Genomic DNA, 54988 nt, shown 5'->3' with positions numbered 1-54988 from the left:
TTTCTTATCATGAATCGTTGATTTAACAACATTTCCATTGACAAGACGTAGAAAAGGTGCGCTAAGGTTCTTGGGTTATTCCTTTACAAAGCCAAACTCGGCTCGCATAATGGAGGTGTGAAAGCGCTACGATCTATACGGAGGTGTTTTTGATGGTTAAGACAAAAGCAGTAATGATCGGTGCGGGGCTGGCGAACATGGCCGCGGCCGTTTATCTGATTCAAGAAGGTCACTGGCGGGGCGATCAAATCACGTTTTACGGTGCCGATATGCACGGTGCCAACGACGGGGGACCGACCACGGACTTTACCAGTGAATATTGGAACGAAAACCACCCCATGGAAAATACGACGGGTTACGTCGCTCGGGGTGGTCGGATGCTTAATTATCGGACCTATGTTGACCTCATGGACTTGTTAGACCGGATTCCGTCAGCCACGGAACCGGGGATGACTGCCGCCGAAGATACGCACGATTTCGATGCGCATCACCGGACCTACGATAAGGCGCGCCTGCTGCAAGGCGGCAAGGGCATTATCGATGGCGGTAAGTTGGGCTTGAACAATAAGGACCGGGTCCTGTTATCGAAGCTGGTCATGATGCCCGACGATGACGAAACCAAGCTGGACAACGTGTCGATCGCCGAATACTTTAAGGACGATCCGCACATGTTCCAGACGAACTTCTGGTACATGTGGGAGACCACGTTTGCCTTTCGGACCCAGAGTGCTGCCCAAGAACTCCGGCGCTATATGCACCAAATGATTTATGAATTTACGCAAATTGAACACTTAGTCGGGGTCAACCGGACTCGTTACAACCAATTCGAAAGTATCATGTTACCGCTGATTAAGTACCTCAAAGATCAAGGGGTCACCTTTATCGACAACCGGATCGTGACGGATTGGGACTTCGCGGACAGCGAACTCCAAGACGAAATCACGGTCACCGGCATTCACGTTAAAAACGTGGACAGTGGCGAAGAAGAAGTGGTCGCCATCGATGAGGACACGGCCGTGATCTTCACCAATGGCTCCATCACCGATTCGGCCACGATGGGTGATTACGACACCCCGGCCCCGGAAAACATGGAATACGGGATTTCCGCGGCCCTGTGGAAGAAAGCCACGGAGCGCTTCTACAACTTAGGGACGCCGGATAAGTTCTTTAACGACCGCAAGAGTTCCGAGTGGGTCAGCTTTACGTTGACCACCAAGAACCACCTGTTGTTAAACGAAATCACCCGGATCACCACTCAGGTTCCCGGTAACGCGTTGAACTCCTTCCTGTCCACCACGCCAATCACGCCGTTGGGCCACAAGGACGTCAACATGTCGATCGTGGTGCACCACCAGCCTCACTTTACCACCCAGAAGCCGAACGAATCGGTCATTTGGGGGTACTTCCTCTACCCACGGCGGACCGGTGAGTTCGTCCACAAACCATACATCAAGATGACTGGGAAGGAAATGGCCCAAGAATTGATTGGGCAACTCTCCAAGGTCGATCCCGGCCCGAACAACATTAAGAACAAGGAAGCCGAAATTATGGATAGCATCATCAACAATATTCCGGTGTACATGCCTTACGCTTCCGCGTTGTTCAACAACCGGGCCAAGACCGACCGGCCAGAGGTCATTCCGGAACATTCGACCAACTTAGCCTTCACGGGTGAATTCGCCGAACAGCCGTACCAGATGATCTTTACCGAACAAAGTGCCGTACGTTCCGGTGAAATCGCGGCGTACCACTTTGCCGGGGTTTCAATGGATAACCTGGTCGACACACCGCGGTATGACAAGGACCCCAAGACGTTATTGCGGGCCACTAAGAAGATGTTTAGTTAATCTGTGAAGTTCAGCGGTTCCGGGCTGATGCATCAAAGCTGGGTTGCCTGCGGGCAGCGGTCAGTCAGGAACTCTGTTAACTTGTTTAACCAAAAAGCACATGTCTGCGACCTATGGAAACGGTCGTAGAGATGTGCTTTTCTGGTGCCTTATTGGGCGAGATCATTCACGTTATGCCGGTACGTGGCCGTGGTTTGCCAGAACGGAATCTTGACCACGCCCATGACCTTGTGGGCGTCGACGTAGCCCCAGGCCCGGCTGTCTTCGGAGACGCTGCGGTGGTCCCCCAAGACGAAGTAGTGACCCTTGGGCACCGCGTTACCGGTGTATTTCCAGTGATGTTCCTTGGCCAGCTCACTGAGGGTCCAGTCCCCGGTGCCCGCGGTGCGTTCCGTGGGACTGATAAACGACTGGTTGATCTTACGGTTATTCACGTAAATGTAGCCGTTCTTGCTGACGACCTTGTCGCCGGGGCGGCCAATCACGCGCTTGACGTAGTTGGTGCCGGGCGTGGCGTTGGGGTCCTCGCCGTAAGCGTCAAAGACGATGACGCTGAGCCGTTTGACGGCCAGGGGCTTGACCACGATCATGCGTTCCTTATCGGCCAGGTTGGGGGTCATGGAGTCACCCGAGACCCGGACGACTTCGAAGAGATACGTTCGCACTAAAACCACCAGGATCACGGCGACCACGATCGGCACCACCCAGCTGAGGATACTTCGCAATAATTTCATGATTCGTTAGGACTCCCATTAAATAAAGTTGTCATTATTTTAGCATAGGCACCCGCAAACGCACGGGTTTTCGCGAAATCTTAAGGCTTTTCTAGGGGACCAGCCACTTTCGGCAAAAAAATTAACGAATTACTGAGAAATTTTGTTCAAATGGTAGCGCTTGCAGTGAAATTATGACACAATAATGGTGTTAACCGGTTTTAGACTAAGGAGGAAATACCATGGCAGATCAAACGGAACTTCTGAAAGTTGCAACGGCAATGCTTGACCGGGCGTACACCCCGTATTCCCATTTCCACGTGGGCGCAGCGGTCGTCGGCGACAGCGGCAAAGTTTATGGTGGCTGTAACATCGAAAACGCGTCGTACGGAGCGACTAACTGTGCGGAACGGACGGCCATCTTCTCGGGAATCGCGGCGGGCGAAACCCACTTCAAAGCCATCCTGATTACCGGGAATACGGACGGTCCCATCGCACCTTGCGGGATTTGTCGGCAGGTCATCGCCGAGTTCTTCGACCAAGACGCCCCGGTCTATCTGACCAACCAAAAGGGTGCCTTTGCGGAAACCACGGTTAAGGGTATCCTGCCAGGGGCCTTTGTAGAATTAAAATAGGTACATACTAGTTTTATCCCAAGCCTAAGCGGACTGCTTAGGCTTTTTAAATGGTCCTTTATCCAAGTTGGCCAAACCGTCACGAATTAAGAATTCGCGCTCCGCGGCATCAGGGAAATCCCGTCAGGCGCCCAAACGGAACGGTGACGCGCCGGGGTGTCAGCTGTCAAGGTTGTGAAGTTGCCGGGACAGCCGTGCCAGATTAGCCGCCAAAAACAACGTAACGTTCTGGTGAGTTTGCCGTAACGCTTAAACTTACAGTTGAAGCGAACCTGGTAACTTGCTTCAAAGGACCAAATTGGTCATCTGTTGACCACCGGCGAACAAAAGCGGTAATTACCGGGATTTCGCGTGAGTTTACAGGCCCAAAAGATTAATTGGTCCAAACCAAAGGCGATTTATTGAGGAATTGTAAGCCCATAAAGGTTAGTAGCCAAGAACTAGTTATCCTGTACAAGGTTTGGATTGTTACCATATAGGGCAAAGTGGGGTTATCTTTCACAATTCAATGGCGTTATAATTAACATTAGGTTACTAGGTAGACTGGCTCAATTGGGTCGTGGTTCGACCCAAACTTTGGTGGAGAAAATAATATGCTATTGAATGCTTTCATAGCGTAAATTGTAAAGAAAGTTCAGACAATATTGAAAAAAGGGTTTATTTTTTACGACTGAGAGGAGATACTATGAGGGGGATATTGTCGATCAATCGTAAAGGTGCCACCAGGGTTGAGATTGATGCAAGTGAACCTGGCTAATCTGCATGAGTGGTAACTGACAGGAACGCCCTGCCCGGAGGCCGAGATAAACGGTCTTAGGGGTGAGAAAATCCACAGTTCCCGTGTACTTTGTGCCATGAAATATGAGTGAGGTTACTTGGTTATTTTGGTATGCCGTTTGGAGTAATGCTCGCATTTGCTGATAAAGTTGCATTGGATCCGTCACGTCCTTGGTTACAAGATTAACGTCTATTATAGAACATATGTTCTGACCAGGGAACCATTTATTTTGCATCTTAGGGGATAAGTTAATTTACCGATTAACTGTCCGTCAGATGATATATACTTAGCCACATGGATCAACGGCGTGATGTGACACAGCAGTCCGCAACACCACTGAGGTGGCGCATAGGACCAGTAACGGCGACGGGTAGAAGCTATTAGAAGGAGTAATGGAAAGATAATGACTGAAACGACGAACGAGGCATTAACTGAAGAACAACTGAAGCAGGAGTTTGACGACCTGTACATGCATATTTTTAAATACATTGGTGACTTTGTCTCCATTCCCACGCAGAAGTATAATCTGACGTTTGAGGCTTATATGGTGATGGAAAACGTCGCCCGTAGTAAGAACGGCCAAACTTTGGTGGAATTGGCTAAGCTAGAGGGCGTCTCCAAGAGTGCGATTGCCCGGCAAGTCAACGTTCTATTGAAGGAAAACTACGTGATGCAAAAGGTCGACCCTAACGACCGGCGGGTGAAGTACATTACCTTGACGGCGGCGGGGAGCCGGGTCCAACGGAACTTGGCTCAGGCCACGGCGGAACGCTTCCACCGGTGGTTAGGCTTCTTCGGTCGCGACGAAGCGGAACACTTCATCGACGTGCTGCACAAGGCTAACGAACGCGCGATTGCTGCCGGTTTCGTGGGCTTCGATAGTTTACATGACAAACGTCGGAATTCTAACCGTAACAGTGAAAATCATGGTCGCTTAGGCAACCTGTAAATTGAATTGGCTTGTAACCGCAGTCCTTCAGGTGGACTGCGGTTTTTTCTTTGGCCGAAAACAGTTAGAAAGGTTACCGAACAAACTGAATGGCCAAATCTTTGAGAATTTTTGGGGGACTACGCGGGGCCACCAACGGCCAAATTCACTGACAAGTGACCTGCAGCTTGACCGGTTTGGCGGCGGAAATCACCCGTACAAAGAGCGGCTCGCGGGCCACCGAGTTCCTTATCCAAATAAACGGATAAGCCAGCAATGAATTAGATAAAAAAGGCCGGTTCCCCAAAGAACAAGTCTTCAGGAGAACCGGCGAAAGGGTTAATGGTTAGTGGGAGTCAACGCGGCTTGAATCCGCCGTTCGTCGTAGAACAGCAGGACAATCAGCATCACCAGGTACAAGATCAGCGGTAACCACGCGTAATTTAAGATGATCATGTGTTGCGTGGCTAGGTTTTGGGGCCGGTTGGCGACGTAGCCGGACAAGTGGAAGAGGCCCGCGGTGACCAGGCCCCCCAGACCCAAGCCCACGTTGACTCCGAAGTCGTCGGTCGAAGCCAGGATTCCTTCGGCTTGAATCCCCAGCGTGGCGCCGTAACGAATCGTATCGGCAATCATGATGGAGACTAACCCGATGATCAACCCGTTACCGATGGCGTTGACCAGGGTTCCGGCAAAAATCAGGCCGAGTTGGTCGACCGTGGCCCCGATGGACAGGACGGCTTGACCGCCCAGGGCTAACACGATACCGCCCAACATGGTCCGTTTTTTACCCCAGTGATTGGCGGCCCGAATGATCAGCACCACGCCAATCAAGGCCGCAAAGGTAAAACTATTGGCGATGGGGACCAGCTTTTCACTGTGCTGGAGGTATTTAAAGTAGTAGATCGTGGTCTGATTCTTGATGGCCGTGGTCAGCCAGTACAGCAAAATCACGCCCGAAATGACCAACCAGGGCTGGTTTTGCCGCAACATGGCCCCCACGGCGCGCCAGGATTGGTGCGCGTGTTCGGGATTGGTAAAACGCTCGCGCACCTGAAAGAAGGTGTTCCAGATGAGAATCAGCGAAATCCCCCCGAACACGGCGATGGTCAGGAGAAAGCCCCGTTGTTGGTTGCCGTGGCCGAAGTAGGCGACCAGCGGGAGGGTGAAGATGGCCACGATGATCTGCACGGCGCTACCCCCGAACTGCCGGATGACCCCCAAGAGGGTCAGTTCCCGGTCGTTTTGACTTAGGGTCGGCAGAATCGAGGTGATGGGGAGGTTAACGGCCGTGTAGAAGAACCCCAATCCCAGGTAGGTCACGTAGGCCCAGACCAATTTTCCGGTGGCCCCGAACGGTGGCGTGACGAAGGTCAAGATGGCAAAGACCACGTAGGGCAGCGCGTACCAGAGAAAGAACGGCCGGCTCTTGCCCCACCGCGAGTGGGTGTGGTCGATCATGATGCCGATAATCAGGCTTTCGACCACGTCGGCGAGTCGAGCGACAATGAAGAGGATGGCGGCGCTACTGGCGGAGAGGCCGTAGACGTCGGTATAGAAGAACAACAGGTAAGTGGTCATCATCTGAAAGACCAGATTATCCGCGGCGTCACTCATGCCGTAGCTGATCCGCTCCGGCCACTTAGTTTGCCAGGGTGCTTGCATCTGTCACGCCTCCCTTGAGGTTACTTGTGGCTCTGGGCGACCAAACGACGATAGACTTCGGCGCCGACCAGGTCGTTGGTGACCATCCAGACCACGTGGCCCAGGGCTTCGGAGACGTGCTCGCTGGCGGGTTGATCCTTGGCGGCCGGAACGGTGCCCATCGCCGGCATGATGCCCAGGTGAAAGGCAATCCAGATGGTTAGGCCGACCCAGGTGCCGGCGTCTTTTTTGATAAACGGCAACTTTTCCCCCACGATTTGGTAGAGTACGGCGAAGGTGGTGGAGAAGCCGAAATGAATCACGTAGCTGACCCAGGGAAGGGCGTGACCGGAGTAATGGTAGGTCGCGTGCGTCACCTTAGCGGGGACACCGAACTGTTGCAACAGCGTCTGCGGCGGATTGGTAGCGTCACGTTCCTCGGTCCGCGGCGGTAAGACGTTTTCCCAGCCGAGCTTGACCAGCCCGGAGACCAGACCCGCGGCCCCACCGGCGAGGATGGCGGCGGATAGGTTCAATGGATGATGGGTAAAGATAGACATAGCGAAAAACTCCCTTCAATCAAACTAGTTTGAGTATAAGCGTTTTAACGTTCGAGTTGCTAGATTTTGCTTGTTAGGCGGCTAACGAGCGAGAAACGACCGCGTTTCCAGAGTAGCCTGGTGGCAGTAGAGACTATGCAATTATGCAAGCCGGCGAGCGGTGATGCGGACGGGGACGGTTTATTAAATTATTAATTATAGGGGGTTATAAAATGATACACTGATAGACATTGAGGAGGAAATGAACATGAAAAAATGGGGAACTCGGCTGGGACTTGTGTGCCTGGCCATTTTAGTGGCTTACGTCCTGTGCACGCCGGAAGGAAGCATCCGGTTGACCTTGTTGTACCGGATGCGGGGAAGTCACCCGGTCCAAACGGCCGTTCACGCGAAGATTTGGCGGCAGGCGGTAACGCGTCCTGGGAGATTGACCGCTAAATATAAGTACCGGTCTAATGACCTGTATAATGCGCGGCGGCCGGAGTTCGTGGCGCATTATCGGGTCCAACGTTACGGTATCGTTTACGTGAGTCACGCGTTGAGTAACAATCCCAAGGCCCGTTAAGCCGTCAGAACGGTCATCTATTTTTAGCCGTGCTACACTGAAAAGGTAATGTTTTTCGACGAGACGGAGAGGAGATTACCATGCCAACTCAAGTATTTGATCGCGGGTTCATCGACGTGCACGACGCCACGCAAAACAACCTGCACCACGTTGATTTACGGATTCCGAAGTACCGGACCACGGTGTTCGTGGGGTTATCTGGTTCGGGAAAATCATCGTTGGTGTTCGATACGATTGCGGCGGCTTCACGGCGCGAACTCAACGAAACGTTTCCGAGTTTTACCCAACAATATTTACCTAAATACGGCCAGCCCCACGTTGGTAACATCGACCACCTGCCCGTGGCCATCGTGATTGCCCAGCAACGGTTGGGCAAAAACGCCCGGTCGACGCTCGCCACGTACACCGGGATTTATTCGTTGCTGCGGTTGTTGTTCTCACGGATCGGGAAACCGTTTATCGGCTATTCCGATACCTTTTCGTTCAACTTGCCCCAGGGGATGTGTCCGGCCTGTCAGGGCTTGGGCTACGTCGACGATATCGACGAAAGCCAACTGATCGACCCGGAGAAGTCCTTGAACCAGGGCGCCATCACCTTCGTCAGTTTCGCGCCGAACACCTGGCGTTGGCGGCGGTACGCGACCAGTGGCCTTTTCGACGACGATAAGCCCATTAAGGACTATACCGCTGACGAGTACGAGCTACTGATGCACGCGCCCCAACAGAAATTGGCGCACCCGGGCGAAGGTTTTCCGCGAACGGCGCTTTACGAAGGCCTGGTGCCGCGAATTCGCCGGTCGATCATTGGGAAGAAAGAAGCGGCGCACCATCGCGAAGCCATTGCGGCCATTGTGACCCGTAAGCCGTGTCCCACCTGTCACGGGACCCGGTTGCGCGCCGAAGTGCTGACTAACCACATTAATGGCAAGAACATCGCGGAGGTCTCGGCCATGGATCTTAATCATGTGTTGACCTTCTTGCGGGCCATCACCGTGCCGCTGGCGACCGACGTGGTACGAGAACTGACCACTAAGATTCAATCGTTGGTCGACATCGGTTTGGGCTATCTGACGCTCGACCGGGGGACCAGTTCTCTGTCCGGCGGGGAAGCCCAACGGATTAAAATCGCCAAGTACCTGACCAGCGCATTGGTCGACATGGTCTACATTTTAGACGAACCCAGCGTCGGCCTGCACCCCCATGACATTCAGCTGATCAAGCAGGCGTTGACCCGGCTGAAGGAAAAGGGCAACACGATTCTGGTGGTCGAGCACAACCCGGCCATGTTTTCCATCGCCGATTACGTGGTGGAAATGGGGCCGCAAGCCGGTCAACGGGGCGGTCAGGTGACTTTCACCGGGACCTATCCGGAGTTGTTGGCGTCGGACACCCTGACCGGGAAATGGTTACGGCGGCCGCACACTTGGGGACCGGAACGGCCGGCCAAGGGTCAGCTCAGTCTACACCACGTGACGGAAAACAATTTAAAGGACGTGTCCGTCGATATTCCGTTAGGCGTGATGAGCGTGATTTCGGGGGTCGCCGGCTCCGGGAAAAGTTCGTTGGTCACGGCCATCAAACAGTCGCTCAAGACCGACTACATCGACCTAGCCCAAACGCCGGTCGGCATTAACATTCGCTCGACGCCAGCCACCTACCTGGGCATCTTGGACGACATTCGCCAATTATTCGGGAAGGCTAACGGCGTTGCGGCCGGGTGGTTCAGCTATAACGGCAAGGGCGCTTGTCCACGCTGTAAGGGCAAGGGCGTGACCATCACCAACATGGCCTTTATGGACCCGGTCGTGCAGGTCTGCGAACTCTGCCACGGCCAACGGTATAGCCAAGACGCCCTACAGTACACCTATCACGGTAAAACGATTGCCGAGGTCTTACAGCTGTCGGTCACGGCGGCCAGCGACTTTTTTGCCGAGACGCCCAAGGTCGCGACCAAGTTAGCGAACCTGGATCGGGTTGGCTTGGGCTACCTGACGTTGATTCAACCGCTGACCACCTTGTCTGGAGGAGAACTCCAACGCTTGAAGTTGGCGGTCGAACTGGGCAAACAGGGGACCGTTTACCTGTTGGACGAACCCACGGCCGGCCTACATTTACAGGACACCGAGCGCTTGCTGAAACTCTTTAACGACTTGGTAGCAGCCGGTAACTCGTTGATCATCATCGAACACAACTTGGCGGTCATCAGTCAGGCAGACTGGTTGATCGACGTGGGACCCGACGCCGGGCGTTACGGTGGGCAAATCCAGTACAGTGGCGTACCGCGCCAAGCAGTGACCGTTCCGACCTCGCGCACCGGGGTCGCGTTAAAACAATGGATTTCAGAATAAGTTAAAACGTGAGACCACATGCCGTTGGGGGATGTGGTCTCACGTTTTTTAGTCTTTAATGGTTAAGATTTGGTGGGTGTCGGTGCGGCCGGCGGGGTAGTCGTTGAGGCGATCGGCTTGCCGGTGGCCTAAGGCGATGCCCATGACCAATAGTTGGTCGGCCGGGAGTTCGGTGAACTGACGGACGATGTCCGGATATTTAATAATTTCGTAGGCCGGCATCGACGCTACGCCGTAATCGGCCGCCGCCAGCATTAACGTCTGGCCGAAAGCCCCCAGGTCGTACACCGACCAAGCGGGTGAGCCTTGCGGGATGGTTAAGTAAACTAGGACGGGCGCATCAAAGAGATCGGCCTGAATGGCATCTAACTGGGGGGCCTGATCACCTAAAAAGGCTTGAATTCCGGTCAGCCAGGTCTGTGTGTTCTCCCGCGAGGCTGCCGGCCAAGTGGGCGTGCCGGCGGTCAACTCGGCGTGGCCCTTCACGCCGGCCTGAGCCCGTTGACGATGAGCCGCTTTGATTCGTGCCAAGGTGTCCCCGGTGGCAATAGTCACCCGCCATGGCTGCGAATCCCCCCAGGACGGGGCCTGCTGGGCTGCCGCCACGATAGAGTGTAGAGTGTTAACGCTGATTGGATCGGCGTTAAAGTGGCGGACTGCCCGCCGACGTTGTAAAACTTTAGCAAATTCCATGTTTAAGTCTCCTCCTCAATGATTCTGACTATTAAACAGTTTATAGTTTACGGGTCCGGTCGGCTGAATGCAATAACTTTGTGTAACCATCACTTTAAAATGATAGGAAACGTATGTTCTTTTTGTGGTTAAATTATGCTATGCTTAGAACATTCTGCAATGAGAGGACGTGACCGGATGACCGCCACGATTTTAACGCCGGCCGAAAACCGGTTTCTACAATTAAGTTATCCCGCCTTGCCGATTCCGGCGCTGACGCGGTTGATGCCGCAACTCCGGGAGCACCCAACGGTCAAGACCACCAGCGACTTTTTGACGCGGAGTGCCAAGGCCGACTTAGCGGCCAACCGGGTGGACTGGTTGGTGGCCGGTAGTGCGGCCTGGAAGCTCCTGGCGCGATTACCGTATAAAGTGAACGCCAGCGCACAACGCCGCGATTGGCGCCATTGTGCGTTGTGTCATTTGCCGGTGCGCTACGAGTATCACGTGGTCCTGCGCCTGAATGGCCGGGAGATCGTGGTGGGGTCCGAGTGCGTCAAGAAGTTCATGAGTGACGAGATGCAGTACCTGATGACCATCACCACCGAGGACAATTTTCACGCGGTGGCCCAGTATGACACCCTAACGGCAAAGTATCCGCAGGTGCCGGACATCCTGTGGACCAAAGACGCCTTACCGCATCTGCCGGCCCAACACCGACCGGCGCAGACGCGGGTTCGCCGGGGGACGCAGGCGACCGTCACGGGATACCTGAAACGGCGAACGACGGTCTTACCAGAGACGCAATTAGCCCCGAATCTTCGGGACTACGCGCGCTTACAGGCCATCGACCGGACCGCCCAACAACAAGCCGTCGCCCGGCAGCAAGCCCAGGCCGCCAACGCCCAACGGGATGCACAACGGGCGCAACAGCGGGCTTGGCAGGCGGCTAATCAGGCCAAGGATAGCGCCCAGACGCAGGTGTACCAATCCGCTGCTTATCAGGATTGGTTGGCGCAGGTGACGGCGTTAATGGTTGACCGGTTAGCCCTGGCCGAGTTCAAGGCCCAACTGGCGAAAATTACCGTACCACCGGCGGTCAAACGCCTAGTCAACACCTATCAGCTAGGTGTGATGGCGACCGAATTCGCGCATCAGGGGCGCATCCACGCGCAACGCCTTCAAATCGTGCCCCGTGAGTTGGTGGCGGATCTGGATCGCCGGACCCGCGCTTTGGCCGCCCAACGGCAACGCGATTGGGACGATGACGTGTTCAATGCGGCGTTGGGGAGCGAATTGACGCCGGCCCAACGGGATGCTCAATTAATGGCACTGCGCCAGTCTTGGGAAGGACGCCAGGTGCCCGCGGCCGTGTATCGTGACCTGGCCCGCTTCAAAGCAACCGTCACGCGACCAGTGGAGGTGCCTGCTAGCTGGCCAGAACCGTTGCAACGCGCCTTTCGGGTCCGCCTGCAACGGCAACCGGCGGACCGCTGGGTGCCCGCCAAGAAGGCGCACGTGACACCCGGGCAATTACGGCGGTTGGGGCAACAAACCATGGATTGGACGACCGTCGAAGCGACCTTTCACCGGGATTACGCGTTACCGGCCGCTGAGGAAGCCGTGACGTTGTCGGCGTTGGAACAGTATTATTTACGACAACGGGACCGCCAACACCGCCGCGGGGCCCAGACGCAACGGTTACTCCAGCAACTATTAGAAGAAGACTAAGGGAAGAGTGGGACAAAAGGCGGTTAGCTGGCGAGCATTAACATCGTAAGGCGGATAATCCTGGGCCTGGATTGTCTGCCTTACGGGGTTAAGCGGAACCAGCTGCCTTTTGGCGCACGTTTCGACACCAAATATTCGGAGACGACCAAGAGCCTGGGATTTTTGTCCCAGACTCTTTTTTGTGCATCACAACCGTGTAATATCAAAATGATTGTGGGGACGTAAAGATTTGGTTGAGGTCCTGTACAGACTCCGTAAAGCGGCCCAAATCAGTGGGCAAAGCGGGTACACTAGTTTCAGGTTAGCGCGATAACCAAACGGAGTAGGGAGGAATTTGATACTATGATGATGCGTAAGAAACAACGGTTCGGTGCGGCCCTGGCCACGATGCTGGTGTTGTTGCCGATGATGACCCCGGTGGCTCAGGCCAAGACAATCAGTCCGGTCGACCAATTAATTGCCCCCCACGAGGCCAGCTACGGGTTCTACGTGGACAACTATAAGGCCAACACTAAGCAGAACACGACCCCCAGCACGAATCCAGCCTACGGGTTACTGAACAACTTCTCGAAGTACTGGTCACCCGTTAAGGGTCAATTGGATCCAGCCTTTTTGAATCAGAACACGGCGATTGCGGCGAAGATCACCCAGAACCGCACGAGCGCCGAGGTCACCCGGTCTTTCTTAACGGACCGGCGTTCCTTGTCTTACAGCTTGATTTCCGGCTTAGGCCCCTACGCCAAGGCGTTTATTAAGAATGCCAACGCGCAGACCGATTACACGACCGTCCCGACGGAACCCCAACCCGCCACGACCCCTTATTCGAAGGTCAAGTGGGCGGATCCAAACTCCAAGCTCGGTGACATGGTCAAGTTAGTCGAACTGACACGGGGCTCTTACGGGAGTACCGGGGTACCGAAGAACACCTTCAAGTACAAGCGGCCTTACAAGCTGAGCAAGGACGTTCTACCTAACCCTTACTTGGTCAACGTGATGGCGGCTTCCCCGAAGGACGGCGACTTTGACTTCCCAAGTGGCCACACCACGGCCGGATTTGAGACCGGGGAAATGTTAGCTTACGCCTTCCCAGAACGGTTCCAAGAACTGGTCACGCGCTCTTCCGAAATGGGTTATGATCGAATCTTAGCCGGTCGGCACTCACCACTAGCCGTGATGGGTGGTCGGATGTTCGGGACGGCGGTGACGGCCAGCGTCTTGAACGACCCAGCCAACCGCGACATCATGAAGAAGGCGTACCAAGAAGCCCACTCTAACTTATTACAAAGTAGTCCGTTGGTTAACGCGCAAGACGACTACAGCAACTACCAAGAAAACCAAAAGAACTACCGTTACCGGATGACTTACGGCTTGCCACAAGATGGCGACTCGAACCAAGCTATGCGCGTTCCTAAGGGCGCCGAAGTCCTCTTGGCGACCCGGTTACCTTACCTGAGTGCGAACCAACGGCGGGCCGTCCTGGCAACCACGGGCTTGCCTTCCGGTTACCACCTGTTGGATGACGCGGAAGGCTGGGGTCGCCTCGACCTCTTCTCCGCGGCCAACGGTTACGGCCAACTTTGGGACACCACCAAGGTCAACATGGATGCAACCAAGGGGAGCTTCAACGCGCACGATACTTGGCGCAACAACATCGGCGGCACGGGCCAACTGGTCAAGCAAGGTTCCGGTGATCTGACCTTGAACGGGAACAACACCTTTAAGGGTGGAATTCAAGTCACGAACGGTCAATTAGACCTGAACGCCACGAACGCGGCGGGTCAAGGGAATGTTGCTGTGAAGGGCGGCACGCTGACCACCAATACGGCGGCCAAGTTGCAAAAGGGTTACCAACAAAGTAAGCGCGGGACGCTGGCTTTGACGGTCACGAAGGCCACGGCCATGAAGATTCGCGGCCAAGCGAAGTTAGCCGGGACCCTGACCATCACTAACGCCAAGAGCTTGAAGTCCCACCAAGTTCTCTTGAAGTTTGGCAGCGTCAAAGGGAAGTTCGCCCACGTGAAGGGCTTGCCACAAGGCTGGCACGTCAAGTACCACGCCCACAGTTTAGAACTCGTTCGGGGCTAAGCCTGAACCGTTAAATCGAAGTTAAAAAGCGTTCCGCCAACGACCGGTGAGTCGGGGGCGGAACGCTTTTGCGTCCAATCATACAGCGCGGTGCGAACGCAGGTTGGCCAGAGAAAGCGCCAACGACGTCAAGACCAGGGGCCAGTTAACGGCCCAGGTGTAGAGGAACCAGTTGGTGGCGTCCGTCGGCTTGAAGAAGTCTAAGATGGGAAGCTGACCCAGCCAGCCGACCAGCGCCAGCAGGCCGAACAAGCAGAGTTGACAGATCAGCCCGCCGGCGGTTGAGAACCGGTATTTGTCGATCATGGCCGTATCGTTATCGACCACCTGAGATTCGTACATGTCCCGGTTGATAGTGGGATTGTCGTAGCCGATGTACAGCGCCATCAGGAGCAAGCCGAGCAGGTACGGGTACTTCCAAGGAATCAGGACCAGCAGGTGCCCCAAAACCAACAGGGCCCCACTGAGGCGTTGCTTGCGGGTGGGGTCGTGGTGGGCCAACGCGTTGATGATGCCGGCCCCGCCTTCAAAGCCAATCAGGTAAACCACGAAGATCAGGTACATCCCCAGCTTTCCCCAGTAGAAGTAGGCCATGAAACTACTGAAAAGCAACACGAAACTGAGAAGAAAGCCGCGGTTCAATAAGCGGAGCTTGAATTCACGGAGTTTGCGGCGGTCGGCGTAGAGTTCGATCAGCGCGATGACCAGGGCAACCAGGATGATGACCAGAGTCAACCAGGCGGGTAATGCCAGGTTGGACTTGCGTAACGTGGTCAACACCGCAATGGCGGCGAAGAAGACCACCGAGAGCCACCAACGCCAGAACTGCTTGAGCCCGTGGCGTTGGTTCGGTTGCCCGCGGTAGAAGTCGTGGGTGAACTCGTTTAGCAGGAGTCCGCCCGGTAAGGCGGCCAGGTTGAGGAGCGCTAACAGCGCGAAGGTCAGCGAGAAGCTGAGTTTGAGCACGAAGTCCAGTTCCAACAGGATGATCAGCCCCAAGAAGACCAACCAATACACGCGTTTCATCTTGAACGGAGTGGTATGGGTCAGGTGGAGCTTAACGGTCAGAAAGTACGGCCAGATGGTGGCGGCGCTGTACCCCCACAACAGACTCCCGACAATCAGCCAACCTACCGACTGGGTCAGCGCAAAGGGCAGACTGCCCAGGGCGCCGAGGACCAGCGTGAGGATCAGGTAGGTACTGGAGCGGAAGTTGAAGCGTTTGGTATAGAAGATACTGGCGGCCCGCGAGATGTAGACGGTCACTAGGGCGACCAGGTAGGTGGCACTTTGTGTTTTTTGGTACTGAAATAAAATCAGGATGTAGGGCAACATGACACCGGTGTTGGCTAAAAAGTTCAGGGTCCCCACCGAAAAATCGATGCCCGCTTGTTTGAGGCGTTCCACGGCCACGGCCTCCTTTAGGCAAGTTCAGATATAAGTTAAGTATAGCAAGTCCGGTCGCTAAACGCCTAGCGCCGGGCCTTACAAATTTAGGCCATAGAAAAACGCGTCGCCCAACTAGCGGCGACGCGTCAACTTTAAGCTTCCGAAGACGTTTTCGGCGTTAAACGCTTTTCAACGAAGGACAACACCACGTCGGTGATGATGGCCATCAGCGCAGTGGGTAAGGCGCCGGCGAGGATAATGGCGCCCCCGTTCGTGGCGTTGGTCCCGCGGACGATGATGTCCCCCAGACCGCCGGACCCGATGAACGAGCCAATCACGGTGATTCCAATCCCCAGAACCAGGGCGTTGCGAATCCCGGCGATGATCACGGATAACGATAACGGAATCCGAATCGTGGTCATGATTTGCAGGCGGGTCATCCCCATGCCCTTACCGGCGTCAAGCACGTCGGCGTCGACGCTGAGCATTCCGGTGTAGGTGTTTTTGATGATGGGTAACAGCGAGTAGAGGAAGACCGTGGCAATCACGGTATTTTGTCCCAACCCAAGACCCAGCATCAGAATTGATAGCATGGCCAGTGACGGGATGGTTTGAATGACGTTGGCGATCCCGATGATGACCGGGGAGAGCCGCCGGTGCTGGGAGACCCAGATCCCAATTGGAATCCCCACGATGGCCCCGAAGAGCACGCCGTAGATGGAGACCAGAAAGGTTTGGTTAAATTGACTGAGCACGTACATGCCGTTATGGGTGAAGTAGTAAATCAGTTGACTCCAAAGTCCCATGTCTTTCATCTTATTGCCCCCCTTCGAAGTAGTGGTGATCCTTTAGGAATTGCTTAGCAACGGTTTGTGGTTCTTGGAGTTCGTCGTCGACCTGGTAATTCAACGTCTGCATGGTCTTTAACGAAATCTTGCCGACCAACCGGTTCAAGACGCCCCGTAATTCGGGGTGTTGCTTCAGAATCTTGTTAGTGGTGACGGCACTGGCGTTGTACGGCGGGAAGAAGTTCCGGTCGTCCTTAAGCAGTTTCAGGTGGTAGCTGGCGACCCGGCCGTCGGTGGAGTAGCCCAGAATGGCGTCCATCTTGTTGGCGGCTAACGCATCGTAGAGTAGTCCGGTCTGCATGGGTTTGACTGTCCCGAAGCTGTAACCGTAAGTCTTCTGGAAGGCCGGGTACCCGTCCCCCTGACGGTTCTGCCAGATTTGGTCGATCCCGACCGTCATCTTCGGCGCCAACTTTTGCAGATCACTGACGGTCTTTAAGTGGTACTTCTTGGCGTAGGCGGGCTTGACCATCCACGCGTAGGTGTCGGCGAACCCGTAAGTCTTGAAATAGGTCATGTGGTAGCGGTCCTGGAAATCCTTGGTGACCGTGCCGACCACCTTTTGTGGGTCCCGTTCGAACTTTTCGTTCAGGATGGTGGTTAAATCGGTTCCGTAGAATCGAATCGAGGAAATGTCGGCGTTACCGTTCTTTAGGGCGTTAAAACTAACGTTCCCGGACCCTAAGTTGTTGATGATGGATGTGTTTAAATTGGTGTAATGTTCGATCATGCCCTGAATCACGTAGGCCATGATTTGCTGTTCGGTGGTGTTTTGCGCGGCGATGCGAACCGTATTTTTCCCGGAACCGCCTAAGCCGGGCAGCGCACAGCCACCTAGTGGTAAGAGTAAAATGACGACCAGGAGTCCGGCCAGCCATTGACGTAAACGTTTTTGCATAAAGACAGGCCTCCTATTTAAATTGCTTGGGGGTGACGGCGAATTCGACTTTACCTAACAGGTAGTCGACCAAGAGGGCCAATAAAATGACCGGAATCGAGCCGCCGAGAATCAGGTCGGAACGGTACAGGTTCAACCCGTTAAAGATAAAGTCACCTAACCCACCGGCCCCGATATATGAGGCCAGGGTGGCCCAAGCAATCACGTAGGTCGCCGACAGCCGGATCCCGGACATGATGACCGGGGCGGCCAGGGGAATTTCGGCCCGCAGCATGGATTGCCACCAGGTCATCCCCATCCCCTTAGCGGCATCGCGGACGGTCGGGGACACGCCCTGCATGCCTAAGTAAGTATTCCGTAAAATGGGTAACAGCGAGTAGATGAACAACGCCACGATGGCGGGCGTCGAACCAATCCCGAAGATGGGGATCATCATGGCCAGCAACGCCATGGCGGGGATGGTCTGCAGCACGCCAGCTAAGGTGATCACCAGGTTGGCGCCGCGTTTCATCCGCGTCAGTAAAATCCCGAGGGGCACGGCCACGATGACACCAAGGGCCAGGGCAAACGCCGAAATGTAGAGGTGTTGGCCGGTCTTGGCAATCAGTTGGGTGCCGTAGGTCGCTAAGAAATGCATCATGACTACGCGTCACCTCCCTCACGGGTGGCCGCCGCGTGAATGTCGGCGTTGATGGGTGAGGCGGGTTGTTCGTCGGTCGCCGGGGCACCCCGCAATGCATCGTAGACGATGTCGACCAGCGAGGTCCGGGTGACGATGCCGACTAAGCGGTGGTCGTCGTCCACGACCGGCACGTTCTTCACACCCAGCTTCAAGATCCGTTGCACGGTGTCCCCAATTAGGGCTTTGTCTTGCACGTAGAAGACCTGGTGGTTCATCAACTGACTGACCGGCGTGTTGGTGTCGGTGTTCCGGCTAACGTCGTCCAAATCGATGTAGCCGATCAGCTTGTCTTGGTCGTCGGTGACCAGCAGGGTATCAACACGCTTTTCGTGCATCAGGTCGATGGTATCGGAGAGGGTTTTGTCCGGCGAAATGGCCACGGGGTTCTTCCGCATGATCTGGTTGATGTTTAAGATGTTGGGTTGGGCTCTGATCAGGCGTTCTTCCCCAATCAGGTTGGTGACGAATTCGTTGGCCGGGTGCCGTAAGATGTTTTCCGGCGTGTCGACTTGGACCTGCTTCCCCTGACTCATGATGACCACGCGGGTCGCCAGGTGCAGGGCTTCGTCCATGTCGTGGGTCACGAAGATGAAGGTCTTGCCCAGGTCTTCTTGTAAATGCTTGACCAGGTCTTGCAACGACTCACGGGTGATCGGGTCCAAGGCCCCAAAGGGTTCGTCCATCAGGATGATTTCCTGGTCGGCGGCTAAGGCCCGCACGACCCCGATCCGTTGTTGTTGCCCCCCGGAAAGTTCGCCGGGGTACCGTTGCAGCATTTCGTCGGGGAGTTGCGCCAGTTCGATCATCTTGTGGGCTTGCTTAGCCCGTTTTTCCTTCGACCAGCCCAGTAACTTGGGGACCAGTTCGATGTTTTCCTGGATGGTCATGTGGGGCATCAGCCCGATGTTTTGAATCACGTAACCGATCGAGCGGCGCAGTTTGACCGGGTCCATCTTGGAGATGTCCTGGTCGTTGATTTTGATGGTCCCGGATGTTTGGTTGAGCATGCGGTTAATCATCCGCATGGTCGTGGTCTTTCCCGAGCCGGAAGTTCCGATGAAGCAGATAAATTCTCCCTTACCGACTTCGAGATTGAAGTCGTCGACGGCGATTTTACCGTTGGGATATTCCTTACGTAGATGTTCCATTGAAAGTAGCATTGATTAACCTCCTGAATTGAATTATCCCCGCAGATTGGCCGGAGATATAAAAATAACGATCGGTGGACCGGCTTCCGTGAAACGGTGGGCCAGAGACCGGTCGTATGTGATTGTTCGTTGACAGACTTAACTGGGTCTATTGTACACGACTCAAGAACGATTACCAAGGAAAGACAATTCCTAGTGTTGATAATCGTGTGGAATGAACCACTAGTTAGCCGCGTGACTAAGCCGATGAAAGGGTTTTGCGAAAAAAACTTAAATTGAACACTCTAACCATAACAAATATAAATGAGCTTTTAATAAGGTGCTCCTTATAAAGTCGTGAGCATTATCAGGTTATTCGCCGAAAAATTGATTAAAAATAGGGGTTGCCTTCGAGTGACTCGAACCCGGTATACTAAGTCGTATGCTGTGCATAACTGGCAAGTGCTGACTAGTGACTTGCCGCACACCGAAAGGAAGTTGACAGACAATGTCCCATATTTTGTTAGTAGGGGCCCTGGACCACGCGGCCCGCACCCTAATTGACCAGCTCCGGCGACTGGACCGGGTGACAGTGACCGTGTATTCACCCAGTCGCGTGACCTTACCCGCCGACGTTTTGGCGTTAACGGGTCAGCCCTTAGACGAGGGCGGCTTGACCGCCGCGATGTTGGGGCAGGACCAAGTGATTGCGCTAGTCCCGACCATTGAGCTGGCCCGGCTGGTGCCGACGCTGATCACGGCGTTACGGGCCGCGGGCCAACCGCGACTAGTCGTTAGCCGTACGGACGACGTGGTGGAACTGCCGCGGCAACTGCGCGCCGCTCGGCAGGCGTTAATGGCGGCCCAGATTCCGTTTGACTTTGTCGACGGTCTGGGAGCCGCGTTGACCCTGGCAGCGCACGCGACGGCGGTCCCCCTAATCCCAGCAACTCAAAAATCCGTTTGACCGGCGCATCCCGGTCAAACGGATTTTTTAATCGTTGTTGTTGAGTTAAGCGGTCTGGGTTTTGCGTTGCCGAATCTCGGGCACGAGCCACCAGACCAGGGCCAGGTTGATCAACATCAGCGCGGCCGTGGAGATGAAGACGGCGTTGTAGTTGAAGACCCCGGCGATCCAGCCACCAATCAGGGACCCCAACATGTTACCGACGGCCTGGAAGGACTGGTTCCAACTAAAGACCGTGGAGGTGAGTTCGACCGGGGTGTTTTTGGTCAGCAGGGTCTGAATCTCGGGGTAGAGCGCCCCGTCGGAGATCCCGATCATGAACCGTAACAGTCCCAGCATCCAGACGCTGGTGACGAACCCTTGGGGCAGGTACATCAGCGTGGCGAAGATGTAGCCGAACAGTAGCACCCGCCCGGACCCGTGTTGGTCACCGTACCGACCTAGTCGCGGTGAGGCGATGATGTTGGAAATCCCGGGTAATGCCGCGATGATCCCGGCGACCACGGTGATTGGGCCGACGTTGTGCATCAATTCCTTGACGTACAAACTGATAATGGGCGAAATCGAAATGTTCCCAAACTGCACGATCAGCGTTGAGGAAAGCAGCACTAAAATCAGTTTTGGCTTCGGAAAGGCCGCCAACGGGTTAAGGCTCCGTTGTTCCTTAGGCTTGGGAGCCACCGGCTTGAACTTCTCTTGCACCATGCCCCAACTCATGAAGAAGGTGATCAGGAGTAAGAAGCCGGTGATAAAGAAGGTCAGCCGAATGGTGAAGACCTGCGCCAAGACCCCACCCACGACCGGACCCAGGAGCATCCCGCTGGTCGGACCGGTCATCAGGGTACTTAACGCGGCCCCACTGTGTTTACGGGGCGTCTGGGAGGCGACTAAGGCCTGGGCGTTGGAGATGTAACCGGCGAAGACCCCTTGTAGGGCCCGTAGCGCGACCATCTGCCAAACGCTGGTGGCAAAGCCCATCAAGGCCAGCGAAATCCCCATCCCCAGCGATGAGCGTAACAGCATGATCTTACGGCCTTTGCGGTCGGCTAGGATTCCCCAGAGTGGGGAGGCGATGGCGGAGACAAAGAAGTCGGCCGCGTAGACCAGCCCACTGTACATGGTCACCTGAGCTTTGGTGTAGTCGCCTAAACTACTGATGTATAACGATAAAAAGGGCATGATTTCGCTGAACGCCATGCCGGCGACGAAGGTACAGAACCACAGCACGTGCAGGTTTTTTTGCCACGGGCTGCGCTCCCTTTCAGCTTCATCCAAGGTGCGTCAACTCCTTATGATTAGATTGAAAATGAGCCTCACCCCGGGGGTGACGACCCATCCTGAAACCATTTATTCCATTGGACATCTCTACTAAAATACGCCCATAGCCCCGAAAAATCAATGATTTGTGGCTAGTTGGATGCGCTCGCAATAATTAAATTAATTACGGAACCGGTCCCATTGCCGGTAGCTTCGCCATTATGGCGTTCCTTAATTTTTGACTGCGGGGGTCCGACGAATCTGCGGGGCGCCCCACCAAATCAACGCGAGGTTGAGGAGCATCAAGGCCGCCGTGGAGAAGAAGACGGCGTTGTAGTCGAAAATCCCGGCGATCCAGCCGCCAATCAGCGCGCCCAGCATGTTACCAATCGATTGAAATGACTGGTTCCAACTGAAAACGGTCGAGGTCAAGTCGTTGGGCGTGTTTTTGGTCAGCAGGGTCTGAATCTCGGGGAACAGGGCCCCGTCGGCAAACCCGACCAAAAACCGTAGAATCCCCAGCATCCAGACGCCGGTCACCAGGCCCTGTGGCAGGTAAACGATGGCCGCGAAGATGTAGCCGAAAATCAGCACCTTACCGGAACCGTGGCGGTCACCGTAGCGTCCTAACCGCGGGGCGGCGAAGATGTTGGAGATACCGGGCAGGGCCGCCAAAATCCCGGCGACCACGGTAATCGGCCCGACGTTGTGCATCAGTTCCTTGACGTACAGACTGATGATCGGCGAGATGGAGGTGTTGCCGAATTGGACGATCATGGTCGACGACAGCAGGATAAAAATCAAACGGGAGCTGGTCAGGACCTTCAGCGGATTGTGGTCGTTGGCCGTGGCCGTGCTTTTGGTGACGGGTACGAACTGCTCGCGCACGCAAAATAGGCTGAGGAAGAAGGTGATCAGCAGCAGGGTGGCGGTCACGAAGAAGGTCACCCGGATGGAAAAAATCTGGGCCAACACGCCGCCCAGCACGGGGCCCAAGAGGTTCCCACTGGTCCCGCCGGTCATCAGGGTGCTGAGTGCGGCCCCGCTGTGTTCCTGTGGGGCCTGCGAGGCGATTAACGCTTGGGCGTTGGGGATGTAGCCGGCAAAGACGCCCTGAAGTGAGCGCAGGGCGACCAGTTGCCAAACGTTGGTCGCTAGGCCCATCAGGCCCATGGCCACGGCGATTCCCAGCGAGGTGCGTAACAGCATCACCTTGCGGCCGGTGCGGTCGGCCAGCATCCCCCAGAGCGGTGCGGCAATCGCCCCGACGAAGAAGTCGGCGGCGTAGACCAGCCCGCTGTACATGGTGACTTGGGCCTTGGTGAAGTCGCCCATGCTGTTGACGTACAGCGACAGGAAGGGCATGATTTCGCTAAAGGCCATGCCCACGATAAAGGAGCAAAACCAGAGAATATGTAAATTACGGCGCCACGGCCCGTTTGCTTTAGTAGTTTCATCCACGTTGAAGACCCTCTTCACTAAAATGTTAACGGTAACATTACCATTCATTAAACGGCAAAATCCACCAAAGGTCAACGGGGCCACCGGAAGAACCGCCAAATGGACGGTACCGATTATTCAATATTCTATATGGTAACTGGCTTACCGCTAGCCAGTTAGGTATAAAGCCTGTCCTGGTGGGGCCGATGGTGAGATATGCCAAGAATATTGTGAATTGCGAATAATTTATCAGGGAATATTCCTGGAAGAGACCAGTCAAAATGAGTATATAAAAGGCCCACGGAAAAGCGTCCGTGAGCCGAAAATTGGTTAAGTTAACTTCAAGAGCCCGTTAATCGTTTTGAGCCTTAAACGCGTCAACGCCCTTAGCCAGCCGGTGTAGGCCGTCCTTGAGCCGTTCGGCCGGGCAGGCCACGTTGATGCGTACGAAGTCGTGACCGTCGCCGCCGTAGACCGCACCGGCCGTGATGAACAGGCCGGTCTGCGCGCGAATAAAGTCGCACAGTGCGGTGGTGTCGTGCGTCACGTTGCGGCAGTCGATCCAGACCAGGTAGGTCGCGTGGCCTTCGATGACCTGAAGTTCGGGCAGGTGCTTGGTGATGAACTTGGTCAGCGTCTGCTTGTTGGCGGTGACCTGGGCGTTCATTCCGTGGACCCAGTCGGCGCCGGTGGTGTAGGCGGCGATCACGCCGGGGATGGCAAACGCGTTGGGTTCGGCCAGTTCATCGGTGTTGAGGCCCCGGTCGACCAGGTTGCGTAAGGCCTCGTTAGGAATGATGACCGTGGCGGCGTGCAGGGCGGCCACGTTAAAAGTCTTGCTGGTCGAGACACAGGTGATGCTGTTCTGCGCGTTGACGTCGTTGACCGAGGCGAACGGCGTGTAGGGGTGGTCGGCGTCGGTGATGTCGCCGTGGATTTCGTCGGATAAGACCGTGACGTGGTTGGCCGCGGCCAGTTCCCCGATGCGGGTCAGTTCGGCCGCCGTCCAGACCTTGCCCACCGGATTGTGGGGGTTACACAAGATCATCATGGTGGTCAGCGGGTCGGCCATTTTCGCGTTGAGGTCGTCCCAGTCGATGGCGTAGGTGCCGTTTTGGTCGATCAGGTCGCTGGACAGGATGTGGCGGCCGTTGTTGACGATGGAATTATAGAAGATATTGTAAACGGGGGCCTGAATCAACACGTTGTCGCCCACGTTGCTGACGCGCCGGACCGCCGAGGAGATGGTGGGCACGACGCCGGTGGCGAACCGCATCCAGGCGGTGTTGGGCGCCCAGTCGTGTTCCGTGGCGTACCAGTGTTGGACGGCCTCAAAGTAGGCTTCGGGGACTTCTTCGTAGCCGAAGATGCCCGTGACGGCCTTGTCCTGAATGGCTTTGACGATGCCGGGCGCCGTACGGAAGTCCATATCGGCGACCCACATCGGCAGTTCGTTGTCCTTGACGTCCCACTTGACGGAGTTGGTGTGGCGTCGGTCGATCATTTCGGAAAAATCAAATTTAGTCATGGTTAGCCTCCTGGGTGGTAATGGTGGTGCGGGCGGGATCGATGGCCGGATCGTCAAAGATGACTTTGCCGATACGCGGCGCCGTGATCTTCCCGTTAACGGGATTCTTGACGCTATCGATCTGGGTCACGATGGTGGCGTCGACGTCCTTGCAGTATTCGAAGGACAGGTCGGTGTTGATCAGCGAACAATCCCGCATGGTGAGACCATCAACGTAACACAGGCCCTGATCACTTTCCAGCCAACAGTTGACGAAGGTGATGTTTTTGGTGTTCCAGGACAGGTACTCGCCGATGATGGTCGAGTCGTAGATGGTGACGTTGTCGCAGTTCCAGAAGGCGTCGTGGGTGATGAACGTGGAATCGTGGACCTCGATGTTCTTGCCGCCGTCAAAAGCGTAGTTCCCGGTGACCTTTAAATCGTGGGCGACCACGTTGTTGGTGTTCATCCCGAAGTAGTCACCGTTAGCGGTGACGTGGTCGATTTGCACGTCGTTGCACCACCAGAGGGTCTCGCCGGCGTTGGCGAAGTCCACGTTTTGAATCTTGAGGTGTTGGGCGTGGCGGAAGGTCTTGGTGGCTCGGACCGTCGTGTTTTGTAAGGTCAGGTTCTGGCTGTACCAGATGCCGGCGTGGGCGTCGGGTTGCCAGGTGGTGTGGTCGACCGTGACGTGGTTGGCGTACCACAAGGGGTACTTCCATTTAAAAATGGTGTGGTCGATGGCTAAGTCGTGCCCGTGCTTCAGCGGGGACTCGCCGTCGTGAAACGTACTATTGGTGATGTGGAGGTCGTGGGCTTGAAAGAGGGCCCGTTCCCCCGTAAATGATTGCTGGTTAAGTTCTTTCAATTGGGTTCGACTCCTTTGTCTGACTAGGGTCTGCTTTAAAAGACTAATCTGGAGAATTCAGCGCTTCCGGGCCAGTCAGCAACGGGCGGAAACAGGTTTTGGGTGGGCACGGCTTTGAGCCCGAAGTTCAGGTCTCAAAGTCCAACCTTTGTCTAGGTCGGTAAAAAACACCGGCCAAGACAAATCACACCCCTGAGCCCATTGCTGACTGGCCCTCCAGCTTACACAAGTTATAGAGACAGCTAGGCTGGATTCTTTTCAACTAAGAGGTTATGAATGGTTATTTAAATCAGTGCTTGAGTTTTAAAACAAGGCCTAATAAGTTCATTCTAAGCCCTTCGAGCCACTCGAAGGCAACTGATTTGTTTGCAGTGGTCATGATTTACCGGTGAGGATGGTTGCCTGACAAATTCCTCAAGACCACCAGAGACGGCGGTAAGCGGTCCCCACGCCGAGGGTCAGTAAGGCGAGGGCGCCGGCGAAGAGGCCGTATTGGGGCCAGGAAAGGCCGGGCGCCGTGACGGTCCGCAGAACGATGAACCGTAGATAGTGGCCGGGCTCCCCGGTCAGGGACTGGGGCACCAACGGAAAGTTAGCCGGGGCGACCACCACGGGTAAATTCCGGTGGGCGTAACGGTTCGTGACCGTGAGTTGGTAGGTCCCCGCGGATTGGCGTGGAAGCGTGAGGCTTTTGAGATTGGTCAGGGGGGCCGACTGCCAGACGATGTGACCGCGTTGGCGCAGGGTGGCCTGGCCAATACGGGTGCCATCGGGATCAATCAAGAGATGATTAAAGGCCACCGGGGCCGTAAAGAGTTGGGTCAGGTGTTGACCGGGACGCAGCGTGTGCCGGCGGTCCTGATAGTAGCGGCCCTCGTTTTGACTCACGACCTGGACCGTCTTATCTAGTGGTCGGGTCAACGACCAGCCCCCGGTCCCCAGTGCAGCGAGCAACAGGAGGACCAGGCCGCCAGTCAATCGTCGCTGGACCACGGCGGGCCGGGCGACCGGTAACCGGTCCGGGACCCGCAAGCTCAGGGCCGCTCCCGCTAGTAGGAGGGGTAGGAGTGGCAGGGCGTAACGTTCCTCGGTCTCCCAGAACAGTACGTGAAAGGCCGTCAGTCCCAGGGCGAAGAGCCCTCCCAATAAGTAGCCGGGATGGAAGGTCCGCCGGCGCCACTGTTGCCAGCCCCAGAATAGGTTGACCAACAGCAGGGCGCAGTAGCTCAGTTGGGCCCAGTTGGCTAGTAGCCATTCGACGGTGGCTCTGTGTTGGCGGTACCAGGTCGGCATGCGGGTGAAACTGGAATTAACCTGAAAGGCGTCGAAGGTCCCGGTAGCGAGGAAGAGGCGGGCCTTCTTGCCCAGGTGGTTGAGGAGACCCAGCGGTCCCATTTGGTGCAGGTAGGCCTTGAGATGGGCCGTTGCCAGTTGTTTTTTCGCCTGAGCGGTGGGCGCTTGGATCACGGGCTCGGCGTCGTAATGGTTATAGTCGCCGTGAAAGGACGGGTTGGCCCCCATGGCGATCCAGCTCACGGCCGGTAACGTTTTTTGCGGATCACTGGTGTAGCCGGCGGCGCGTTGGACGGCGTGGTTACCGGCGCTCCCACCCAGCAGGCAAAGCCCCAACAGAACGGTCAGACCTAATTTGGCCCAGCCGGCCCGCGGTCGCACCACGGGAAGCAACCAGAGACTCAGGACCACCGCAATGACTAACACGATAAAGTTGGCTTTAAAGAGGTAGGTCGTAGTGAGGACCAGGCCTAATAAGCCACCGGTGACCCACCAGCGCCGCGCCGTGGTGGCGTGACGGAGGCGGGTCATTAAGACTAGCGTGAACAGGCCGGCCGGTAGGACCAGAATATCACTATAGGTGTTGAGCCCGTAAGCGTAGAAGGGCACACAGGTCAGGGCTAGGGCCAGAAACGTGTTGGCGGCCACGGGCCTCGTGCGGCGAAGGTGGTGGGCCATCACGGCCAGACCGCAGTCCAACCAGGCGAATTGCAGCAGGTTGAGCCACACGCCGCTATCGGTCCCCAACCAGCGACCAATCTGTAACAGCCCCGCCAGGAGGAGCGTCAGGCTGACGTTATTGGGATAGGTCTGAAAGTAAGTGTTCCAGGTGGTGTCGTGGTGCAGCAGGTTGAGGGCTTGTTGGTGCACGAAATACAGGTCGGCGTGTGGTGTGGCGACCCAGGTGACCGCCACAATCAACTGAACGCCGATTAGGAGGACCCACAGTAGAGGGGCTCGCCAGCGGACCGGCCGGACAGACCAGCGACGCCAGAGCCAGCCCACGATGCCGAGGGCCACCAAACTGGTGAGGGCCAACAACAGTGGTGGCCACCAGTTTTGATCAGTGCGGTAGCCCACGGGCGCTAATAAGGCCAACCCCCAGACCGCACTGAGCCCGAGGGTGATGAGGAGCCCCAGGCTATTGATTAAATGTTGCCGTCGTTCCATGGCCAATCTCCTTAATTTGACAATCTATGATGCAGGGACTTGGGTGCCGCGGTCGTCGCCGTGGCGGTTCCCGCCGCAAAGGCGTGTGAGTAGGTGTCGGTTTGGATGATGAACCGGGGACGCCGCTTGGTTTGCGTAAACGTCCGCCCGACGTATTCCCCGATGATGCTAATGGCGATCAACTGACACCCGCCCAGGAACCACAGCGAGGTCATGATGGACGACCAGCCGGTGACCACGGCGCCCCGGAAGTGTTGGATCACAATCCAGGCAAACATCGCCACGGCGCCCACACAAATCGCGGCCCCGGCCCACAAAACGGCGCGGATGGGCGCGATGGAAAACGAAAAGATTCCGTCCAACGCCAGCTTCATCATCTTTTTCAAGGAATATTTGGATTGCCCGGCGAGTCGCGGCCGGCGTTTGTAATACAGTTTAGTTGAGGCAAACCCAAGTTGCGGCACGATGCCCCGCAAGAAGGGGTCATTTTCATGATACTCCAGTAGGGCGCTCAATGCGCGGCGACTGAGTAACCGAAAGTCGGCGTGGTTGGGCACCAGGTGGACGCCCAATTTATTCATTAACCAGTAGAAGCGTTCGGCGGTATTGCGTTTGAACCAGGTGTCGCTCGACCGGTCGTTACGGACTCCGTAGACGATGTCGAACCCGTCGGCGGCCTGTTGGACCATGTTGGGAATCAAAAACGGGTTGTCCTGGAGATCCGCATCGATGGTGATGGTCAGATCCGAGTAGGGGGCAGCGGTTTGCAGGCCGGCCATCAGCGCGGCTTCCTGGCCGAAGTTCCGACTGAACTTTAAGCCGGTAAAGTGGTCGCTGGTGGTTTGTAACCGACGAATCTCGTCCCAGGTCTGGTCGTGACTGCCGTCGTCGACGAAGAGAATCTTACTATCGGCGGTGACCTGTTGTTCGGTCATGAGTTGCGTCAGAATCGCGTCTAAGGTTTTCGCACTACTAGGTAAAACGGCTTCTTCATTAAAACACGGCACCACTAAGGTGAGCCGTGGTAACTTTTTGTCAGACATGGTATTCCTCCCCTGAAAGCGTCACGTTACTTAGCTAGTTTCCCCGCTAGTTAAGAATATGCCTAAAGCATAAGCTGATTAGGGGGAAAAGCGGTGGAATTAAGCTTGAATTTTACTGTATCTTAGCGAAATTAACCTTCACAACTGAAACGATTTAGTCGCGTTAGCCGTGACGCGGGGGCTTAGTTGTGCGTCTGCGCTGCTCAGGGGGGATGGTGACGGGGAGTCACGACCACTGACGAGGAGAATGGTGGCTGGACGGGGTCGGTGAGCAGTGGTGATTGTGGTGGGTGACGACTAAGCCGTAAAACGGTGTGGAGCCGGGGGTTAAGCGTAACCAAACTGCAACGTTTTTGTCACCAAAGACACACTAGAGGGGCTACAGTGGACCTGAACATTACGGTCTGTCAGGGGGACGAATGGGGTTTCCCGCGGACCGGCAACTCAAGAGAATCTGGGGAGGTCTTTTGATGAGAAAAATTCGGCATCAGACTTGGCAGAAACGCACCGCTCAACTCGTGGCGTTACTCGGCGTGGCCGCGGGATTGGCCGGTGGTGGTCAGGTCGTCGCTCATGCCAGTTCTTTAGCGGTCCCCGACATTTCCGAATGGCAAGGGAAATTGTCGGCCACTCAGGTCGCTAACCTGAAGAATCAGGTCTCCTTCGTGATCAACCGGCGCCAGTATGGGTCCGGTTATCAGGACAAGGATGCCACCAATAATACAAATTTGTATACGCAGTACGGGATTCCGTTTGGCGAATACGACTACGCGCGCTTCACCAGCGCCAGCAGCGCCAAGCAGGAAGCCCAGACCTTCTATAATCGGTCAAATAAAAACGCCCAGTTCTACGTGCTGGACTTTGAGGAAGACGACGTGACCGCGGGGAGCACCAACAGCGCCGTACAAGCTTGGCTCAACGAGATGCGGTCGTTGACCAATAAGCACGTCATCTTTTATTCCTATCAGAGTTTCGCGACGACCTACGCCAATGCGGCGCGACAAAACTTCGACGCCCAGTGGATTGCCAACTACTCGTATCAGCCCACGATTCCGATGGCGTTGTGGCAATATACCGACCACAACTATCTCGCGGCCTTAAACGAATATACGGATAATAGTAAAGTCATCACGTCGGTCCATCCGGTTACTTGGTGGGCGGACGACAGCGTGGCGACCGCGTTAACGCACAATTCAACGGGCCCTACGACGCCAGCTACTTCAGCAACGGGAACCAGTACCACGAGTACTGTGGCGCCAGCGACACCCGCGGCTCCGGCTCGGGTCAGCCTACAGAAGGGCCAACGCGCCTACCTGCACCGGCACGCGGTAACCCTGACTGGCGCGGCCGTGGCGAAGCGCAACACCCAGAAGCTTTATACCATTAGTCGGGTCAAGGCTAACGGTACGGCGGTCTACCTCAAGGGCTTAAACCAATGGGTCAAGGCCAGCAGCGTGACCGGGTATTGGGCCGGCAGTCATCGAACGTTTAAGTTGACGCATAAACTCAACCTCTACACCAGCGCCGCGTTGACCCGCCGGACGGGTAGCTATTACGTAACTGGCGATACGGTCACCGGCAAGCTGGTCAAGTCCCCGAACGGACGGGCTTATCGGATCAAGACCAAGTTGGGTTACCTGACGGCCAACGTGAAGGATTCGACGTTAGCCTGAGGAAACGAGAGGAGTTTAACCATGATCAAACGTTCTAAAAAGATTTTAATGACGGCGGCGACGGGCTTAGCAGTCCTGGCCACGTTGGGGTCGGGCACCTACCTGACCATGCACGCGGCCAACGGGGTCAGCTCGGTCAGCCAGACGGCCGCGCCCACCACAGCCACGGCTAGTGGGACCAAGCTAACGGCTGCCAACCCTAGTGGGACCAAGCAGAATTACACGGTCAAGTATCACGACCAAGCGGGAAGTAACGCGGCGACCTTCCAGAAGAAGACGTTGGGGAGTGCGGCTACGGCGGCGGACCAGGTTGATTACTTCGGCCGAAGCACGGCGGGACCTAGTGTGAAATTAACGCACGGCACTCAGGCCGTGGTGCAGGGGACCATGGCAGGGGACCATGGGTCACACCTACGTCCACTGGAACACCGGCAAATGGTCGGTTACGGCGGTCACCAGTAACGCCGACCAGTCCGGAACGCCGACACAGTTTGCCGACCAGGTCAACAATCAGTTGCAGCAACAGCACTTGCCGACGGACGCCACGACCGGGGCGGTCACGGTTTACAGCCAGACGACTGGTAGCAGTGCCCAAGCCGACACGGTCAAGTGGCAGAGTGGTCACCAGCTTTATACGGTGAGTGGCCAATCGGCGGCCGGAACCGTCAAGTTGGCCCAGAACAGCGACTAGGCCGAGTTCTGACATTTGAACTGACGATTATTAATTTTTGAAGCGGGAAGCAACGGGCAAATCATTGTCGGTTGCGCCCCGCTTTTTTAGCCTATATGGCGACTGATTGAACCGCCGAATTGTCCGGCAACTCGGCGGTTAAGACCCTGGCCGGTGGTCAATCAAACTGTAACGTTTGGTAACTGAACTGCAACTACCTTGTTACGACTTGCACACTTAATTTCGGTACAGTGAAGAAGATGAGTCGTTGGGAGGTGAGCCGTCAGGGAGCAGGAGACAGCGGTCGAGCCGGGGAGTTACAGGGTTCGACAACTCAGGAGTAGGCAACAAATACTTAGTAGGGAAGTGCCAACATGATTTTACAGCATCACTTTATGCGGCGGTTGACCCAAGCGGTGGCCTTATTTGGCGCCATCACCGGGTTGGCGTGGGGCAGTCAAACGGTCGCGCACGCCAGTACCCTCGCCATCCCGGATATTTCGGAATGGCAGGGCAAGTTGTCCGCCAGTCAAGTGTCTAATTTGAAAAGTCAGGTTTCCTTCGTCATCAACCGGCGGCAATACGGGTCCTCGTACCAAGACCTCTACGCCACCAACAACACGGCCCTGTACGTGAAGTATGGCATCCCGTTTGGCGAGTACGACTACGCGCGGTTCACCAGCGCCGCCAGCGCCAAGCAAGAAGCCAAGGACTTCTATAATCGGTCGAACAAAAACGCCAAGTTCTACGTGCTGGACTTTGAAGAAAACGACGTGACGTCGGGCACCACCAATGCCGCGGTCAAGGCCTGGTACGACGAAATGAGTGCGCTGACCAACAAAAAATTAGTCTTCTATTCGTACCAATCGTTTGCGACCAGCTACGCCAACACCGCACGTCAGAACTTTGACGCCCAGTGGATCGCCAACTATTCGTCGCAACCCACGATTTCGCTCGCCCTGTGGCAGTACACCGACCACAATTACCTCTCCGCGTTGAGCGAATACACGGACAACAGTAAGGCCATCACGTCGGTTCACCCGATTTCCTGGTGGACGGACGGGGTCACCACGGCGCTGAGCCACACCACGACCTACGCGTACAGCAGTTATAAGAAGGGCCAACATATTTACTTACATAATAATGCAACCAAATATGTTGACGGTACGGCGATTCCAACGTCCGCGCGCCAGAAGTTCTATAAGATTAGTAAGGTCAAGAGTTTGACCCAATCCAAGTCGAAGCAGGCCCTGTACATCAGTGAATTAGGAAAGTGGGTCCTCTCGCAGGACGGGACCGGGTACTGGTACGGCCAACACGGCTCGTTTAACTTGAAACACAAACTCTACATCTATTCGGATTCGTCACTGACCAAGAAGACCGGGAGTTATTACGTTTCCGGCGATAAGGTGGCGGGGAAGGTGGTCAAGGCCCCGAGCGGAAAGTCGTACCGCATCAAGACCAGCCTGGGCTACATCTCGGGTAACACCCAGTATTCCGACCATGCCTATTACGAATCGCTTAATTCCAGCAAGCAACTGACCACCAAGAAGGCGTTGTACGAATACACCGGTAGCGGGTTCAAGAAGTCTCAGCGCGCCACCAAGGTCGCCAAGGGCAAGACCCTGACGGTCACGGCGGTCAAGAAACGCTCGACGGGTTCGCGCTACTTCGTCTTGAGCAACGGCCATTACGTCACGGCGCTGCAAAGCTACGTGCAAGAGTAAGGGGGTACATTTGAAATGAATTCACGGACTAAAAAATTGATTTTAACCGCGGCCACTAGTTTGGCGGCACTGGCAACGTTGGGGTCGGGGACCTACCTGACCATGCATGCGGCCAACGACGTTAGTACGGTCAGCCAAACCGCGGCACCTAAGACGGCCACGGCGGACGGGACTAAATTAACGGCCACCAGTACTAGCGGCACGAAAAGCAATTACAAGGTGACCTACACGGACCAGCAAGGGAAGCAAAGTGCGACCTTCCAGAAGCAGACGTTGGGCACGACCAGCACGGCCACGGATGAAGTGGATTACGTGGGCCAGACTGACGGCGCTAACGTCAAGTTGACCAAGAACACCACGGCGGTGGTCCAAGGCACCATGGGGCACACCTACGTTCACTGGAATACGGGTAAATGGTCGGTCACCGCGGTCACGGATAACGCCGATACCAGTGGTACGCCCACGCAATTTGCCAAGCAGGTCAATTCGCAATTGAAGCAAGCTAGTCTGCCAGACACCGCCAAGACGGGATCGGTGACGGTGTACAGCGGCACGGAAAGTGCTAAGGCCAACACGGTCAAGTGGCAGTCCGGTAAGCAACTCTACGCGGTCAACGGCACCACGGCGGCCGATACGGTCAAGCTCGCGCAGAAGAGTGCAGATTAGAACAGCGGCGGGGGTTGGCGCGGTTAGGCTCGCCGGCCGAGCCCACTCAGATTAGGTTTTTAACGCCAAGCTCATCATCAGAAAGTCGATTGCTGCGAGTCTCGTTTGCAGCAACCGGCTTTTTTCAGCATTTGGAGGTTTAAGACTAGTCAAGCTTAAGTTCAGGCCGTAAACTAGGGGTATTGAAATTTAGCAGGGGGAATGACCTTTGAATAAGTGGCGCCAACCCGAATCGGGCTTTTCCTGGTTCTACCAACGATTTTTGAATAATCACATTACAATTTTATTGTTAAACCTCTTTCTCTTCCTATTAGTGGTTCACGGTCTCGTTCAAAACGCCGGCTTGCTGGACCCGGTCTGGCGGTTCATCGGCATCGCCGCCCCCGCGATTATTGTGGCGGGGATTCTGTTTTACGTGCTGGACCCGTTCGTGCACTTCATGGAACGGCGACTACATATCAAGGAAGGGCTGGCCATCACGATTGCGTTGGTCCTCACCATTGCGATTCTGGTCTTGATCTTTCTGAGTTTGATTCCGTTTCTGACCCGTCAGACCGCCAGTATGATCGGGTCGTTGCCGCAATTTGCCAACGACATCATGCATCAACTCAACCAGGCCAACCAGCAACACCATTGGCTGACCAACGATAATTTAAACGAGATCAACCAACGGGTCACCACCTACTTCTCGAAGCGGGGCTGGAACCTACTGACCGGGACGCTGAGTTCGATCGGTAACGTGGTGACCACGGTCAGCGACTGGGTCATCACGTTGATTACCGCGCCGCTGGTCCTGTTCTTCATGTTAAAGGACGGCAGTCGGTTCCCCCAGTTCATCAGTCGAGTGGTGCCCACGGCCTACCGGGACCGCTTCATCGTGATGCTTGACCAGATGAACGTCAAGGTGAGTTCCTACATCCGGGGCCAACTGACCGTGGCGTTGTGCGTCTTGATCATCTTTACCACCGGTTATTCGATTATCGGGCTGAAATACGCGCTGTTGTTGGGGGTCATCGCCGGACCGTTGAACCTGATTCCGTACTTCGGGTCGGCCATCGCGTTACTGCCCGCCCTGATCATCGGGGCGATTACCAGTCCATCCATGTTACTGGGTGTGGTCATCGTTTACCTGGTCGAATGGGTTCTGGAAACGCAGGTCCTGTCGCCACTGATCATGGGCAACAGTCTTGAAATGCACCCGATTACCATCGTCTTCGTTTTACTGGCAGCCGGTAAGATGTTTGGCCTGACCGGGGTGATCTTGGGGGTTCCCGGGTTTGCCGTGCTGAAGGTCTTCGTCATTACCACCTTCCACTGGTACCAGGAATACTCCGCGTTGTATCCGGATGTGCTGCCGGACAACGAGGCGTTGACCACCACCCCAACGCCGGACGCGCCGGAACCCCCGACCCCGGCCCCTAAAAAGTAAATCTGTTCGGCCCATCGTCGGTTTGACGGTGGGCCGTTTAGTATTTTAAAGGCTGGTCGATTGAACCCAAGAACCACTTAGTCTCACAATTGCACGGTTAATCGGCCCGCCATGCTATCCTGAAGAAAAAGTTGTGGAGGGAAATGATGATGGCACAGATGGTGATGATTTGGCGGTGGTTAGGTGGCCTGTTGTTATTGGCTTCCGGTATCTTAGGCGTGTTGGTCAAACCGGCGTTCGTGACGTTTTCCGTGGGACCGCGGGGAATTTTTGTTGATGGGTCGACGGCGACGCTCTGCTTGGTCCTGGGATGCGGGGCACTGGGGTACTCGGTCTATTTGCGTCGTCGGCTGAAGCGAACAACGAAGAAATAGGGGGAAACAGCATGCGACAAGCACTTCACTGGTTAACGGTTGTTTGGTTGTTGGACGCGCTGATCATGTGGTGGTTTAGCGACCAGCCGTTCTTTCGGGTGGTAACAACCGCGCAGAAACAGCAGTTATCGGGTTCCGTGGCGGCGTTTTTCTTAGGGTTGAGTCTGATCTGCGCGCTTTGGTCGGGCTGGTTGCACTGGCACCATCCAGCGCCCAAGGCTTAACGATTTATTAACGGCCGCAATCATTTTTAGTTAGCGATAAGCCCCATTTGCTATAACCGTAACATGGCTTTTGACGACCCCTGTCAAAAAGTGAATGGAGGCGACCCAAGTGAATTTTTGTAAACGGGCCTGGCTAAATGTCTGGGCCAAGAAGGGCCGGTCGATACTGTTGATTCTGGTATCGGCGGCAATCCTAATGTTCGTCTTAGCCGGGCTCTTGATTCGGAGCGCGGCGATTAAGGCCACCAATCAGGCGAAGGCCGATGTGGGGGCTACCGTGACCTTGTCGGCAAACCGGCAAGCGGCGTTCAAGCAGATGCGTAAAAGCAGCAGCTCGTCGAGTTCGACCAGCAGCCGTCCCAAGCTGACGCTGACGCCGGTGAAGTTAAGTGACGCGACCAAGATTGCCAAGTTGAGCAACGTCGGCAGTTATAACGTCACCAGTACCACCTCGGCGAACGCCAAGTCCTACGATACGGTGTCGACCAGTACCGGGATGGGTGGTAGCAACAGTGGCGGCCCCGGTGGCATGAAGTCCGGTAGCAGTAGCTCCGGTGACACCCAAATCGATGGGGTCACGGCGACCAGTCTGACCAGCGACTTTAGCGATAAGCAAAGTAAGATTGTGAAGGGGCGCGGCATCACCGCAAGTGACAAGAATACCAACCACGTGGTGATTGAAAAGGAACTGGCGAGCCAGAACAACTTAAGCGTTGGCGACACCATGACCTTTAAGCAGACGACCGGGAGCAAGACCACGGTTAAGGTCAAGATCGTCGGCATCTACAAGGCCAGCTCGAGTTCTTCCAGCACGGCCGGTCCGATGAGTACCGACCCGTCGAACACGGTTTACACGTCCTACACCCTGGCTAATAGCATCAAAGGCAGCAAGTACGCGGGCACGGCGGATTCCGTGACCTTTAACGTGACGACGCCTAGCAAGGTCAGCAGCGTGAAGAAGGCCGGGAACCAACTGATCAGTACCAGCAAGTACACGTTGAGTACCGACGATGCCAGTTACCAGACGGTCAAGGCGTCGATGAGCAGTGTCGAAAGCTTTGCCAACAAGATCGTTTGGTTGGTCGCCATCGCCGGGACCATTATCTTGGCGTTGATCGTCATCCTGATGATCCGCGAACGCCGGTTTGAAATCGGGGTGCTCCTGTCTCTAGGTGAAGCGCGCTGGAAGATTGTGGCGCAGTTCTTCACCGAGATGATCATGGTGCTGGTCGTCGCCCTAGCGATTGCCGGAGCTGGTGGCAAGTTTGTCGGCAACCAGCTGGGGAGCCAATTGGTTTCCCAGACGGCCACGACCACCCAGACCACGAGTACCACGTCCGGCCAACCGGGCGGCGGAAACCAAGGTGGCGGGCAACCCGGTGGCCAGAGCGGTCATACGGGTGGTCCCGGATCGTCGTCCAATAGCACGACGAAGGCCGATACCAAGTTAGCCATCACCGTGAGTGCGGTGGACCTGGCGGAACTGGGCGGCTTTGGGTTGGCGATTACCTTCCTGTCGATCATGATTGCGTCGGGCGGGATCCTGCGACTCGAACCCCGTAAAGTGCTGATTTCCTAAGGAGGCGGACCATGTTAAAAACCAAGGATTTAAGTTACTGGTACCAAGATGCCAGCCAACCCCTATTTAAAGACGTCAACCTGGAATTTGAAGTGGGCCAGTCCTACGCGATTCTCGGACACAGTGGGACCGGGAAGACCACCTTTCTGTCGCTGATTGCCGGTCTCGACCGCCCCAAGGACGGCGAAATCTTTTTGGGCGACCGGTCCCTAAAAAAGATTGGCCTGACCAATTATCGGCGCCATGACGTGGCCATCGTCTTTCAGGCCTACAACCTGTTCACCTACATGTCGCCGTTAGACAACTTGCTGACGGCCATGGCGATTACGAACGCCGAACACGCGGGGGACAAGGCCTACGCCGGTCAGATTCTGCGGGACCTGGGCATCGGCGAAGACCTGATTACCCGTAACGTCCAGCACCTCTCCGGGGGCCAGCAACAACGGGTAGCGATTGCCCGCACCATGGCGTGTGACGCCAAATTGGTGGTGGCCGATGAACCCACCGGGAACCTGGACGAGGACAACACCAACGCGGTGATTGCCCAGTTCCAGAAGATTGCCCACGACCAACAAAAGTGCGTGATCATCGTGACTCACGAACCGGACGTGGCTGCGCAGTGTGACCACCAATACCGCTTGGAAAACAAACAATTTACGCAGTTAGCCTAAGCTAACGTCAAAGTGACCCTGATTCCCGAATTTTGGAATCAGGGTCACTTTTGGGTTACTCAGCTGGTTGATGGGCAGAAAGCCTGTAACCGCAAGCTTTCAATTGGTCTGACCCAAAGATAAAAATACTAGGTTTGGTTAAAATTTAGTTCTATAATAATCGCAAGTTTGAATCTATCCTAACGAAGAAGGTAAAGCTGATGACAGTTTTTAGTGCGTATTCGAACGATGACATTCTCGCTGATTTAACCGCGCGAGTCCAGGATGGGACCGTGACCACGGACCCGACGATTTTGAAGAAACAATCCTTTAACCCCAACGCGTCCGGTGTGGAAAGCGGCCTGGCCCGAGCGTTCGTCGAGGTCCAAAGTGTGGCGGACATCCAGGGCGTTTTGGCCGTGGCCCGGAAATACCACATTCCGGTGGTGCCCCAAACGACCGCGACTAGCACCGTGGTGGGGTCCGACGGCATTGACGGGGCCATTATCCTGTCGACCCGGCGGCTGAACCAGATTCTGGAAATCAGTAAGGAAGATTCCGTGGCCGTGGTGCAACCCGGTGTTGTGAACGGCGACCTCGATCAGGAAGCTCGGAAGCAGGGGCTGTTCTATGCGCCGGATCCCGGTTCTAAGCTGTTTTCCTCCATTGGGGGCAACGTCGCGACTAATGCAGGTGGGATGAGCACCGTCCGTTACGGGGCCACCAAGGATAACGTGTTGGGGCTGAAGGCCGTTTTGGCGGACGGGCGGACCGTCACGTTAGGGGGCCGGACCCTGAAACAGGCCTTTGGGTACGATTTGACGCAGTTGTTTGTGGGCTCCGAAGGCACACTGGGCATCGTTTACGAAATCACGGTCAAATTAATGCCGATTCCGCTGGGAAAGTCGATCATGGGCCTGGCCTTCTTCGAGGACATGGCCGCGTTGGCCCAGGGCGTCACCGCCATTCGGATGTCCGGGGTCTACCCGACCATGTTGGAAGCCTTGGACGGCAACACCGTGATTGCGTTGGATAAGTACGAAAAGACCCACTACGCCGACAATAGTGGGGCCATGTTGATTTTCCGCTTGGACGGCAGTAGCGACGACAACGTCCAGGTCCTCGAAGACCTCTTGGCCAAGTACCACGGTCAACACGTCCAGGTGACCGCCGACGCTGATGAACAGGCGAAGTTGGAACAGCTCCGCCGCGACATGTTACCGGCCGTCTTTGCGGGTCAGAATCACTTGATGGAAGACATGGCTATGCCGCTGTCCCAGTTGGCGCCGATGATGGACTACATCCAGCAAGTGGGTCAAGATCTTGGTCTCAAGATCTACACCGCCGGACACGCGGGCGACGGCAACGTCCACCCCAGCTTCGTGTGGCCCCAAGACCAACCCGAGGTTCCGGCGGCCGTGCTGGAAGCCCTGCGACGCATCTTCCGCAAGACCCTGGAACTGGGCGGAACCATCTCCGGCGAACACGCCGTGGGGATGATGAAGAACCAGTGGAACAATCCCGAATTGGGGGACAACGTGGACTACCTACAACACCAGATCAAGACCTTGTTCGACCCCATGAACCTGTTGAATCCTAAACGTAAAATTGATTAAAGTTAATGTGGGTAACGCCCGGTTTCCGGTAACAACGGAAGTCGGGCGTTTTAAATTTATAAGTTATAACGGAATATTCCATTAGTATAATATTAATTATAATATAATTTAATAAGATTCAGCAAAATTTCTAGACGGCGCGGCGGGGGTGGCGTATCATCAACAAGCGAAGATTGGTTATAAAATTGGCCAATCCAGCGGACAAACGCGCCGAGAAAAGTTACAATTGAAAGCGAATGCAACAACTGACGACGACCTGCACAACCGGTTGCCAACTCCGAAGTCCACGAAAGGAAGATGACCATGACCGATACGCAACAATGGTGGCGTCACGCCGTTGGCTATCAGATTTATCCGCAGAGCTTTTTCGATAGTAATCACGACGGCGTTGGGGACCTGCCCGGCGTCCAAGCTAAGATTAACTATCTTAAAGATTTGGGGGTTGATTTCGTCTGGCTAGCGTCCTTTTATCCCTCCGGTCACGTGGATAGTGGTTACGACGTCACGGATTACTGTGGGGTCGATCCCCAATTCGGCACCTTAGCCGATTTTGAGGAGCTAGTCGCGGCTTTGCACGCTGCCGGCATCAAGGTGGTCATTGACCTGGCCTTGAACCACACCTCGGCTCAACACCCGTGGTTTCGAGCAGCGCGGCAGAGCCGGACTAATCCCTACCACGATTACTATATTTGGCAACCCAGCGATGGGCAGACACCGCCAAACAATTGGCAATCCGTGTTCGGCGACTCGGCCTGGCAGCCTAATCCGGCGACGCATGAGGCCTACCTCCACTCGTTTGCCACGGCCCAACCAGATCTTAACTGGGAAAATCCGCGGGTTCAACAAGAGATGGTTCAGATTATCCAGTGGTGGGCGGACCGCCACGTGGACGGTTTCCGGTTAGATGGGGTGACCCACCTGAAGAAGCGTGCCGACTTTGCGGACGTTACCGACCCCCGAACGGGTTATTACCAGAATCTCGCGGGTGTGGCCCCGTACTTGGCGGCTTTGCGCCCGGTCCTCACCGCTAATCACCTGTTGACGATTGGGGAGGCCGGGGGCGTCGACATGACCACGGCCAAGCAATGGCTGGACCCGACCACTGGCTTTTTCGACCTCCTGTTGGAATTTGACCACGTGCATTTCTGGGAAATGGCGGAGCCGAAGCTACCGGTGGCGGCCTTACGGGCGAACCTGACCAAGTGGCAGGTCGCCTTAGAAGGGCACGGGTGGAGCGCGTTGTTTATCGAAAATCACGATTTGCCGCGCGCCGTGTCCTATTACGGGGACGCGGTCGATTATCCTCGCCGCTCGGCACAAGCGCTGGGCATGTGGTACATGTTGATGAAGGGCACGCCGTTTATCTATCAGGGTCAGGAATTAGGCTTGACCAACGCCGACTTCACGCGGATCGACCAGTACCGGGACCTCGATAGCTGTAACTACTATCACCGTCAGTTAGCGACCGGCGCCCCGGTGGCCAACACGTTGAAGCAGCTCGCCGCCAAAAGCCGGGATAATGCGCGGACGCCCATTCCGTGGACCGGCAAGGCGTACGGGGGCTTCTCCACCACGACGCCCTGGATCGACATGGGGCCGGACGTGGCGCAACGCAACGTGGAACGTGAGAGTCACGACCCATTATCGGTCCTGACGTTCTACCAACAATTGATTCGGGTCAAACAATCCGTCCCCGCCCTCCAAACGGGGCGCTACGAGTTGATCGACACCTACGACGACCAACTCTACGTTTATCGCCGAACATACAACGGTGACAATTGGTTGGTAATGGTCAACATGAGTAGTCAGATTGCGACGACGCAGGAATTTGATTTGACCGCCAGTGAACTCATTTTAACGAACTTATTAGTTGATTCGGATTCGGACGCCCAGCAGATTCAGCCCTGGGAGGCCCGGCTCTACCATCTCCGACAATTAGAATAGGCGACTTGACGGGCAAGTGTGGTCACCCGGTCAGAAAAATCACGATCTCTTGCCACCTTGAAAAGGTTTACGATATCACTTTTATACGGAATTTATGAATGTAGGCCTTGCTTTTTACCTCAATGTTCTTTATTATCAATTGTATAGATAATTTTATGGGGTTGTGAATTATTTAATCATTAGTCGGCCATGTTCATCGTTGGACCCCTGACCGATAAAGTGGAGATAAGGATCTGATACAATGGCAGAGAGTAAGACTGTACATGCAGAAAGTTTTTTTGAAGCCTACATGGCTTTAAAGCGTGAATTAGAAAAGTCAGCCACGCGGTTCCAACGAATGACGGGGATTTCGGTGGACCAGTTTGCAATATTGCACCAAATTTTAGAACAACCGGGTAAGCTGACGTCCGCAACGGTGGCGGATAGTCGGGGTATTTCCCGGGCGGCCGTTTCGCGGGGGATTTCTCAGCTGATTCGGCGCGGTTACGTGGTGCAAAGTTACGAATCGACCGACCGGCGCGTGCGGCCGTTGTCGTTAACGGCGAGTGGCGAACAATTGGAAATCGATTGCTACAAGGTGTTGCAATCGGCGACTAAGTTGATGAGCGACGTGGCGTTAAACGATAGCGGCAGTCCGCTGACCATGGGCCAACTGACCCAAATGTTGGCGGCCGTCACGGCCCGGGGCGCGGCTGACACGCAACAAAAGTAGTTTCATATAAGTAAAACGTTATACAATAATTACTAGTCTTCCTTATGGGAAGGCTATTTTTTTTGCAATTAGTCCCCCACATTGGTGAATGTGTGAGAACATTCAACTCTCGTCAAAGGCGTTTCACGGTCCGTAGAACTGGCATGGTAACGTTTTCTGAGCGCCAAACGAGCATGAAACAATTTTCAAAACGGGCTGGTCAGCGCGAATTTTCATGCTATAATCAAAAACGTTGTCTCAAAGGCGGCATACAATATATTGTATCTATTTTTAAAATCATCCGGATAAAATACCACATGTGGCGAATCAAACGATGAGGGAGCGTTTTTCGCATGCAACATTATTTTCAGTTTTTGGCCCACCAATTAAAAGGTTGGCCCCAACAGAACTATTACTTATTCTTCTTTAGCCTGGGTTGTCAGGTCATGACGCTGGTCGGCCAAGCCATCACGCCGCTCACCATCCTGACCTTTATCGGCACCACTCTGGGCGTCCTGTGCGTCTTGGCCATTAACGCGGCCAAGTCCGTCAACGGGGTGCTGGGGGTGCTGTCGGCAATTTGTTTTATCATTACCGGCTACGCAGCGAAAAACTATCTCAGTATCTTCGAACAGCTGGCCTACGTGGCTACGCTGGACATTCCCGTGTTGATCAGTGCCAACTGGAACGTCAACATGGCCGCCAAGATTCGGCGGTTTACCGGGCGAAGTTGGGTGATTGCCCTGACGTCGACAGTGGTCATCTACCTGGTTTCCGGCTGGGGGATTGGTACCTTTACCGACGACCCGCGGCCCTGGATCGACGCCATCAGTTTTGCGATTAGCCTGACCGCCGGGGTCATCTGCTTCTTACGCTTTAACAACCAGTACATCTGGTGGTTGGCGTCCGGGGTGGCCCAGATGGTCCTGTGGTTCATTTCCTTCCGGCAGGGCTCGGCCACGCTGGCGATGTTCATCAACAGTTCTATCTACCTGGTCAACGACATCTTGGCCTTCACGGTATCACCGTGGTACAACGAGAAGGAACGGCACCGCGTCATGGCCCAAGAAACGGCCTATGCGGGGCAACTGGCGCACGAAACTAATTAAGTTTGACGGGAAGTGGTGCGGTTTTAACGACCGGCATCACTTTTTTGCTGGGCGCGTGGTACACTAAAATTATATGTAATATTAGATGGCGTCTTAAAGAATTAATCTAGCAGGGTTCAGCGCTTCCGGGCCAGCCAGCAACGGGCTGGAACGGGGTGGGCACGGATTCAAGCCCGTAGCCCAGGTCTTGAAGACCGACCTTTGCCTAGGTCGGTAAAAAACACCGGCCAAAGCAAATTTCACCCCTGAGCCCATTTCTGACTGGCCCTCCAGCTCACACTGGATGCACCAGCAGTTCAAATAGTTTTGATTAAACGATAGCGAATGGTTATTACATTAGTAGCTGATTTTTAAGATCAATTCTAGTAGATAAAAGAGTTAGGGTGAAAATCCGGTTACGCTTAATTCTTTGGTGAATTTTATTTTCCAAAGTTCAGCCAGTGAAAGTAGCCTAACTAGTATTACGCATACTAAAATTATATTTAGTGAAGATGGAGGACGCGCACATGATTGTCGAACGCAAATTGGGAACGGACGACCAGAGTCTGGTCTGGGTCGAAACGCTGGTGGAGCAGGATGCCGACCGGCAGAAACTCCAACAGGCTTACGGGCTGACCGATGAGATTTTGACCTACGTGACCGATGAAAATGAACGTTCCCACTACGACCGTGACGAGTACCTCAACACCCAGCTGTTCGTCTTGCACGTGCCCGTGGTGATCGACGAAGTGGCCCAGCGGTCGATCACCCGGCCCATTACGTTGCTGCTGAAGGGCAACCGGGTCTTTACCATTACGACCAAGCGGACGCAGTGGGTCAACGAACTCCTCGAAGAAAAACTTAAACGCGAAACCATCACGGACACCAACCAGTTCGTGTTGATCAGTTTCTTTATCCTGTTTGACCAATTCATTGGCCCGATTCGCCGGATCAACGCGGAACAAAACCGGTTGGACCGGCAACTGAACCAGTCGCCCGATAACAAGGACTTAATCGCGCTGTCCAACCTGCAACAAAGCCTGGCGTACTTCGTCAGTGCCACGCGCAACAACACCATGATGGTGATCAACCTGGACAACACGCCGTTTGGCAAGCAGCTCTCGGATAAGAACCGCGAACTCCTGATGGATGCTGTGATTGAAGCCCGGCAGACCTCCGAAATGACGGCCACCGAGGCCGACGTCGTGGACCGCATCTCGAGTACCTTTAATAACGTCTTGAACAATAACCTGAACGACACCATGAAGTTCTTAACGATTTGGTCGTTGGTGCTGACGATTCCCACGATTGTGACCGGGTTTTACGGCATGAACGTTAAGCTGCCCATCGCGAATAGCCCAATCTCGTGGATCTTCACGATTGCGATTACCGTGGGCTTCATGGTGGGGATTGCCCAGTACCTGCGCCACCGGCACTTCTGGTAAAACTGAAGGTATTCTAATTTCTTTAAAATTGTTGGTGAACCCACCAGCAATTTTTTTATGGAGTTTTGCGCTAATTCCCGTTGTATTTTCAGAGAATTGGCTTATAATTGTTAGCTGACTAACGAAATAAGGAGATGAACTCATGACACCACGATTAGGCGGACTGTTACGGGACGCTACGAATCAGATGAACTTGGAACTGAACAACTTTGCCCGGCCGTACGGGTTGACCGGCATGCAGATGTCGGTGATCGATTACCTGGCGCGGCGGGGGACGACCACGACCTACCAAGTCGACGTCGAACACGAATTTGCGATTCAACGGTCGACGGCATCGTTATTAGTCCGGCGGATGGTCGACCGGCAGCTGGTGACGCGGGTGGTCGCGGTCAGCGACAGTCGTAAACGGCAACTCGAACTCACCACGAAGGGTCGCGAACTGGTCCCCGTGATTACGGCTCATTTGGAACAGCAGGACGCCAAAATGGTCGCGGGTCTCTCACCCGAGGCGGCGGCTGGGTTTCGGCAAGCGCTGCAACGCATCAAACAATGGTAATTCAGAAAGGACGTCTTTCATGGCAACCCAAACGGTAAAATCTGATCACATCGAACCCCGAGTCATCGGCGCGATCCTCGCGACCGGCCTGATGTCGTTGAGCGGGGTCATCGTGGAAACGGCGATGAACATCACGTTTCCGACCTTAATGCGGCAATTTCACATCACCACCGGCACGGTCCAGTGGATGACCACGTTGTATCTTTTGATCGTGGCCTGCATCGTGCCGGTGTCTTCCTACTTCAAACGGCGTTTCCCGATGAAGGGGCTCTTCATCACGGCTAACCTGTTATTTATCGCCGGCATCGTCATCGACGGGGTGGCCCCTACGTTCCCGATTCTGCTCGCTGGCCGGGCGATTCAGGGGTTCGGGACCGGGATCGCCTTACCCCTAATGTTTAACATCATCCTGGAACAGGTCCCGCTCAGCCGGATTGGCCTGATGACCGGCATCGGGACGTTGGTCACCGCCATCGGCCCGGCGATTGGCCCAACTTACGGGGGGATTCTGGTCACCGCGCTGAACTGGCGCTACATTTTCTGGATTCTGGTCCCGTTTCTGGTGGCCTCGTTTTTCGTGGGGGTCAAAACCATCCAACAAGTCACGCCGACCCAGCGGACGCCCTTTGATTGGCCCAGCATGTTGGGCATCATCGTGACCTTTAGCGGCCTGATCTACGGGTTTAGCGCCATCAGCAGTCACGCCTGGCTCAGCCTGTCCGTGGCGGGGTCGTTGGCGTTAGGCATCGTGGGCCTGATTTACTTCAGCCACCGTTCATTGCGGTTAGACGCGCCATTAATTCACTTACAGGCCTTGAAGAATAAGGCATTCAGCGGTCACCTGCTGGCGTTCTTCCTGATTCAGATTGCCTCACTGGGCCTGTCGTTTATTCTCCCCAACTACCTGCAACTGGTCGACCACCGCACGGCGTTTCTGGCGGGCCTGGTGGTCTTGCCCGGTTCCGTGATTGGGGCCTGCTTCGCACCCGTGGGGGGCCAGATTCTGGACCACTTCGGGGCTAAACGGCCGATTCTACTTGGTCTGGCCTTGGCTGTCCTGGCGCTACTCGGCATGACGTTATTGGCGCGGCACCTTAGCGCCTGGATGATTCTGAGCCTGTACGTGATCTACATGATCGGCATCGGCCTGGGCTTCGGGAACATGATGACCAGCGGCCTGAAACACCTGTCCGGCGACTTGAAGGCCGATGGGAACGCCCTGATGAACTCGCTGCAACAGTTCTCCGGGGCCATGGGCACGGCGTTGGTCTCGGCCATCATCGCGGCCAGCCAAGCCGTTGCCGGGTCGACCACGGCCATCAAGACGGCCAGCGGCTCCCAAACGGCGCTGTTGGTGCTGGTGGTGACCAGTGCGATTGCCTGGTTCACCATGCTCTGGGCTTTGGGCCAGACCGGAACCTTTACCAAAAAATAATCAGGCGATTTAGGTTAAATTTGGTAATGGTTTTCATCGTTAAGGGGACGACTAAGAAAGCCGTTCCAGCCCGGTAGGTTAGTAGTGCCGGTGTCTTAACCATAGAAGTATCGGTGGTGTTCAGGAAAGGCTTTCACGTGATAAACTTACACTCAATTTAGAGGGACTAACTCCCCCAATAAATCGAGGTGATCACGATGAAATTTGATTGGCGATACGCGTTTCACGCCTTTTGGCTCTATCTGACATTCATGATTCTGTTTAGCACAGCCTACTACTTTAACCAGGGGCATTCCTTACGAATGGCTTTGGGGACCATCGTGGCCCTCTTGGTTGTGGACGGACTGTTCACGCGGAACTATCCGTACTTCAACCGAGTCAATCGCCAGGGGGCTCTGGCCTTGATCGATCTCGCTTTCTTCGCGTTACTCGCGTTGTTGGCGATGAACTTTAACCCGGATTGGCCGCAAGCCATCTGGAACGCCATGAGCTTCTTTCTGGCCGGAATGGGCGGCACCGTTGATGGGTGCGTGGCTCACAAGACCAGAATCTTACCTTACCAGACCCGCCGCGACTTGATTCGCAAGGCGGAGATTCAGGGTAAACCGATTGAGCGGTAGAGGACCGAATTTGACCTGTCTGATATCAGTTTGAAAAGGAGTCTGAGATGGAATTCTCAGGCTCCTTTTACTGCTTTTAGTCAAGGGCAGATTGTGGAAATTATCCGCCTTACCGGTTGGTCCTGAAGGGGCTGGATCGTGGTGGGCACGACTTGAAGCCCTGAAAGTGCCAGGTCTTCAAGCTCGGCCTTTGGGTAATCCGGGAAAGAACCCCGAATAACCCAAACGACACCACTGAGCCCCTTCAGGACCGCCCTCACGGCTAAATGGAGCGTGGAATATATAGAACAGTACTGAAAGATGGTCTATTCATGCAAGCTACTACTGCGACTTTGTCCCGCTTGGGATAAGGCCTTTTTTATTTTTCCTGACAATTGGTGTCGGAACGAGTGCTAACCGCCTTTCAGCTCATTTTTTAGTGTGTGGGCGTAAATAATCGGCCGTGGCTTGGTCCCGGTGGGTGGTCCGGCGAAAGGCGCTGGGCGTCATCCCGGCCCATTGTTTGAATTGCTTACTGAAGCTGGCTTGACTGCTGAAATGGGTCTGGCGAGCGACGTCGGCAATCGAATTTTCCCCAATCTCCAAGAGCCCCTTGGCTTGGCTGAACCGGCGCTCGCTAGCGTAGGTCTTGGGGGTGACCCCGTACACGCGCTTGAAGATGCGGTGCCCGTAGGTAGAACTGATGTTGAGTTGGGCGCAGACCTGCAGAAAGGTCGGGGGTTGCGGTCCGGTCTCGTCGGTCAAGTGGCTGGCCAACTGCTGGGCCAAGACCACGTCGCGTTCGGGGTATTCGTGTTGGCCGGTCAGGACCGATTTGTTGTGGGCGAGGGCGACCATGAAGTGCAGAAAGGCGATTTCCGTGCGGAGTTTTTGTTCGGTGGTCGCCAGGTGGACGGTATCTAGGGCCACCACGTCCTGGGCGAAACGTTGGGCCGCCTGAGCCACGGCGGTGTCCTTGGGTAGGACGGTGTTGCCCAGGTTTTGGATGATTCGGGTCTTTAAGGCCAGGTCGCCCACGTTGAAATGCACGCAGAAGAATTGCAACTGCGCGCCGTAAAAGTTAAAACTCTCGTGCCAGGTTTCCGGCGTGATGATGATGGCGTCGCCGGGGAGCAGGACCCGTTTGCGCGGGCCCATGAATTGGGTGACCTGCCCCTGCATCACGGCGATCAGTTCGAACAGCTGGTGTTTTTCTCGCGGATAGTGCCAACTGGGAAATTGGTTGCGTTGCAGGTGGCCGCCGTGGAGGTAGATGTTGGATTCGATGGTTTGAAAGAGGGGCTGTTGGGCCATGACGCGACACTTCCTTTGTTTTCAGCCTAGCAGGTCGCAACAGCTAACACAACTAGAAGTTTCCATTTGGACAAATTCAGGGTAGCGATGGCTATGGACGGCGCCTGTGAAAACGATTACAATTAAAGCTGTAATCTGATGAAAACGCACAGTTGGCCGGCTGTTAAGACTAAAGACCCCCTTGCGGCCACGTGGGGTCCTACGGAGGCATACGGGTATGCAAAAGTTTAAAAATGAATTTTGGACAGCGACTGCGGGTGACCTGACACAACGGCGGGACCACTTGGCCACACCGGCTTATCGGGACGCCGCGGCGGACGCGAAAAAGATCATCATCGATCCGACCGACCAGCACCAAGACTGGTTAGGTGCCGGGGCGGCCATCACCGATTCGGCGGCCTACCTGATTTGGGACGTGATGGATGCGGCCCAACGCGACAAGCTACTCCACGAACTCTTCGATCCCGAACAGGGGGGCTTTTCCAGCGTGCGGGTGCCGTTAGGGTCCTGTGACTTCCAGAGTCAAGACTTCTATACCTACGACGACGTGCCGGCCGGTGAACACGATGCGACCTTAGAAAAGTTCTCAATTGGTGAGGGCCAACCGGGTGCCAAGGATGCCACCAAAGACCTGAAACACATCGTCCCCGTCCTGCAGGCCATCCTGAAAATCAACCCGGCCGTGAAGGTCATCGCTTCACCGTGGTCCGCCCCGGCCTGGATGAAGGACACCCAGCACCTGACTCACGGCGGCCGGTTACGCTTCGGCGAATTTACCGGCAACGGCTACACTGAGGAAAACCGGTTCGAATACATCTACGCGCAATACTTCGTTCGCTACATCGACGCTTACCGGAAGTTGGGCATTCCGATTTACGGGTTAACGATCCAAAACGAACCGTCTAACGCCGCCCACTGGCCAGCCATGATCTGGACGGTCCCCGAATTAGCGAAGTTTGGCTACGATTACCTGCGGCCGGCTTTGAACCGGTCGTACCCGGACACCAAGCTCTACTTGTTAGATGACAGTTTCCACGCCATCACCAAGCCCATCACCGACGAAGTGACGCCGGCTCAAGCCGCCGCCTTCGATGGAATTGCCGTACACACCTACTCCGGGCCGTACGACAACTTCTACAAGGCTAGTCGCGCCTTTCCTAACTGGCAGGTCGTGATGACCGAACGGCGCTGCATGATGACCGACCCCGTCAAGGAAGCCGCCAATATCATGTTTGGGGTCATCGGTAACTGGCTGGTCCACAACGGCTTGAACATGATCACCCTGTGGAACCTGGCCTTGGACGAACGGGGCTTGCCAAACGCCGCCGATTCGACCGGCCGTGAGGGGGTCGTGACCATCGACCACACCACCGGGAAGGTGCAACGGAACCTGGAATACTTCATGTTGCGCAACTTCGGTCAAGACGTCCCGGTGGGCTCTAAGGTGATTGGCTCGACCAACTACACCAGAGACGGCTATACCGGTAGCTTGGGCTCCGTAGCCTTCTTGAGCCCGACCGGTGACATCACGGCGCACCTGTACAACCCGACCGACCAACCCTTGACGGCGGCGGTCACGGTCAACGGGGACGGCGCCAACTGGCAAAACGTGACGGTTCCGGCTTACGGCACGGTCACGTTACACAAATCCAACGGCGAGTTGAACGACTCGACGATTCCGGTTGATGATGAGTTCAAGTTGAACCCATCGCCGTTCAACGCCTCGGACAAGGCACCGGACGAATACTAGGGTTTTCGGACTAATTCGGTCAATAATGAACCGGAAACGGTCACTAAATTTAAACAGTTCAAAACGGGTTTTCAGTCATTTCAGGGCTGAAGACCCGTTTTTGCATGGCAACCATAGCGTTGACAAGAAATCCATCACCCCTTGAGCTAGTTCGTAGCATGATTGACCGACCGTTCAAACCTGGTAAGTCTAGGCCCCTCAGACGTCTTTCATGGCGCAGACTGACTACACTGCTTAGTGAAAGGAGTCTCAGTATGAATAAAATCATGCAATTAGGATTAGCGAGTTTAGCGGGCGTTGGCCTGTGGACGGGCGCGACGGCCCCGGCCATGGCCAGCAGTCGGAATTATTCGGCGGCCCGGTCCGCGAGTGTTCGTTTGATTTGGCGGACCCGAATGGGCGCTCACGTCTACCATAATCGGGCGACCGGGGCGCGGTACTCCGAACATCTAGGCGTGCGGTACGGGTTAAACCAGGCAACGACCGGGGTGACCTGGATCACGGACGCCCACGAAAAGCTCTACAACCGTGACACCAAGACCGAGGATATCTACTATCACGTCCACAACCAAAACGAGACCACGGCCGGTTGGATTTGGCGGGGGTACCTGATTCCTGGAGGTCCCACCGGTGCCGCACAATCGACTCCGTCTAGTGCCACCCAGGGGCTCACGTTGGCTGACTTTGCTCACCGGACGCCGTTGCCCGACTCGCCCGCCCAGCAAGCGGTCGCCGAGTTGGGTCACGGGGCCACGCTTGATCCGCAGTACACGGCCTTCGCCCAATACCTGATGAAAAACGTTCTGCTGCCCGCACCCTTTGCGAACACCAATGCCGTCTCGGCCTGGATGGCTGAAGATGATGATACGGGTGACCGCCCGGATAACGTTTTACTGCAAGAGCTGTTGCGCCAACACGGCATCGTCCACTTTGGGTACGGCCCGAACCGCTATCAGGTCATGTATATGCGGGAAACGAATCAGGGATGGTCGTCGTACATGAATCTGGAGTACCATAATGGTCCCGATGAAGGCGCCTATGGCATCGACGGCATCACGTCGGCCAACTACTTCACGCCGGTCAAGATTGGCTACACGGTAGAGTTCCTGCCGAATCATAAAGTGGCCACGTTAATCATTATGAATTATCCAGCCAAGTACGGTCAGGTTCATGAGATGGAAAATAACGAGGATATTCCGGATAGTGATGACTAAAGCCAATCGGAGTGTCTGACAGAAAAAACGCCGCCCGGTGATGCCGAGCGGCGTTAGTGGTTTAATTTGAAGTTTAGACCAGCATCCAGTCATACGAGAGGAGTTGGTGGAACCGTTCGCCCACCGGGACCCATAACTTGGCCTTGGCGATGTTGGCGATGGACTCCCAAAACAGGGGGTCCCGGCGTTCCTTATCGCTCAGGTTAATGTTGACGTAACGCCCAGCTTCCGTCTTCGCAATCACGTAAGGGTAGAAGACCTTGGTAATCTGGGCGGGGGTAATGGTGTGGATTTGCGGGTTGTTATCAATCAGCATATTAAGACGCTTCCTTTCAGTTGATGAATTCAGTATAGCGGAAACATCGGCTGAAAGTTATCGCTTTTCGTTAAGGATTGTCTGAGAATTTCTTAGGATTGTGGGGCGGCCTGTAATGTAACGGTAAAGACGGTTCCTTGGGGTTGGTTCGCCGTCACGGCAATCTGACCCTGGTTGAGCTGGACCAGTTGGGCGACGATCGAGAGGCCAAGACCGCTACCTTCTACCTGGTTGGAGCGCGAGGCGTCGACCCGGTAGAACCGCTCGAAGATGTGCTGGCGGTCGGCGTCACTGATACCCCGCCCGTGGTCGGCCACGGCCAGAGTCACGGTGTTTTCGGCCTGGGCCACGGTGACCGTGATGCCCTGGTCGTCCGGCGAATACTTGTGGGCGTTGTCTAATAGGGCGGTCAGAATCTGGTGCAACATGTCGGTGTCGCCCAGCGCCATGGCCGGATGGTCCGGCCCGTCAAAGGTCAACGGTTGCGAGACTAATGGCTGGTAGTGGTTGACCACGCCCTGCGCCAGGGTCGCCACGTCGAGGGCTTGAAGGTCGACGGTGGCCCGGTCGGCGCGCGAGAGGTGGAGCAGGTTTTCAATCAGGTGTTGCATCCGCAGGGACTCCTGGTCGATGAAACCCAGCGACTCGGGGATGACCTCGGGGTGCTTGGCGCTGTGGCGTTCAATCAACTTGATGTTGCCCCGAATCGTGGCGATGGGTGTGCGTAGTTCGTGCGAGGCGTCGGAAATAAACTGGCGCTCGTGACGCAGCCGGTCGTTTTGGGCGGCCAATAGTTGGTTGAAGTCTTTCGCTAGTTGGTTGATTTCTACGGGTTCGGTGGGTTGCGGGAGCTTCGGTTGGGTGACCTCGGGGTTGGCCGCCGCCTGTTGGGCCGCGTGGGCCAGCTCGATGGTCGGCTGACTGATGCGGTTGGCTAGCCGCCGAACAAAGAGCAGGCCAATCAGGAGACTTAGGCCGATGGCGATGATCAGCACGGCAATCAACACGTGCAGGTTGCCCAACAGAACGTGCATCCCGATGTAGAGCAGGTAGGTTTTATTGCCCGCGGTCAGGGTCTCCGAGAAGTAGAGCCCCATCTTCTTAATGTAGATCAGGTGGGTGAACGGGACCTGCCAACTCCCGGCGAGCGTCGGATTTTTCCCGTTGGGGAGCAGCGAAGTGGTGGAGCCGTTGGTGTTCTTGATTAAAATAAAGGTGTTGTGGGAGTTCAGCCCACTGCCCCGGTTGACGGTCAACCAGTCTTGAAAATTACTGACCTGGGTAACTTGCAGGTTGGCACTGAGCCGCGCGGCCTGTTCCTGGGCCCGCACCAGCTGGTCAATCGTCAGGGTCACGGAGACGGTCAACACGATGATTAGCCCGATGGTCAGTAGGAGACTGGTAAACGACCGGCGGATGATATCCGCGTAGGAACGCGGTGGTTGAGCAACTTTTTTCATCAGGCATCAGCTTCCTTTAAGCTGTAGCCGACTCCGCGAATCGTGTGGAACAACGGCGGCAGGTCGGCCACGTCGATTTTGTTACGCAGGTAGCCGATGTAGACATCGACCACGTTTTGTTGTCCCAGGAAGTCGACCCCCCAGACGTTGTCGAGCAGTTCGTCGCGGGTGAAGACTTGGCCGGGATGACGCATCAAGAAGAGGAGTAAGTCGTATTCCCGTTGGGTCAGTTGTAAGGTCTCGGTTCCCCGGGTGACCTGGCGGGTCTTGGTGACCAGGGTCAGGTCGGCCACGTGGTAGGTCTGGTCCAGGCCGCTTTGGTGAGCGGTACGCCGTTGGATGACCCGAATGCGGGCCAGGAGTTCTTCGATTTCAAATGGTTTGGTGATGTAGTCGTCGGCCCCGTTGTCCAGGCCGGTGACCTTGTCGCCCAGGTAATCGCGGGCGGTCATCATGATGACGGGCAGTTCGTCGTGTTTACGGATGCGTCGCAGGACCTCCATGCCGTCCATCTTCGGCAGCATCCAGTCGAGTAGCACTAATAGAAGGTCATCTTTGTGCTGCTGATAGGTTTCCCAGGCGGCTTCTCCGTCAGCGGCGGTTAAGACCTGAAAATCTTCGAACGTTAATTCTTTGGCCACGTAACTGGCGAGGCCTTCTTCATCTTCGACTAATAAAATGGTATTTTTCATAGGGAAAAAACTCCTTTAGTGACGAGAATAGTGACGGGGACCGGGCGCCCCCTTAATAGATAAAGCTTACCCCGGAGAGCTTAACAAATACCAGTAAGTTAGAAATTTCACCCGTTAAGGTGAGAAAATAAGTGGCCCACTTAAAGAACGAATCAAGCGCTATGAGTGGGTTTAACCGTATTTTAGCATGTTAACCGGTTTCGAAAATAAGAAATTCATATTTTAAGCTTAAAGAAGCTTCAAGATTTGGTAGGGCGCACGATGGTATAACTAATACATCGAAAGCGAACAGCTTAACACTAACAAATCCATTGAGGAGTGGTAATGATGAAAAAATTAACGTCAATGATCAAAAAGGTAATGTTGGGGACGATGACGGCAACGATGTTGATGGCAACTTCCGCGGGAGCTTCCGCCGCAACCAAGACCACGGTGACGGCTGAACCCGTCCAAGCTACAATCACCTTAAACGACCGTCCCGCAGCCACGGTCCAGATGACGAAAATCCACCTCAAGCGGACGAGTGCTAAGCAACTTTCGACGCAAGTCCAAACGGCGGTTGACGCCAGTGCGTTGAATCTTGACCAAAAGCACAAGGACAGCCAGCTGAAATAACCCCCAGTTTTCTCCCTCTCAAGTTTCTTCCTCCAAACCAAACAGCAGACTAGAAGACTAAAGACCAGTAGCGGCGGGACCGTTACTGATTTTTTGTCTGAGCAACTTTTTAGACTTTACTCAGAAATTACGTTTGCTAGAGACACTCACTTTGTTCATAGCAGCCAAAATACAGTAAGAAGGGGATTGCCTGCGTCAAGTAAACGGGTCAATCTAAAAATACTAAGCTTAGAGGCATAGAAGTTACCCGACGGGGTGCTCCTATG

At 55.2% G+C, this 54988-nt stretch carries 48 protein-coding genes; 29 read left to right on the top strand and 19 right to left on the bottom strand.

From position 1 onward, the window contains the following. The first annotated feature begins 152 nt into the window (after nucleotides 1-152). Entirely contained in the window at nucleotides 153-1847 is a 1695-nt protein-coding gene (locus tag FD38_RS04375; protein ID WP_057731601.1) for an oleate hydratase, read from the top strand. 149 nt (nucleotides 1848-1996) lie between these two features. On the opposite strand, the gene lepB is transcribed toward FD38_RS04375, so the two are convergent. Beyond that, a complete protein-coding gene (lepB, locus tag FD38_RS04370; protein ID WP_083485269.1) occupies nucleotides 1997-2581 on the bottom strand; it encodes a signal peptidase I in 585 nt (194 codons plus the stop codon). Between the two features lie 221 nt (nucleotides 2582-2802). Between lepB and FD38_RS04365 the strand changes: the two genes are divergently transcribed. After that, entirely contained in the window at nucleotides 2803-3195 is a 393-nt protein-coding gene (locus FD38_RS04365) for a cytidine deaminase (RefSeq protein WP_057731598.1), read from the top strand. Between the two features lie 1181 nt (nucleotides 3196-4376). After that, complete coding sequence (locus tag FD38_RS04360; RefSeq protein WP_057731596.1) at nucleotides 4377-4922, top strand: MarR family winged helix-turn-helix transcriptional regulator; 546 nt, start codon at nucleotides 4377-4379, stop codon at nucleotides 4920-4922. Between the two features lie 318 nt (nucleotides 4923-5240). On the opposite strand, the gene FD38_RS04355 is transcribed toward FD38_RS04360, so the two are convergent. Continuing rightward, nucleotides 5241-6566: an MFS transporter gene (locus FD38_RS04355; protein WP_057731595.1), complete on the bottom strand. Its 1326-nt coding sequence runs from the start codon at nucleotides 6564-6566 to the stop codon at nucleotides 5241-5243. 20 nt (nucleotides 6567-6586) lie between these two features. Then, complete coding sequence (locus FD38_RS04350; RefSeq protein WP_057731592.1) at nucleotides 6587-7105, bottom strand: DUF1440 domain-containing protein; 519 nt, start codon at nucleotides 7103-7105, stop codon at nucleotides 6587-6589. A gap of 247 nt (nucleotides 7106-7352) precedes the next feature. On the opposite strand from FD38_RS04350, the gene FD38_RS04345 reads away from it, so the two are divergent. Together FD38_RS04345 and FD38_RS04340 are read left to right on the top strand one after the other, a co-directional pair. Continuing rightward, a complete protein-coding gene (locus FD38_RS04345) occupies nucleotides 7353-7670 on the top strand; it encodes a hypothetical protein (protein ID WP_057731589.1) in 318 nt (105 codons plus the stop codon). Nucleotides 7671-7750: 80 nt separating this feature from the next. Next, complete coding sequence (locus FD38_RS04340) at nucleotides 7751-10018, top strand: ATP-binding cassette domain-containing protein (RefSeq protein WP_057731586.1); 2268 nt, start codon at nucleotides 7751-7753, stop codon at nucleotides 10016-10018. 48 nt (nucleotides 10019-10066) lie between these two features. Here the strand turns inward: FD38_RS04340 and FD38_RS04335 are convergent, their stop codons facing one another. Next, nucleotides 10067-10711 (bottom strand): nitroreductase, encoded by a 645-nt coding sequence (locus FD38_RS04335; RefSeq protein ID WP_057731583.1) that lies wholly within the window; start codon nucleotides 10709-10711, stop codon nucleotides 10067-10069. Between the two features lie 177 nt (nucleotides 10712-10888). Here FD38_RS04335 and FD38_RS04330 point away from each other — a divergent pair, with 177 nt between their 5' ends. Next, entirely contained in the window at nucleotides 10889-12421 is a 1533-nt protein-coding gene (locus tag FD38_RS04330; protein WP_057731580.1) for a hypothetical protein, read from the top strand. Nucleotides 12422-12763: 342 nt separating this feature from the next. Then, entirely contained in the window at nucleotides 12764-14506 is a 1743-nt protein-coding gene (locus FD38_RS04325) for a phosphatase PAP2 family protein (protein WP_057731577.1), read from the top strand. Between the two features lie 78 nt (nucleotides 14507-14584). On the opposite strand, the gene FD38_RS04320 is transcribed toward FD38_RS04325, so the two are convergent. From FD38_RS04320 to FD38_RS04300, 5 genes are all read right to left on the bottom strand, one after another. Next, on the bottom strand, nucleotides 14585-15913 hold the full coding sequence (locus FD38_RS04320; RefSeq protein WP_057731575.1) for a hypothetical protein: 1329 nt from the start codon (nucleotides 15911-15913) through the stop codon (nucleotides 14585-14587). Between the two features lie 134 nt (nucleotides 15914-16047). After that, entirely contained in the window at nucleotides 16048-16710 is a 663-nt protein-coding gene (locus tag FD38_RS04315; protein WP_057731573.1) for an ABC transporter permease, read from the bottom strand. Between the two features lies 1 nt (nucleotide 16711). After that, nucleotides 16712-17641 (bottom strand): osmoprotectant ABC transporter substrate-binding protein, encoded by a 930-nt coding sequence (locus tag FD38_RS04310; protein WP_057731569.1) that lies wholly within the window; start codon nucleotides 17639-17641, stop codon nucleotides 16712-16714. A 13-nt stretch (nucleotides 17642-17654) separates the two neighbouring features. Then, on the bottom strand, nucleotides 17655-18281 hold the full coding sequence (locus FD38_RS04305) for an ABC transporter permease (RefSeq protein ID WP_057731568.1): 627 nt from the start codon (nucleotides 18279-18281) through the stop codon (nucleotides 17655-17657). Nucleotides 18282-18283: 2 nt separating this feature from the next. After that, on the bottom strand, nucleotides 18284-19483 hold the full coding sequence (locus tag FD38_RS04300) for a betaine/proline/choline family ABC transporter ATP-binding protein (RefSeq protein ID WP_057731566.1): 1200 nt from the start codon (nucleotides 19481-19483) through the stop codon (nucleotides 18284-18286). Nucleotides 19484-19958: 475 nt separating this feature from the next. Here FD38_RS04300 and FD38_RS04295 point away from each other — a divergent pair, with 475 nt between their 5' ends. Then, the gene (locus tag FD38_RS04295; protein WP_057731564.1) at nucleotides 19959-20417 is read left to right on the top strand and encodes a Rossmann-fold NAD(P)-binding domain-containing protein; all 459 of its coding nucleotides are present in this window, start codon (nucleotides 19959-19961) and stop codon (nucleotides 20415-20417) included. A 45-nt stretch (nucleotides 20418-20462) separates the two neighbouring features. On the opposite strand, the gene FD38_RS04290 is transcribed toward FD38_RS04295, so the two are convergent. The 6 genes from FD38_RS04290 to FD38_RS04265 form a co-directional block, all read right to left on the bottom strand. Continuing rightward, nucleotides 20463-21692 (bottom strand): MFS transporter, encoded by a 1230-nt coding sequence (locus FD38_RS04290; RefSeq protein WP_057731561.1) that lies wholly within the window; start codon nucleotides 21690-21692, stop codon nucleotides 20463-20465. Between the two features lie 213 nt (nucleotides 21693-21905). Further along, nucleotides 21906-23135: an MFS transporter gene (locus tag FD38_RS04285; RefSeq protein WP_057731559.1), complete on the bottom strand. Its 1230-nt coding sequence runs from the start codon at nucleotides 23133-23135 to the stop codon at nucleotides 21906-21908. A gap of 331 nt (nucleotides 23136-23466) precedes the next feature. Continuing rightward, complete coding sequence (locus FD38_RS04280; protein ID WP_057731556.1) at nucleotides 23467-24642, bottom strand: MalY/PatB family protein; 1176 nt, start codon at nucleotides 24640-24642, stop codon at nucleotides 23467-23469. Continuing rightward, nucleotides 24635-25489, bottom strand: coding sequence for a DUF3737 family protein (locus tag FD38_RS04275; RefSeq protein ID WP_057731554.1), 855 nt, complete (start codon nucleotides 25487-25489; stop codon nucleotides 24635-24637). The genes FD38_RS04280 and FD38_RS04275 overlap by 8 nt, the downstream gene beginning before the upstream one ends. 414 nt (nucleotides 25490-25903) lie before the next feature. Beyond that, a complete protein-coding gene (locus tag FD38_RS04270) occupies nucleotides 25904-27952 on the bottom strand; it encodes a hypothetical protein (protein WP_057731552.1) in 2049 nt (682 codons plus the stop codon). A gap of 11 nt (nucleotides 27953-27963) precedes the next feature. After that, nucleotides 27964-28995 (bottom strand): glycosyltransferase family 2 protein, encoded by a 1032-nt coding sequence (locus FD38_RS04265; RefSeq protein WP_057731549.1) that lies wholly within the window; start codon nucleotides 28993-28995, stop codon nucleotides 27964-27966. A gap of 470 nt (nucleotides 28996-29465) precedes the next feature. Between FD38_RS04265 and FD38_RS04260 the strand changes: the two genes are divergently transcribed. The 18 genes from FD38_RS04260 (at nucleotide 29466) to FD38_RS04180 (ending at nucleotide 47382) form a co-directional block, all read left to right on the top strand. Beyond that, on the top strand, nucleotides 29466-30668 hold the full coding sequence (locus tag FD38_RS04260) for a GH25 family lysozyme (protein WP_057731547.1): 1203 nt from the start codon (nucleotides 29466-29468) through the stop codon (nucleotides 30666-30668). A 21-nt stretch (nucleotides 30669-30689) separates the two neighbouring features. Next, a complete protein-coding gene (locus tag FD38_RS13010; protein WP_225430806.1) occupies nucleotides 30690-31130 on the top strand; it encodes a hypothetical protein in 441 nt (146 codons plus the stop codon). Further along, entirely contained in the window at nucleotides 31069-31359 is a 291-nt protein-coding gene (locus tag FD38_RS13005) for a hypothetical protein (RefSeq protein WP_225430807.1), read from the top strand. Before FD38_RS13010 ends, FD38_RS13005 begins: the two co-directional genes overlap by 62 nt. A gap of 353 nt (nucleotides 31360-31712) precedes the next feature. Beyond that, on the top strand, nucleotides 31713-33065 hold the full coding sequence (locus FD38_RS04250) for a GH25 family lysozyme (protein WP_057731546.1): 1353 nt from the start codon (nucleotides 31713-31715) through the stop codon (nucleotides 33063-33065). Between the two features lie 15 nt (nucleotides 33066-33080). Then, entirely contained in the window at nucleotides 33081-33731 is a 651-nt protein-coding gene (locus FD38_RS04245) for a hypothetical protein (protein WP_057731543.1), read from the top strand. A 208-nt stretch (nucleotides 33732-33939) separates the two neighbouring features. Next, on the top strand, nucleotides 33940-35160 hold the full coding sequence (locus FD38_RS04240) for an AI-2E family transporter (protein ID WP_057731540.1): 1221 nt from the start codon (nucleotides 33940-33942) through the stop codon (nucleotides 35158-35160). A gap of 149 nt (nucleotides 35161-35309) precedes the next feature. After that, a complete protein-coding gene (locus FD38_RS04235; RefSeq protein WP_147007855.1) occupies nucleotides 35310-35534 on the top strand; it encodes a hypothetical protein in 225 nt (74 codons plus the stop codon). A gap of 11 nt (nucleotides 35535-35545) precedes the next feature. Continuing rightward, nucleotides 35546-35758 (top strand): hypothetical protein, encoded by a 213-nt coding sequence (locus FD38_RS04230; RefSeq protein ID WP_057731535.1) that lies wholly within the window; start codon nucleotides 35546-35548, stop codon nucleotides 35756-35758. 109 nt (nucleotides 35759-35867) lie between these two features. Beyond that, nucleotides 35868-37337: an ABC transporter permease gene (locus tag FD38_RS04225; RefSeq protein WP_057731532.1), complete on the top strand. Its 1470-nt coding sequence runs from the start codon at nucleotides 35868-35870 to the stop codon at nucleotides 37335-37337. 11 nt (nucleotides 37338-37348) lie between these two features. Continuing rightward, nucleotides 37349-38008: an ABC transporter ATP-binding protein gene (locus FD38_RS04220; RefSeq protein ID WP_057731529.1), complete on the top strand. Its 660-nt coding sequence runs from the start codon at nucleotides 37349-37351 to the stop codon at nucleotides 38006-38008. 200 nt (nucleotides 38009-38208) lie between these two features. Next, a complete protein-coding gene (locus FD38_RS04215; RefSeq protein WP_057731526.1) occupies nucleotides 38209-39603 on the top strand; it encodes an FAD-binding oxidoreductase in 1395 nt (464 codons plus the stop codon). A gap of 303 nt (nucleotides 39604-39906) precedes the next feature. Further along, nucleotides 39907-41547, top strand: a complete 1641-nt coding sequence (locus tag FD38_RS04210; RefSeq protein WP_057731523.1) for an alpha-glucosidase — start codon at nucleotides 39907-39909, stop codon at nucleotides 41545-41547. A 241-nt stretch (nucleotides 41548-41788) separates the two neighbouring features. After that, nucleotides 41789-42259 (top strand): MarR family winged helix-turn-helix transcriptional regulator, encoded by a 471-nt coding sequence (locus tag FD38_RS04205; RefSeq protein WP_057731521.1) that lies wholly within the window; start codon nucleotides 41789-41791, stop codon nucleotides 42257-42259. Between the two features lie 332 nt (nucleotides 42260-42591). After that, nucleotides 42592-43347, top strand: a complete 756-nt coding sequence (gene pnuC, locus FD38_RS04200) for a nicotinamide riboside transporter PnuC (protein WP_057731518.1) — start codon at nucleotides 42592-42594, stop codon at nucleotides 43345-43347. Nucleotides 43348-43853: 506 nt separating this feature from the next. After that, nucleotides 43854-44771, top strand: a complete 918-nt coding sequence (locus FD38_RS04195) for a magnesium transporter CorA family protein (protein WP_057731516.1) — start codon at nucleotides 43854-43856, stop codon at nucleotides 44769-44771. Between the two features lie 142 nt (nucleotides 44772-44913). Then, nucleotides 44914-45327 (top strand): MarR family winged helix-turn-helix transcriptional regulator, encoded by a 414-nt coding sequence (locus FD38_RS04190; protein ID WP_057731515.1) that lies wholly within the window; start codon nucleotides 44914-44916, stop codon nucleotides 45325-45327. 19 nt (nucleotides 45328-45346) lie between these two features. Continuing rightward, entirely contained in the window at nucleotides 45347-46762 is a 1416-nt protein-coding gene (locus FD38_RS04185) for an MFS transporter (protein ID WP_057731512.1), read from the top strand. A 197-nt stretch (nucleotides 46763-46959) separates the two neighbouring features. After that, entirely contained in the window at nucleotides 46960-47382 is a 423-nt protein-coding gene (locus tag FD38_RS04180) for a hypothetical protein (protein WP_057731510.1), read from the top strand. A gap of 408 nt (nucleotides 47383-47790) precedes the next feature. On the opposite strand, the gene FD38_RS04175 is transcribed toward FD38_RS04180, so the two are convergent. Then, complete coding sequence (locus FD38_RS04175) at nucleotides 47791-48675, bottom strand: AraC family transcriptional regulator (protein ID WP_057731506.1); 885 nt, start codon at nucleotides 48673-48675, stop codon at nucleotides 47791-47793. A gap of 217 nt (nucleotides 48676-48892) precedes the next feature. Here FD38_RS04175 and FD38_RS04170 point away from each other — a divergent pair, with 217 nt between their 5' ends. Continuing rightward, complete coding sequence (locus FD38_RS04170) at nucleotides 48893-50425, top strand: glycoside hydrolase family 30 protein (RefSeq protein WP_057731504.1); 1533 nt, start codon at nucleotides 48893-48895, stop codon at nucleotides 50423-50425. A 254-nt stretch (nucleotides 50426-50679) separates the two neighbouring features. Further along, entirely contained in the window at nucleotides 50680-51639 is a 960-nt protein-coding gene (locus tag FD38_RS04165) for a hypothetical protein (protein WP_057731502.1), read from the top strand. A 73-nt stretch (nucleotides 51640-51712) separates the two neighbouring features. Here the strand turns inward: FD38_RS04165 and FD38_RS04160 are convergent, their stop codons facing one another. The 3 genes from FD38_RS04160 to FD38_RS04150 form a co-directional block, all read right to left on the bottom strand. Beyond that, nucleotides 51713-51955 (bottom strand): hypothetical protein, encoded by a 243-nt coding sequence (locus FD38_RS04160; protein WP_057731500.1) that lies wholly within the window; start codon nucleotides 51953-51955, stop codon nucleotides 51713-51715. 92 nt (nucleotides 51956-52047) lie between these two features. Then, nucleotides 52048-53415 carry a sensor histidine kinase gene (locus FD38_RS04155; RefSeq protein ID WP_057731498.1) on the bottom strand — a complete coding sequence of 456 codons (1368 nt, stop codon included), beginning with the start codon at nucleotides 53413-53415 and terminating at the stop codon, nucleotides 52048-52050. Then, nucleotides 53415-54107, bottom strand: coding sequence for a response regulator transcription factor (locus FD38_RS04150; protein WP_057731493.1), 693 nt, complete (start codon nucleotides 54105-54107; stop codon nucleotides 53415-53417). Before FD38_RS04150 ends, FD38_RS04155 begins: the two co-directional genes overlap by 1 nt. A gap of 327 nt (nucleotides 54108-54434) precedes the next feature. On the opposite strand from FD38_RS04150, the gene FD38_RS04145 reads away from it, so the two are divergent. After that, the gene (locus tag FD38_RS04145) at nucleotides 54435-54722 is read left to right on the top strand and encodes a hypothetical protein (protein WP_057731491.1); all 288 of its coding nucleotides are present in this window, start codon (nucleotides 54435-54437) and stop codon (nucleotides 54720-54722) included. The last annotated feature ends 266 nt before the right edge of the window (nucleotides 54723-54988 follow it).

This window comes from Levilactobacillus zymae DSM 19395 (assembly GCF_001434115.1).
GTDB classification, from domain to species: Bacteria; Bacillota; Bacilli; order Lactobacillales; family Lactobacillaceae; genus Levilactobacillus; species Levilactobacillus zymae.
The sequence above is the reverse complement of the archived record's forward strand: the minus strand, read 5'-3'. Positions and strand labels throughout refer to the sequence as shown.

Coding starts and splice junctions, on each gene's coding strand:
- FD38_RS04375 (WP_057731601.1), top strand. CDS start 153: ATGGTTAAGACAAAAGCAGTAATGATCGGTGCGGGGCTGGCGAACATG.
- lepB (WP_083485269.1), bottom strand. CDS start 2,581: ATGAAATTATTGCGAAGTATCCTCAGCTGGGTGGTGCCGATCGTGGTC.
- FD38_RS04365 (WP_057731598.1), top strand. CDS start 2,803: ATGGCAGATCAAACGGAACTTCTGAAAGTTGCAACGGCAATGCTTGAC.
- FD38_RS04360 (WP_057731596.1), top strand. CDS start 4,377: ATGACTGAAACGACGAACGAGGCATTAACTGAAGAACAACTGAAGCAG.
- FD38_RS04355 (WP_057731595.1), bottom strand. CDS start 6,566: ATGCAAGCACCCTGGCAAACTAAGTGGCCGGAGCGGATCAGCTACGGC.
- FD38_RS04350 (WP_057731592.1), bottom strand. CDS start 7,105: ATGTCTATCTTTACCCATCATCCATTGAACCTATCCGCCGCCATCCTC.
- FD38_RS04345 (WP_057731589.1), top strand. CDS start 7,353: ATGAAAAAATGGGGAACTCGGCTGGGACTTGTGTGCCTGGCCATTTTA.
- FD38_RS04340 (WP_057731586.1), top strand. CDS start 7,751: ATGCCAACTCAAGTATTTGATCGCGGGTTCATCGACGTGCACGACGCC.
- FD38_RS04335 (WP_057731583.1), bottom strand. CDS start 10,711: ATGGAATTTGCTAAAGTTTTACAACGTCGGCGGGCAGTCCGCCACTTT.
- FD38_RS04330 (WP_057731580.1), top strand. CDS start 10,889: ATGACCGCCACGATTTTAACGCCGGCCGAAAACCGGTTTCTACAATTA.
- FD38_RS04325 (WP_057731577.1), top strand. CDS start 12,764: ATGATGATGCGTAAGAAACAACGGTTCGGTGCGGCCCTGGCCACGATG.
- FD38_RS04315 (WP_057731573.1), bottom strand. CDS start 16,710: ATGAAAGACATGGGACTTTGGAGTCAACTGATTTACTACTTCACCCAT.
- FD38_RS04310 (WP_057731569.1), bottom strand. CDS start 17,641: ATGCAAAAACGTTTACGTCAATGGCTGGCCGGACTCCTGGTCGTCATT.
- FD38_RS04305 (WP_057731568.1), bottom strand. CDS start 18,281: ATGATGCATTTCTTAGCGACCTACGGCACCCAACTGATTGCCAAGACC.
- FD38_RS04300 (WP_057731566.1), bottom strand. CDS start 19,483: ATGCTACTTTCAATGGAACATCTACGTAAGGAATATCCCAACGGTAAA.
- FD38_RS04295 (WP_057731564.1), top strand. CDS start 19,959: ATGTCCCATATTTTGTTAGTAGGGGCCCTGGACCACGCGGCCCGCACC.
- FD38_RS04280 (WP_057731556.1), bottom strand. CDS start 24,642: ATGACTAAATTTGATTTTTCCGAAATGATCGACCGACGCCACACCAAC.
- FD38_RS04270 (WP_057731552.1), bottom strand. CDS start 27,952: ATGGAACGACGGCAACATTTAATCAATAGCCTGGGGCTCCTCATCACC.
- FD38_RS04265 (WP_057731549.1), bottom strand. CDS start 28,995: ATGTCTGACAAAAAGTTACCACGGCTCACCTTAGTGGTGCCGTGTTTT.
- FD38_RS04260 (WP_057731547.1), top strand. CDS start 29,466: ATGAGAAAAATTCGGCATCAGACTTGGCAGAAACGCACCGCTCAACTC.
- FD38_RS13010 (WP_225430806.1), top strand. CDS start 30,690: ATGATCAAACGTTCTAAAAAGATTTTAATGACGGCGGCGACGGGCTTA.
- FD38_RS13005 (WP_225430807.1), top strand. CDS start 31,069: ATGGGTCACACCTACGTCCACTGGAACACCGGCAAATGGTCGGTTACG.
- FD38_RS04250 (WP_057731546.1), top strand. CDS start 31,713: ATGATTTTACAGCATCACTTTATGCGGCGGTTGACCCAAGCGGTGGCC.
- FD38_RS04245 (WP_057731543.1), top strand. CDS start 33,081: ATGAATTCACGGACTAAAAAATTGATTTTAACCGCGGCCACTAGTTTG.
- FD38_RS04235 (WP_147007855.1), top strand. CDS start 35,310: ATGGCACAGATGGTGATGATTTGGCGGTGGTTAGGTGGCCTGTTGTTA.
- FD38_RS04230 (WP_057731535.1), top strand. CDS start 35,546: ATGCGACAAGCACTTCACTGGTTAACGGTTGTTTGGTTGTTGGACGCG.
- FD38_RS04220 (WP_057731529.1), top strand. CDS start 37,349: ATGTTAAAAACCAAGGATTTAAGTTACTGGTACCAAGATGCCAGCCAA.
- FD38_RS04215 (WP_057731526.1), top strand. CDS start 38,209: ATGACAGTTTTTAGTGCGTATTCGAACGATGACATTCTCGCTGATTTA.
- FD38_RS04210 (WP_057731523.1), top strand. CDS start 39,907: ATGACCGATACGCAACAATGGTGGCGTCACGCCGTTGGCTATCAGATT.
- FD38_RS04205 (WP_057731521.1), top strand. CDS start 41,789: ATGGCAGAGAGTAAGACTGTACATGCAGAAAGTTTTTTTGAAGCCTAC.
- pnuC (WP_057731518.1), top strand. CDS start 42,592: ATGCAACATTATTTTCAGTTTTTGGCCCACCAATTAAAAGGTTGGCCC.
- FD38_RS04195 (WP_057731516.1), top strand. CDS start 43,854: ATGATTGTCGAACGCAAATTGGGAACGGACGACCAGAGTCTGGTCTGG.
- FD38_RS04190 (WP_057731515.1), top strand. CDS start 44,914: ATGACACCACGATTAGGCGGACTGTTACGGGACGCTACGAATCAGATG.
- FD38_RS04185 (WP_057731512.1), top strand. CDS start 45,347: ATGGCAACCCAAACGGTAAAATCTGATCACATCGAACCCCGAGTCATC.
- FD38_RS04180 (WP_057731510.1), top strand. CDS start 46,960: ATGAAATTTGATTGGCGATACGCGTTTCACGCCTTTTGGCTCTATCTG.
- FD38_RS04175 (WP_057731506.1), bottom strand. CDS start 48,675: ATGGCCCAACAGCCCCTCTTTCAAACCATCGAATCCAACATCTACCTC.
- FD38_RS04170 (WP_057731504.1), top strand. CDS start 48,893: ATGCAAAAGTTTAAAAATGAATTTTGGACAGCGACTGCGGGTGACCTG.
- FD38_RS04165 (WP_057731502.1), top strand. CDS start 50,680: ATGAATAAAATCATGCAATTAGGATTAGCGAGTTTAGCGGGCGTTGGC.
- FD38_RS04160 (WP_057731500.1), bottom strand. CDS start 51,955: ATGCTGATTGATAACAACCCGCAAATCCACACCATTACCCCCGCCCAG.
- FD38_RS04155 (WP_057731498.1), bottom strand. CDS start 53,415: ATGAAAAAAGTTGCTCAACCACCGCGTTCCTACGCGGATATCATCCGC.
- FD38_RS04150 (WP_057731493.1), bottom strand. CDS start 54,107: ATGAAAAATACCATTTTATTAGTCGAAGATGAAGAAGGCCTCGCCAGT.
- FD38_RS04145 (WP_057731491.1), top strand. CDS start 54,435: ATGAAAAAATTAACGTCAATGATCAAAAAGGTAATGTTGGGGACGATG.